The sequence below is a fragment of the Kitasatospora sp. NPDC004669 genome (assembly GCF_040609455.1).
Taxonomy (GTDB): Bacteria; Actinomycetota; Actinomycetes; order Streptomycetales; family Streptomycetaceae; genus Kitasatospora.
Genome location: NZ_JBEXKB010000049.1, coordinates 1 through 56,189, shown reverse-complemented (window position 1 = coordinate 56,189; position 56,189 = coordinate 1). Strand labels below are relative to the sequence as shown.

50 protein-coding genes (1 of these 50 running past the window's edge) are annotated in these 56,189 nt (G+C 72.3%); 23 read left to right on the top strand and 27 right to left on the bottom strand.

Features of this window, described 5'->3' with window-relative positions:
- Positions 1-736, bottom strand: partial view of a hypothetical protein gene (locus ABZW30_RS32255; RefSeq protein ID WP_355674760.1) — the 5' portion only. The gene continues 203 nt to the left of window position 1, outside the view; only the first 736 of its 939 coding nucleotides appear in the window; its start codon is at positions 734-736; the stop codon falls past the left edge of the window.
- 225 nt (positions 737-961) lie between these two features.
- Here ABZW30_RS32255 and ABZW30_RS32250 point away from each other — a divergent pair, with 225 nt between their 5' ends.
- Together ABZW30_RS32250 and ABZW30_RS32245 are read left to right on the top strand one after the other, a co-directional pair.
- Positions 962-1,690, top strand: a complete 729-nt coding sequence (locus ABZW30_RS32250; protein WP_355674759.1) for a dienelactone hydrolase family protein — start codon at positions 962-964, stop codon at positions 1,688-1,690.
- 108 nt (positions 1,691-1,798) lie between these two features.
- Positions 1,799-2,155 (top strand): hypothetical protein, encoded by a 357-nt coding sequence (locus ABZW30_RS32245; protein WP_355674758.1) that lies wholly within the window; start codon positions 1,799-1,801, stop codon positions 2,153-2,155.
- 42 nt (positions 2,156-2,197) lie between these two features.
- Here ABZW30_RS32245 and ABZW30_RS32240 read toward each other — a convergent pair whose 3' ends face one another.
- A complete protein-coding gene (locus ABZW30_RS32240) occupies positions 2,198-2,800 on the bottom strand; it encodes an N-acetyltransferase (RefSeq protein ID WP_355674757.1) in 603 nt (200 codons plus the stop codon).
- Between the two features lie 81 nt (positions 2,801-2,881).
- Here ABZW30_RS32240 and ABZW30_RS32235 point away from each other — a divergent pair, with 81 nt between their 5' ends.
- The 3 genes from ABZW30_RS32235 to ABZW30_RS32225 all read left to right on the top strand — a co-directional run bounded on the left by ABZW30_RS32235 (position 2,882) and on the right by ABZW30_RS32225 (position 7,554).
- A complete protein-coding gene (locus ABZW30_RS32235; protein WP_355674756.1) occupies positions 2,882-4,015 on the top strand; it encodes an NAD(P)/FAD-dependent oxidoreductase in 1,134 nt (377 codons plus the stop codon).
- A 278-nt stretch (positions 4,016-4,293) separates the two neighbouring features.
- The gene (locus ABZW30_RS32230; protein ID WP_355674755.1) at positions 4,294-5,841 is read left to right on the top strand and encodes a long-chain fatty acid--CoA ligase; all 1,548 of its coding nucleotides are present in this window, start codon (positions 4,294-4,296) and stop codon (positions 5,839-5,841) included.
- Between the two features lie 69 nt (positions 5,842-5,910).
- Positions 5,911-7,554 carry a multicopper oxidase domain-containing protein gene (locus ABZW30_RS32225; RefSeq protein WP_355674754.1) on the top strand — a complete coding sequence of 548 codons (1,644 nt, stop codon included), beginning with the start codon at positions 5,911-5,913 and terminating at the stop codon, positions 7,552-7,554.
- A gap of 8 nt (positions 7,555-7,562) precedes the next feature.
- Here the strand turns inward: ABZW30_RS32225 and ABZW30_RS32220 are convergent, their stop codons facing one another.
- On the bottom strand, positions 7,563-8,579 hold the full coding sequence (locus ABZW30_RS32220; protein ID WP_355674753.1) for a 2-dehydropantoate 2-reductase: 1,017 nt from the start codon (positions 8,577-8,579) through the stop codon (positions 7,563-7,565).
- A 91-nt stretch (positions 8,580-8,670) separates the two neighbouring features.
- On the bottom strand, positions 8,671-9,504 hold the full coding sequence (locus ABZW30_RS32215; protein WP_355674752.1) for a class II aldolase/adducin family protein: 834 nt from the start codon (positions 9,502-9,504) through the stop codon (positions 8,671-8,673).
- Positions 9,505-9,584: 80 nt separating this feature from the next.
- On the opposite strand from ABZW30_RS32215, the gene ABZW30_RS32210 reads away from it, so the two are divergent.
- The 3 genes from ABZW30_RS32210 (at position 9,585) to ABZW30_RS32200 (ending at position 13,930) form a co-directional block, all read left to right on the top strand.
- Positions 9,585-10,202, top strand: a complete 618-nt coding sequence (locus ABZW30_RS32210) for a TetR/AcrR family transcriptional regulator (protein WP_355674751.1) — start codon at positions 9,585-9,587, stop codon at positions 10,200-10,202.
- Positions 10,203-10,454: 252 nt separating this feature from the next.
- Entirely contained in the window at positions 10,455-13,061 is a 2,607-nt protein-coding gene (locus ABZW30_RS32205; RefSeq protein ID WP_355674773.1) for a TIM-barrel domain-containing protein, read from the top strand.
- A gap of 110 nt (positions 13,062-13,171) precedes the next feature.
- A complete protein-coding gene (locus tag ABZW30_RS32200) occupies positions 13,172-13,930 on the top strand; it encodes a DeoR/GlpR family DNA-binding transcription regulator (RefSeq protein WP_355674750.1) in 759 nt (252 codons plus the stop codon).
- Positions 13,931-13,939: 9 nt separating this feature from the next.
- Here ABZW30_RS32200 and galT read toward each other — a convergent pair whose 3' ends face one another.
- On the bottom strand, positions 13,940-15,049 hold the full coding sequence (gene galT, locus ABZW30_RS32195; RefSeq protein ID WP_355674749.1) for a galactose-1-phosphate uridylyltransferase: 1,110 nt from the start codon (positions 15,047-15,049) through the stop codon (positions 13,940-13,942).
- Between the two features lie 219 nt (positions 15,050-15,268).
- On the opposite strand from galT, the gene galK reads away from it, so the two are divergent.
- On the top strand, positions 15,269-16,414 hold the full coding sequence (gene galK / locus ABZW30_RS32190; RefSeq protein ID WP_355674748.1) for a galactokinase: 1,146 nt from the start codon (positions 15,269-15,271) through the stop codon (positions 16,412-16,414).
- Between the two features lie 27 nt (positions 16,415-16,441).
- On the opposite strand, the gene ABZW30_RS32185 is transcribed toward galK, so the two are convergent.
- The 4 genes from ABZW30_RS32185 to ABZW30_RS32170 all read right to left on the bottom strand — a co-directional run bounded on the left by ABZW30_RS32185 (position 16,442) and on the right by ABZW30_RS32170 (position 21,310).
- The gene (locus ABZW30_RS32185; RefSeq protein WP_355674772.1) at positions 16,442-17,236 is read right to left on the bottom strand and encodes a DeoR/GlpR family DNA-binding transcription regulator; all 795 of its coding nucleotides are present in this window, start codon (positions 17,234-17,236) and stop codon (positions 16,442-16,444) included.
- Positions 17,237-17,458: 222 nt separating this feature from the next.
- The gene (locus tag ABZW30_RS32180; protein ID WP_355674747.1) at positions 17,459-18,499 is read right to left on the bottom strand and encodes an ABC transporter permease; all 1,041 of its coding nucleotides are present in this window, start codon (positions 18,497-18,499) and stop codon (positions 17,459-17,461) included.
- The gene (locus ABZW30_RS32175) at positions 18,496-20,166 is read right to left on the bottom strand and encodes a sugar ABC transporter ATP-binding protein (RefSeq protein ID WP_355674746.1); all 1,671 of its coding nucleotides are present in this window, start codon (positions 20,164-20,166) and stop codon (positions 18,496-18,498) included. The genes ABZW30_RS32180 and ABZW30_RS32175 overlap by 4 nt, the downstream gene beginning before the upstream one ends.
- Before the next feature lie 97 nt (positions 20,167-20,263).
- Complete coding sequence (locus ABZW30_RS32170) at positions 20,264-21,310, bottom strand: substrate-binding domain-containing protein (protein WP_355674745.1); 1,047 nt, start codon at positions 21,308-21,310, stop codon at positions 20,264-20,266.
- Between the two features lie 310 nt (positions 21,311-21,620).
- Here ABZW30_RS32170 and ABZW30_RS32165 point away from each other — a divergent pair, with 310 nt between their 5' ends.
- The 3 genes from ABZW30_RS32165 (at position 21,621) to ABZW30_RS32155 (ending at position 24,610) form a co-directional block, all read left to right on the top strand.
- Positions 21,621-21,854, top strand: a complete 234-nt coding sequence (locus ABZW30_RS32165; RefSeq protein ID WP_355674744.1) for a hypothetical protein — start codon at positions 21,621-21,623, stop codon at positions 21,852-21,854.
- A gap of 346 nt (positions 21,855-22,200) precedes the next feature.
- Positions 22,201-24,015, top strand: a complete 1,815-nt coding sequence (locus ABZW30_RS32160; RefSeq protein ID WP_355674743.1) for an alkaline phosphatase family protein — start codon at positions 22,201-22,203, stop codon at positions 24,013-24,015.
- 148 nt (positions 24,016-24,163) lie between these two features.
- On the top strand, positions 24,164-24,610 hold the full coding sequence (locus ABZW30_RS32155) for a hypothetical protein (RefSeq protein WP_355674742.1): 447 nt from the start codon (positions 24,164-24,166) through the stop codon (positions 24,608-24,610).
- A 73-nt stretch (positions 24,611-24,683) separates the two neighbouring features.
- On the opposite strand, the gene lanL is transcribed toward ABZW30_RS32155, so the two are convergent.
- The 3 genes from lanL to ABZW30_RS32140 form a co-directional block, all read right to left on the bottom strand.
- Positions 24,684-27,179, bottom strand: coding sequence for a class IV lanthionine synthetase LanL (gene lanL / locus ABZW30_RS32150; protein ID WP_355674741.1), 2,496 nt, complete (start codon positions 27,177-27,179; stop codon positions 24,684-24,686).
- Positions 27,180-27,181: 2 nt separating this feature from the next.
- Complete coding sequence (locus ABZW30_RS32145) at positions 27,182-27,349, bottom strand: SflA family class IV lanthipeptide (RefSeq protein ID WP_355674740.1); 168 nt, start codon at positions 27,347-27,349, stop codon at positions 27,182-27,184.
- A 226-nt stretch (positions 27,350-27,575) separates the two neighbouring features.
- Entirely contained in the window at positions 27,576-28,211 is a 636-nt protein-coding gene (locus ABZW30_RS32140; protein ID WP_355674739.1) for an SDR family oxidoreductase, read from the bottom strand.
- Positions 28,212-28,302: 91 nt separating this feature from the next.
- On the opposite strand from ABZW30_RS32140, the gene ABZW30_RS32135 reads away from it, so the two are divergent.
- Complete coding sequence (locus ABZW30_RS32135) at positions 28,303-28,959, top strand: helix-turn-helix domain-containing protein (RefSeq protein WP_355674738.1); 657 nt, start codon at positions 28,303-28,305, stop codon at positions 28,957-28,959.
- 22 nt (positions 28,960-28,981) lie between these two features.
- On the opposite strand, the gene ABZW30_RS32130 is transcribed toward ABZW30_RS32135, so the two are convergent.
- Entirely contained in the window at positions 28,982-29,473 is a 492-nt protein-coding gene (locus ABZW30_RS32130) for an Lrp/AsnC family transcriptional regulator (protein WP_355674737.1), read from the bottom strand.
- Positions 29,474-29,634: 161 nt separating this feature from the next.
- On the opposite strand from ABZW30_RS32130, the gene ABZW30_RS32125 reads away from it, so the two are divergent.
- Complete coding sequence (locus tag ABZW30_RS32125; protein ID WP_355674736.1) at positions 29,635-31,302, top strand: histidine decarboxylase; 1,668 nt, start codon at positions 29,635-29,637, stop codon at positions 31,300-31,302.
- Between the two features lie 46 nt (positions 31,303-31,348).
- Here the strand turns inward: ABZW30_RS32125 and ABZW30_RS32120 are convergent, their stop codons facing one another.
- From ABZW30_RS32120 to ABZW30_RS32110, 3 genes are all read right to left on the bottom strand, one after another.
- Positions 31,349-31,852, bottom strand: a complete 504-nt coding sequence (locus ABZW30_RS32120) for an LURP-one-related family protein (RefSeq protein ID WP_355674735.1) — start codon at positions 31,850-31,852, stop codon at positions 31,349-31,351.
- 146 nt (positions 31,853-31,998) lie between these two features.
- Positions 31,999-32,211 carry a hypothetical protein gene (locus tag ABZW30_RS32115; protein WP_355674734.1) on the bottom strand — a complete coding sequence of 71 codons (213 nt, stop codon included), beginning with the start codon at positions 32,209-32,211 and terminating at the stop codon, positions 31,999-32,001.
- A gap of 114 nt (positions 32,212-32,325) precedes the next feature.
- Positions 32,326-33,006, bottom strand: a complete 681-nt coding sequence (locus ABZW30_RS32110) for a PAS domain-containing protein (RefSeq protein ID WP_355674733.1) — start codon at positions 33,004-33,006, stop codon at positions 32,326-32,328.
- 182 nt (positions 33,007-33,188) lie between these two features.
- Between ABZW30_RS32110 and ABZW30_RS32105 the strand changes: the two genes are divergently transcribed.
- Positions 33,189-36,350 carry a cytochrome P450 gene (locus ABZW30_RS32105; RefSeq protein ID WP_355674771.1) on the top strand — a complete coding sequence of 1,054 codons (3,162 nt, stop codon included), beginning with the start codon at positions 33,189-33,191 and terminating at the stop codon, positions 36,348-36,350.
- Positions 36,351-36,451: 101 nt separating this feature from the next.
- Here the strand turns inward: ABZW30_RS32105 and ABZW30_RS32100 are convergent, their stop codons facing one another.
- The 4 genes from ABZW30_RS32100 to ABZW30_RS32085 all read right to left on the bottom strand — a co-directional run bounded on the left by ABZW30_RS32100 (position 36,452) and on the right by ABZW30_RS32085 (position 40,068).
- Positions 36,452-37,327, bottom strand: coding sequence for a S1 family peptidase (locus ABZW30_RS32100; protein WP_355674732.1), 876 nt, complete (start codon positions 37,325-37,327; stop codon positions 36,452-36,454).
- Positions 37,328-37,900: 573 nt separating this feature from the next.
- Positions 37,901-38,443, bottom strand: a complete 543-nt coding sequence (locus ABZW30_RS32095; RefSeq protein WP_355674731.1) for a GNAT family N-acetyltransferase — start codon at positions 38,441-38,443, stop codon at positions 37,901-37,903.
- 16 nt (positions 38,444-38,459) lie between these two features.
- Entirely contained in the window at positions 38,460-39,170 is a 711-nt protein-coding gene (locus ABZW30_RS32090) for a hypothetical protein (RefSeq protein WP_355674730.1), read from the bottom strand.
- A 70-nt stretch (positions 39,171-39,240) separates the two neighbouring features.
- A complete protein-coding gene (locus tag ABZW30_RS32085) occupies positions 39,241-40,068 on the bottom strand; it encodes a helix-turn-helix transcriptional regulator (RefSeq protein ID WP_355674729.1) in 828 nt (275 codons plus the stop codon).
- A gap of 129 nt (positions 40,069-40,197) precedes the next feature.
- Between ABZW30_RS32085 and ABZW30_RS32080 the strand changes: the two genes are divergently transcribed.
- A complete protein-coding gene (locus tag ABZW30_RS32080) occupies positions 40,198-40,605 on the top strand; it encodes a nuclear transport factor 2 family protein (protein WP_355674728.1) in 408 nt (135 codons plus the stop codon).
- On the opposite strand, the gene ABZW30_RS32075 is transcribed toward ABZW30_RS32080, so the two are convergent.
- On the bottom strand, positions 40,602-41,240 hold the full coding sequence (locus ABZW30_RS32075; RefSeq protein WP_355674727.1) for a DUF4937 domain-containing protein: 639 nt from the start codon (positions 41,238-41,240) through the stop codon (positions 40,602-40,604). The genes ABZW30_RS32080 and ABZW30_RS32075 overlap by 4 nt on opposite strands.
- A 169-nt stretch (positions 41,241-41,409) precedes the next feature.
- Positions 41,410-41,961: a YceI family protein gene (locus ABZW30_RS32070; RefSeq protein WP_355674726.1), complete on the bottom strand. Its 552-nt coding sequence runs from the start codon at positions 41,959-41,961 to the stop codon at positions 41,410-41,412.
- 280 nt (positions 41,962-42,241) lie between these two features.
- Between ABZW30_RS32070 and ABZW30_RS32065 the strand changes: the two genes are divergently transcribed.
- From ABZW30_RS32065 to ABZW30_RS32045, 5 genes are all read left to right on the top strand, one after another.
- Positions 42,242-43,243: a GlxA family transcriptional regulator gene (locus ABZW30_RS32065; RefSeq protein ID WP_355674725.1), complete on the top strand. Its 1,002-nt coding sequence runs from the start codon at positions 42,242-42,244 to the stop codon at positions 43,241-43,243.
- Positions 43,244-43,278: 35 nt separating this feature from the next.
- Complete coding sequence (locus ABZW30_RS32060; RefSeq protein WP_355674724.1) at positions 43,279-44,031, top strand: MBL fold metallo-hydrolase; 753 nt, start codon at positions 43,279-43,281, stop codon at positions 44,029-44,031.
- 57 nt (positions 44,032-44,088) lie between these two features.
- The gene (locus ABZW30_RS32055; RefSeq protein WP_355674723.1) at positions 44,089-44,796 is read left to right on the top strand and encodes a ribonuclease H; all 708 of its coding nucleotides are present in this window, start codon (positions 44,089-44,091) and stop codon (positions 44,794-44,796) included.
- Between the two features lie 157 nt (positions 44,797-44,953).
- Positions 44,954-45,217, top strand: a complete 264-nt coding sequence (locus ABZW30_RS32050) for a hypothetical protein (protein ID WP_355674722.1) — start codon at positions 44,954-44,956, stop codon at positions 45,215-45,217.
- 45 nt (positions 45,218-45,262) lie between these two features.
- Positions 45,263-47,074, top strand: coding sequence for a DUF1003 domain-containing protein (locus ABZW30_RS32045; protein WP_355674721.1), 1,812 nt, complete (start codon positions 45,263-45,265; stop codon positions 47,072-47,074).
- 57 nt (positions 47,075-47,131) lie between these two features.
- Here the strand turns inward: ABZW30_RS32045 and ABZW30_RS32040 are convergent, their stop codons facing one another.
- From ABZW30_RS32040 to ABZW30_RS32020, 5 genes are all read right to left on the bottom strand, one after another.
- The gene (locus ABZW30_RS32040; protein WP_355674720.1) at positions 47,132-48,502 is read right to left on the bottom strand and encodes a hypothetical protein; all 1,371 of its coding nucleotides are present in this window, start codon (positions 48,500-48,502) and stop codon (positions 47,132-47,134) included.
- A 102-nt stretch (positions 48,503-48,604) separates the two neighbouring features.
- Positions 48,605-49,501 carry a carbohydrate ABC transporter permease gene (locus ABZW30_RS32035; protein ID WP_355674719.1) on the bottom strand — a complete coding sequence of 299 codons (897 nt, stop codon included), beginning with the start codon at positions 49,499-49,501 and terminating at the stop codon, positions 48,605-48,607.
- Positions 49,488-50,573, bottom strand: coding sequence for a sugar ABC transporter permease (locus tag ABZW30_RS32030; protein WP_355674718.1), 1,086 nt, complete (start codon positions 50,571-50,573; stop codon positions 49,488-49,490). The genes ABZW30_RS32035 and ABZW30_RS32030 overlap by 14 nt, the downstream gene beginning before the upstream one ends.
- Positions 50,563-51,816, bottom strand: a complete 1,254-nt coding sequence (locus ABZW30_RS32025) for an extracellular solute-binding protein (RefSeq protein ID WP_355674717.1) — start codon at positions 51,814-51,816, stop codon at positions 50,563-50,565. Before ABZW30_RS32025 ends, ABZW30_RS32030 begins: the two co-directional genes overlap by 11 nt.
- Before the next feature lie 54 nt (positions 51,817-51,870).
- Positions 51,871-52,863: a LacI family DNA-binding transcriptional regulator gene (locus ABZW30_RS32020; protein ID WP_355674716.1), complete on the bottom strand. Its 993-nt coding sequence runs from the start codon at positions 52,861-52,863 to the stop codon at positions 51,871-51,873.
- Positions 52,864-53,071: 208 nt separating this feature from the next.
- Here ABZW30_RS32020 and ABZW30_RS32015 point away from each other — a divergent pair, with 208 nt between their 5' ends.
- Together ABZW30_RS32015 and ABZW30_RS32010 are read left to right on the top strand one after the other, a co-directional pair.
- Complete coding sequence (locus ABZW30_RS32015) at positions 53,072-55,144, top strand: glycogen debranching N-terminal domain-containing protein (protein WP_355674715.1); 2,073 nt, start codon at positions 53,072-53,074, stop codon at positions 55,142-55,144.
- 203 nt (positions 55,145-55,347) lie between these two features.
- Complete coding sequence (locus tag ABZW30_RS32010) at positions 55,348-56,109, top strand: hypothetical protein (RefSeq protein WP_355674714.1); 762 nt, start codon at positions 55,348-55,350, stop codon at positions 56,107-56,109.
- The last annotated feature ends 80 nt before the right edge of the window (positions 56,110-56,189 follow it).

The following is a 56,189-nucleotide window of genomic DNA, read 5'->3' as shown; positions in this document are numbered from 1 at the left end:
GCAGACGGCCGTCGGTGAAGGTGGTGCAGGCGCCGGCGCCGTTGTCCGGGATGTACGGCAGGTTGGTGTAGGCCAGCGTGCCGTAGGAGCTGCTGGTCTTGTCGTGCCAGGCGCAGAAGCCGGAGTTGGGGAAGCCGTCCGGGTGGGTGCCGGTGGGGGAGAGCACCACGTACTGGGCGTTGAGGTTGGGCGCCTGGGTGGTGTTGCCGAAGTGGGCGGCGGCCTTGCCGGCCTCGGCGGCGATCTGGGTGGTGGTCGCGCTGGACGGCGCGGCGGCGGAGTTGTCGAACCAGACGCCGGCCAGCGGGGAGGAGGCCGGGTGCTGGACGTGGACGCCCTTGGTGCCGCAGCTGGTGGTGCCCTTGGCGACGCCCTCGCAGTACTGGTCGAGGATGGTGCCCCAGGTGTCCTGGCTGCCGTAGAGACCCTTGAACATGTTCTGCATGTCGGGGGCGACCCCGGCCGGGTCGGAGGACCACTGCGAGCCCCAGAAGACCAGGTACACCTTCGGCGTGGGGGACACCACGCCCTGGCTCGCGTTGGAGCGGACCGAGAGGGTGTTGTTGGTGCTCGCGGCGGGCCGCTGGGCGGTGCCCGGGTGGAGCGGCTTGAGCCCGGAGTGGGCGGGTGCCGGGGCGGGTTGCGCCGAGGCTCCGGTGGCCAGCGAGGCGGTGCCGAATGCGGCCAGGGCCAGCGCGGTGAGGGTGTGGGCGGCGGCCTTGAACGGCTTGCGCATGTGTCTGCTCCCGAGTGTGAGGGTGTGGGAGGTTTGTCAGTGCGTTGTTTGAGCGCCGACACCTCACCAGCTCGGCCGCCGGTCGGTCCAGACGTGCGGACGCTGCGGAGCGAAGCCTTTGCCGTGGTCATACCAAGTCCTTGTCGGGGAAACGGGGTCGGTCGGGCCCGGCGGTCGGTACTACGATGCGCAGCGACACAATCCGGCCGATCGACGGGGGTTCTGATGACGGGTCAGTGGCAGGAGCTGGGTACGCCCGGCGGGATCGAGGCGTACGTACACCGCCCGGAGGGCGAGGTCCGCGGTGCGGTGGTGGTCTGCTCCGAGCTGTACGGGGTCAACGCGTATCTTCGGGGCGTCTGCGCGGAGTTGGCGGGCCTCGGGTACGTGGCGGTGGCGCCGGACTTCTACTGGCGCAACGCCCGCCGCACCCAACTCGGCTACACCGAGAAGGGGCGCGAGGCGGGCCTGGTGCTGATGGGAGCCCTGGACCGCGACGAACTGGTCGCCGACGCCGCCGAGGCGCTGGCCGCCGCGCGGGGCCTGGCCGACGGGCGCGGGGTGGCCTTCGTCGGGCAGAGCATGGGCGGGCACATCGCGGTGCGCGCGGCCACCGAGCTGCGGTTCGAGCTGGCCGCGGTGTTCTACCCGGGCTGGCTGCTCAACTCCGGCTTCCCGCTGGTCGGTCCGGTGCCGCCGCTGGAGACCGCCGAGCGGATCGCCGCCAACGGCGTGCACCTGCTGGGCTTCTGCGGCGAGCTGGACCACATCCTCCCGCAGGAGGAATGGCAGGAGGCCGAGTGGCGGCTGACCGAGGCCAAGGTCGGGCACGAGCTGATCACCTACCCGGGTGCCCGGCACGGATTCGCGGCCGATCGCCCGGCGGACCACGACGCCGACGCGACGGCCGATGCCTGGCGGCGCGTGCACGAGGCGCTGGACCGTCATCTGTAGACCGAAAGCCCGCGGAGCGGAGCAGCGGTAGAACGGTCTGCTCCGCTCCGTGGGCACGGGTGCGTTCGCGCGCTACGCTTCCCCGGCACTCGTTGACGGGGGAAGACGATGGACAAGCGGTTCACCGAGCCCAAGTACGCCACCGCGCTGAGAGCCGGCCTGGAACTGGTCGGCTGGATAGGGCTGCCGATCGCGCTGTGGTCGCACTCGATCCTGCTGGCGATCGGTGTGGACGTCCTGCTGATCGGCGTCCCGGCCGTGTTCCAGACGCCGGGGGACAAACCGGGGACGGTCATCGCAGTGCCCGGCTGGGTCACCGTCCTGATGGTGCTCGCCGAACTCGCCGGCGCCGTCACCGCCGCCTGGCTGCTGTTCCCGGCCTGGGCGGCGGTGCCGGTCAGCCTGCTCGCACTTTCCTGTTGCGGCACCGAACTGCCGCGCTGGCGCCGCCTCTTGGCGGCCTGACCGGCGCCGTCGTGCCGCGCGACCGTCACCCTCGGGGCGGTGTCACTGGTGGTCAAAGGCCCGGAAGTCCGGGTAGCCCAGGATGAGGAGCTTCTCGGCGGGGTTGAGGCGGTAGGGGACGATCTTGCCGGTGTCCTCGAAGCCGAACCGCCGGTAGAAGGCCAGCGCCCGCGGATTGCCCTCGTGTACGCCGAGGGTCAACCAGCCCAGGGAGGTGTGCTCCTGGGCGTGGCGGATGCACGCCCTCATCAGCCCGGCGGCGGGGCCGGCGGGCCCGCGGTACTTCGGGGAGACGTAGACCGAGTGGACGTGGACGTGGTCGGGGACGTCCGGGATCGGCCCGACACCCGCGATCCCGACCCAGGCCCCGGCCTCGTCGACGGCCACGAAGGTGGCGCACTCTTCGCTGGTGGCCTCGACGGCGGCCTGCTGCTGCCAGACGTCCTCGGCGAGGGCGACGGTGTCGTCGTACGAGGAGCCGAACGCCGTCGGCGAGTCGAGCAGTGCCTCCAGCCTGATGGTACGCAGTTCCCGGTGCTCCGTGCCGGTGATTCGGCGGATGACGTAGTGCATGATCAGACTTTCGCACAGCCGGGGCAGCACCACCGGGTCGGCCGGGCAACTGCTCGCCGTGACAGTTGTCACGCGGTTCCGGCTACAGGGATCACTGACGCGGGGTCGGCTGGGCGCGCAAGACTGAACGCCTGGCGAACAGGGGGGACAGACATGAGGGTATTGGTGGCCGGGGCCGGAATCGGCGGGCTCTGCCTGGCGCACGGGCTGCTGCGGGCCGGCGTCGACGTACGCGTCCTCGAACGGGAGGACGACCCGCACAGCCGCTACCAGGGTTTCCGGATCGCCCTGAACGGGCCGGGACTTGCCGCTCTGCACGCCTGCCTGCCGGAGCGGTTGCACCCGTTGCTGGCCGCCGTCACCGGGCCGATGGCGGGGGAGCGGAGGGTGGTCGACCCGCAGCTCCGGGAGGTCCGCAGGCTCGGTGCGGTCGACGAGGGGACGGCCACCGACCGGCATGTGCTGCGCCGGCTGCTGCTGGCCGGGCTCGGCGACCGGGTCGAGTTCGGCAAGGCCGTGGTCGGTTACGCCGAGCGGGCGGACGGCACGGTCGAGGCGCGGTTCGGCGACGGCGGCAGCGCGATCGGCGACCTGCTGGTGGGCGCGGACGGCGTGGGCTCGGCGGTGCGCCGCCAACTGCTGCCCGAGGCCGAGGTGGTCACCGTCCCCGGCAACTCCGTCCTCGGCCGCACCCCGCTCACCGAGCGGTTCGCCGCTCTGGTGCCGGGCTTCGGCACCGTGGTGGCGGGTGCCGGGGTGAGCATGCTGCTCGGCCGGATGGAGTTCCGCCGGCCGCCACGGCTCGCGGCCGAAGAGCTCGCGCCCGACATCCGACTGCCCGACACCGCGAGCTATCTGCGCTGGGTGGTGATGCTCCCCGGCCTCGCCCCGGCCGAGCCGAAGGACTGGGCAGGCGTCCGTGACGAACTGCTCGCCCTGCTGGACGGCTGGCACCCGGACCTCGTCGACCTGGTCCGCGGCGCCGACGTGGTCAACAGCTCGGCCCTGACCGTCCGTTACGCCAAGCCCGTGCCGCACTGGGGCGGCACCCGCCGGGTCACCCTGCTCGGGGACGCGATCCACCCCATGCCGCCGAGCGGCGGCCGGGGCGCCAACACGGCGCTGCGTGACGCCGAGCTGCTCAGCCGTTCGCTCGCCGCCGTCCAGCGGGGTGAGGTCGAACTTCCGGCCGCCGTCGAGGAGTACGAGCGGCGGATGCTCGACTACGGCTTCGCCGCCGTCGCCGAGAGCCTGGCGCGGCTCCCGGACTTCACGCCCGCGCGGTAGCGGACCCGAGGGCGAGGCGGCACCGCCCGGGAGGCCGGGCGGTGCCGCGCCGCGGAGGAGATCCTCGCGCGGCTGCGACCGGCGACCTCCGGGGAACGCGGGACGGCGGGGAGACCCGTCGGTGGTGCGGGTGCGATCTTCGGCCGGGTACTGGCCGTGATCCGCCACGACGACGATGATGACGCGGGTCCATCGACGTGTGACCCCCGCCCGCCCGGGCCGGGCCGCAGGAAGCCACCGTTGCGGCCCAGCCCGGACCCACACCTCCGGAAGGCACCATGCTGAACCTGTCGGTCCTGCTCGAGGATTCCGCCCGCATGTACCCGAACCGCGACGCGCTGGTGCTCGGCTCGACGCGCCTCACCTACGCCGAGGTCGACGCGGCCGCGAACCAGGTCGCCAACCTGCTGGTGGAGCGCGGGATCCGGCCCGGCGACAGGGTGGCGCTGAGCTGTCCGAACGTGCCGCAGTTCCCGATCGTCTACTACGGCATCCTCAAGGCCGGCGGGGTGGTCGTCCCGCTCAACATCCTGCTCAAGGCCCGCGAGGTGGCCTACCACCTGCGCGACGCCGAGGTGAAGGCCTACTTCTGCTTCGAGGGGGCGCCGGGCCTGGCCATCGGCGGGGAGGGCTGGAAGGCCTTCAACGAAGTCGGGAGCTGCGAGGACTTCCTCCTGATCACCGCCGACCCGGCCGCGCCCTCGCCGATCGACGGAGCGGAGACCATGGGCGCGGCGCTCGCCGGCCGGCCCGCGGTCTTCGACCCGGTGGCCACCGAGGCGACCGACACCGCGGTCATCCTCTACACCTCGGGCACCACGGGTCAGCCCAAGGGCGCCGAACTCTCGCACGCCAACACGGTGTTGAACGTGACGGCCTGCAACCGGATGTTCCGGGGCAGGCCGGCCACCGACAGCCACGTCCTGTGCCTGCCGCTGTTCCACACCTTCGGCGCCACCATCCAGATGCACACCGGCTTCTCGATGGCGGCCACCCTCCACCTGGTACCGCGCTTCGACGCGGAACAGGTCGTGCGACTGATGAACACCGAGGAGATCACCTTCTTCGCCGGCGTCCCGACCATGTGGTGGGGCCTGCTGGGCGCCCTCACCGATGCCGTCGACGTGGACCGGATCGCCCGCAACCTGCGGATCGGCGTCTGCGGTGGCGCCGCGCTGCCGCTGGAGATCCTCAGCCGGGTCAAGGAGCGGCTGCACGTCCGGATCCTGGAGGGCTACGGCCTCTCCGAGACCTCACCGGTGGTGACGTTCTCCGACCCGGATCGCGAGCCGCGCCCCGGTTCGATCGGCGTCCCGGTCTGGGGCGTGGCGGTCAAGCTGATCAACGACGACTGGTCGGAGGTCGCCGGGGCCGGCGTGGTCGGCGAGATCGCGGTCAAGGGCCACGGTGTGATGAAGGGCTACTACAACCGGCCGGAGGACACCGCGGCGGCGATCCGGGACGGCTGGTTCCGCACCGGTGACCTGGCCCGTCGGGACGAGGACGGCTTCTACTACATCGTCGACCGGGCCAAGGACATGATCATTCGCGGCGGCTACAACGTGTACCCGCGCGAGATCGAGGAGGTGCTGATGACCCACCCCGCGATCAGCCTGGCCGCGGTCGTCGCCGTGCCCCACGAGAGCCACGGCGAGGAGGTCAAGGCCTTCGTCATCCTGGAGCCCGGTGCCGAGGCCACCCCCGAGGAGCTGATCGCCTGGGGTAGGGAGCAGATGGCCGGCCACAAGTACCCGCGCATCGTGGAGATCGTCGAGCGGCTGCCGATGACCGCCACCGGCAAGATCCTCAAGCGTGAACTCACGTGACGGACCGTCTCGCGCCCTCGCGGTGTGCCTTCCGATGCGGCTTCCCAATGTGATCTAGATTGCCCGGCCATGAGCGAAAATGTCGGAATCGGCCGTCGATCGGTGCTCAAAGCGATTCCCGCAGCCGTCCTCCTGGAGGCATCCTCGGGGATCCTCGGGCGCCGGCGAGCGGTGGCGGCGACGGCGCGGACGTGGGCGCGGGAGCGGTTCCCGCAGCCCGTCGCCGTCCGGACCCCGCGAGCGGTGCCCGGCCGGGCGTCCGAGGTGCTCGAGCAGACGCTCGACGTACGGTTCACGGACCTCGCCGTCCCGGGCTACGGGCCGGTCACCACGCGCACCTACAACGGGGCGATCCCCGGGCCGACCCTGAGGGTGCGCGGCGGGGACACCCTGCGGCTGACCCAGATCAACGGCCTGCCGCCCAACCAGCCCTTCAACGGCGACCACAACCGGCCGCACCAGCTCAACAGCTTCAACCTGCACACCCACGGCCTGCACGTCTCCCCGGCCGGGGACGCCGACAACGTCCTGCGTGAGTTCGCCCCGCGCACGGCCGACGAGGTCGACGCCGGCGCCCCGGAGCCGCAGTACGTGACCACCGTCGAGGTGCCGGCCGACCACCCGGCCGGCACCCACTGGTACCACCCGCACCTGCACGGGGCCACGGCCGTGCAGATCGTCGGGGGAATGGCAGGGGTCCTGATCGTCGAGGGCGACATCGACGAGGTGCCCGAGGTCAAGGCGGCCGCCGACATCGTCGTCTGCATCAACGAACTCCGGCTCAAGGACGGCAAGGTCCCCGACTTCGCCTCCGGCGGCGCCCTGACCGTCGTCCCGCCCACCCTCACCGTCAACGGCGAGGTCAACCCGACCATCACGCTGCGCCCGGGCGAGGTGCAGCGCTGGCGGCTGGTGGCCGCGACCGCCTTCACCGCGCTGCCGCTGCGGCTCACCGGCGGTGGGCAGAACCTCACCTTCCACCAGATCGCGCTGGACGGCGTGACCTTTCCGGCCACGGTCGCCGCCGACACGGTGAGCCTGGCCATGGGCAACCGCGCCGACGTGCTGGTCCGGGGTGGCGACCCCGGTACGTACGAACTGCGGGCCGACGGGGTGTCCGAGCCGCTGATGACCGTCCAGGTGACGGGCGAGCCCGTCGAACCGCCGATGGACCTGCCGACCGAGCTGCCGGCCGGCAAGCCGTTCCTCGACGAGAACGAGATCGCCAACCCCGACGCGGACCGCGAGGTGGTGTTCCACGTCGACCCGCGCGCCTTCGACGGGCCGTTCCCCAACGCTTTCCGCGTCCTGGGCACCAACGCGACCCCCGCGGCCGACCCCGACGGCGACCTCACCCGGGACCCGGCCTACGGCCTGTTCGACCTCGGCTACGTCAACCACACCCTGCCGCTCGACACCGTCGAACGGTGGACCGTCCGCACCGACGAGACCAGGCCGGCCTTCAACCACCCCTTCCACCTGCACACCAACCACGTCCTGGTCACCCACCGCAACGGCGAGCGGCTCGACCCGCCGGTCTGGCAGGACACCATCGGGCTGGCCGGGGGCGAACCCGGGGACAAGGTCACCTTCCTGGTCAGGTACGAGGACTTCACCGGTAGCACGGTCGCCCACTGCCACCAGCTCCAGCACGAGGACCTCGGCATGATGCAGACCGTCGAGTACGTCGAAGCGCGGCGGCCGGGCGGTTGACCCCGGCGTCAACCGCCCCCGAGTTCAGCCAGCAGCTCCGGGCCCGACCACGGCCGAGCGGCGCCCGGACCCGCCCGCTCGGCCTCGCGGACCAGCGCGGCCAGGCGGGCGTTGGCCGGGGCCGGCAGGCCGTGCCGCCCGGCGAGCGCGATCACCTCGCCCTGGAGCGAGTCGACCTCGGTCGGGCGGCCACGCCGCAGGTCCTCCCACATGGACGAGCGGGCGTGGGCGTCGATCCGCAGGCCGGCGGCGGCCAGTCTGCGGAAGAGCGCGTCCGGCAGCCCGAGCACCCCGGGCATCCACCCCGGCGGCACCGGGCCCAGCCGGGCGGGCCTGACACCCGCCGCCCGGAAGGCGGCGAGCGCCTCCCGCTGGCACCGGGCCAGACAGGCGCGGTACGCCCTGGCGCCCAGCTGTTCGCGCAGCGGCAGTCCGGACAGGGCGTTCACCGCGTTGTTGAGGTTCATCAGCAGCTTTGCTGCCTGTACGGCGGGCATGTCCGGGTGCAGCGCCAGGCTGAGCCCGCCGGCCCGGGCCGCCACCGCGAACGGGCGGGCCGCCGGGGTGTCCTCGACCATCAGCGCACCGCCGCTGCCCTGGTGGACGGCGGCCGGCCCGCTGCGCAGCACGTTGTACGGGACCATCCCGGCGAGCACCCGGTGGCCCGGCAGCTCCGCGCGCAGCACCTCGGGGTTGTGCAGACCGTTCTGGAAGCTGATCACCACCGCTTCCGGTGCCAGGTGTTCGGCCAGCTCGCGGGCGGCCGCCCGGGTGTCGGCGGACTTGACGGTCACCAGCACACAGTCCGCCCGCGCGGCGGCGGCCGCGTCGGTGGCCGTGGTGAGCTCCCGGACCTGTCGCCGCGCCTCGCCGGGGCCGGTCAGCGTCAGCCCGTTCCGTTCGATCGCCGCCATCGCGGCCGGCCGGCCGACCAGGGTGACGTCGGCGACGGCGGCCAGCATGCCGCCGAGGTGGCAGCCGATGCTGCCGGCGCCGAAGACCGCGATCCGCGGTTCCTTGTTCATGCGTCGCGTCCTTCGTGTGCGCGGCTCAGGGCCTGGCTTCGACCTCGTGTCGTTCGTCCGGCAGGCGGGAGTTCGACGACGGGCCCGAGGGTCAGTCGACCAGGTCCGGGTCGCTCGCGCTGATCTGCTCGAACAGCGGCTGCGCCTGGAACCAGCCGGCCAGGTTGCTGCCGACCTGTCCGTGGGTGATCAGCGCCGTCTCCCGGTCGATCGGCTTCGGGGTGCCGGCCGCCATCGCCAGCAGCTGGGCCTGGCAGGAGCGCTCCATGGTGACGAACCACCAGACCGCCTCGGCGACCGACCGGCCGACCGTCAGCAGGCCGTGGTTCTGCAGGATCACCGCCTTGTGCGCGCCGAGCGCGGTCGCGATCCGCTTGCCCTCGTCGACCTCGTTGACGACGCCGCGGTAGTCGCTGTACAGCCCGTGGTCCTCGAAGAAGGCGCAGGCGTCCTGGGTCAGCGGGTCCAGCGGGATGCCGAGGCTGGAGAAGGCCTTGCCGTGCAGCGAGTGGGCGTGGGCGGCCGCGATCGCGTCCGGGCGGGCGGCGTGCACCTGGGAGTCGATCACGAACGCGGCCCGGTTCACCGGCCGGTTGCCGTGCAGCAGGGTGCCCTCGTGGTCGACCAGGATCAGGTCCGAGGCCTTGATCATGCTGAAGGGCATCCCGAACGGGTTCACCCAGAAGCGGTCGGGGTGCTCCGGGTCGCGCACGGTGATGTGTCCGGCCACCCCTTCGGAGAAGCCGAACCGGCCGAACAGTCGGAAGCCGGCGGCGAGTTGTTCCTTGCGGTACCGGCGCTCCGCCTCGACCGAGTCGAAGCTGGGCGGCAGCGGCAGGGTGACGCCGGCCGGCAGCGGTCCGACGGCGGCGGCGAGCGAGGCGGGCAGCGGGGCGCCGGTCCCCGAGGGGGTAGGGATGCTCATGGCCCCAGAAGATACAATGACGTATCCGATACGCCAATGCATCCGATTGGCTGTTCTTCGAGTGAACCGGGACGCCACCGATGCCCAAGGGTGAGACCAAGCGCCGTCCGCGCACCCGTGCGGCCCTGCTCCAGGCGGCACTGGAGACCTTCGCCGAGTACGGGTTCCGCGCCGCCACCATCGAGCAGATCTGTGAGCGGGCCGGCTACACCCGTGGCGCGTTCTACTCCAACTTCAGCAGCAAGGAGGAGCTCTTCCTCGCACTGTTCGACGCGCACAGCGAGCAGGTCGTCCAGCGGATGGGCGCGCTGGTCGACTCGATCGCCACCGAGGACCTCACCGTGCAAGCGCTGGTCGACGTCCTCTGCGAGATCGAACCGGCCGAACGCGACTGGTACCTGGTCACCACCGAGTTCACCCTGCACGCCATCCGCGACCCCCAGGCCGCCTGGGTGCTCGCCCAGCACGACGCCCGGCTGCGCGCCCAACTCGCCCGCGCCCTCACCGACCACCTGGCCCGCGCCGGCCGCACCCTCACGGTGGAAGCCGACGAACTCGCCCGGCTGCTGATCGCCATCCGTGAGGGCGGTCTGGCCCAGAGCTACGTCGAACCCGACCGGTTGCCGCCCGGCCGACTCGAACAGCGCTTCCTGGAACCGCTGTTGACGGCGCTGACTACGGACTCCCGCACGCCCTGACGAGGCGGACGGTTCGGCGTCGGGGAACCAGAGTGCTGTGTGAAGCTGTGTAATTCAGTTCAGTGCCAAGCATGTTCGGGCAACCGTTTGCTACCTACTGTGCACTCTTGACCATTGAGTGAGCATAAATGAACTGGTAGGGTCCTGCGGCGCACACCGCCCCGACCCCCGTTGAATGGTGGCATGCTCATGCTCACATTCAGGCGCTTACACCCTCCCCGCCCCCGCGGCATCCTGGTCGCCGTGGTGGCCATGCTGTGCGGACTGCTCGGCACCGCCCCCGTCGTCCACGCCGCGGCACCCCCGGGCGGCGCGCTCTCGACGGCCCACCGAACGGTCACCTGGCAGTCCCCGACGTACCCGAGCGGCTCGGTGCCCGACCCCAAGCACTGCCCGACCGCGGCCGCCGACCCGCAGGGCAAGGTCTGCGACCGCTTCGACCTCACCGTCGACGTCCCGCGCGGCTACTGGCAGGACAACCCCGACGGAGGCGTCCCGGTCTCCATCAGCTGGCCCGACCCGGCCATGGAGTTCGACCTCTACGTCTACGACGGCACCGGCCGGAAGGTCGCCGAGGACGCGTCGGGCGCCGACCCCGCCTCCGCCGTGATCCCGAACGCCTCGGGGACCTACCAGGTCCTGGTCGTGCCGTACAACGTCACCAACTCCTCCTACACCGCCACCGCCCTGCTGACCCAGCCCACCACGGTCGGCGACGCCACCGGCATCGCCCGCGACGGTGACGGCTACCTGATCCAGGCCGGCGCCGCCAAGGCCAGGGTCGACTTCAGCACCGAGGACACCTTCCGGCTGCAGTTCGCCCCGGACGGCACCTTCACCGCCCCGCCCGTCGGTGAGATGATCGCGACCGCCCCGCCGACCCTGAAGACCGTCCGGCAGAGCGACGAGGGGGCCTACTGGGCGATCAGCTCCGAGCACCTGACGCTGCGCGCCTACAAGCACCCGTTGCGCTTCGCGCTGTACGCCGAGGACGACGGCAAGCCCGTCTGGCAGGAGACCCGCGGCCTGACCTGGACCCAGACCGCGACGACCCAGACCCTGGCCCGCGGACCCCAGGAGCAGTTCTACGGCGCCGGCGAGCAGAACGGCTCCTTCTCGCACCGCGGTCGGACCGTCCACGCCGCCAACGACTACGACTGGAACGAGGGCGGCTTCAACAACTCCCAGCCCTTCTACCTCTCCTCGGCCGGTTACGGCGTCTTCCGGCACACCTACGCCCCCGGCACCTACACCTTCGACGACCCGGTCACCACGGCCGAACGCGAACGCCGCTTCGACGGCTACTACTTCTACGGCCCGGACCTGAAGAAGGTCATCGGCGCCTACACCGACCTGGTCGGCAAGCCCTTCATGCCGCCGGTCTACGGCCTGGAGCCCGGCGACTCCGACTGCTACCTGCACAACGCCAACCGCGGTGAACGGCACACCCTGGACGCCCTCGAGGTCGCCGACGGCTACACCGCCAACCAGGACCCGCTGGGCTGGATGCTGGTCAACGACGGCTACGGCTGCGGCTACGAGGACCTCCAGCAGACCGGCCAGGGCCTGCGCGGCCAGCACGCCCAGCTGGGCCTGTGGACCTCGACCGGCCTGCCCAACCAGAACGAGGAGGTCAAGGCCGGCGTCCGGGTGCGCAAACTCGACGTCGCCTGGGTCGGCCCCGGCTACAAGTTCGCCCTCGACGGCTGCCAGAAGGCGTACGACGGCATCCAGCGGAACAGCGACGCCCGCGGTTTCGTCTGGCTGCCGGTCTCCTGGGCCGGCGCCCAGCGCTGCGGCGTGCTGTGGAGCGGCGACCAGAAGGGCACCTACGACTACGTCCGCTGGCAGATCCCCACCTACGCCGGGGCGACCATGTCCGGCATCGCCTACAACACCGGGGACGTCGGTGGCATCTTCGGCGACGACCCCGAGGCGGCGACCCGGGACCTGGAGTGGAAGACCTTCATCCCGACCATCATGACCATGGACGGCTGGGCCGCCGGCGACAAGCAGCCCTGGCGCGCGGGCGAACCGTACGCCTCGATCAACCGGCGCTACCTGCAGCTGAAGGAGCGTCTGCTGCCCTACCTGTACACCCTCGCCGCCCAGGCCCACCAGAGCGGCGTCGGCGCGGTGCGGCCGCTGGTCCTGGAGTACCCGGACGACCCCAACACCTGGGGTGACGCGGCCAAGTACGAGTTCCTGAGCGGCAAGGACTTCCTGGTCGCCCCGGTCTACGACGACTCCGCCACCCGCAACGGCATCTACCTGCCCGAGGGCACCTGGGTGGACTACTGGACCGGCAGGACCTACCAGGGGCCGACCACGCTCAACGCCTACCAGGCGCCGCTCGACACCCTGCCGCTGTTCGTCCGGGCCGGCGCCGTCGTGCCGATGTGGCCCAAGGGCACGCTGTCCTGGCAGACCCGCGACACCGGCCGGCTCGACTACGACGTCTACGCCCAGGGCACGTCCTCCTACACCCTGTACGAGGACGACGGCACCACCCGAGGCCACGAGCAGGGCGCGTCCGCGACCCAGGACGTGAAGGTCCGCTCGGTGGGCGGGGGCCACGGCATGACCACCGTCGAGGTCGGGCCGAGCGTCGGCGACTACACCGGCAAACCGGCCGGCCGCGCCTACGGGTTCACCGTGCACACCGGCGCCGGCCCCGGCGCGGTGCTGCTCGACCACCGGCCGCTGGAGGGCCGTGACTCGCAGGCGGAGCTGGACTCGGCGGCCTCGGGCTGGTGGTACGACGAGGCCGCCGGCGTGGTGCACGTGAAGACGCCGCAGCGGTCCACCGGCAGCGCCTTCTCACTGCTCCTGGCGGGAGCGGGCTCCATCGAGGGCTGACCTCGGCCCAAGCCGCGGGGACGGGGGCCGCTGCCCCCGTCCCCGTTCGCACAAGTGCCCCTGGAGGATCACGTGTCCCGACGCTCACGGCCCGGGGCTACACTCCGTCCATGCTCAAAGCTGATCGCGCAGCCCGGATCCTGTCCCACATCGCGGAGGTGGGCAGCGCCGACGTGCACGCGCTCGCCGATCTGCTGGGAGTGTCGGGTGCGACGGTCCGTCGCGACCTCCAGGAACTGCACGACCAGGGGCTCCTGCACCGCACCCGCGGCGGTGCGGTGACCGGGGCCGTCAACCTCGAACTACCGCTGCGGCACCGCAGCGAGAAGCAGCAGGAGGAGAAGCGCCGGATCGCCCGCGTGGCCGCCGAGCTGGTGCCGGACGGCGCCGTGGTGGGCCTGACCGGCGGCACGACCGCCACCGAACTGGCCCGGGTACTGGGCGAGCGGGGCAAGGTCACCGTGGTCACCAACGCCGTGAACATCGCGGCCGAGCTGATCGTACGTCCGGAGATCCGCCTGGTGGTGATCGGCGGCATCGCCCGCTCGGCCAGCTACGAACTGGTCGGCCCGGCCGCGGACAGCATGCTCCAGCGCTACCACCTCGACCTCGCCTTCATCGGCGTGGACGGCCTGACGGTGCAGGAGGGCTGCACCACCCACGACGAGATGGAGGCCCAGACCGACCGCGCGTTCCTGGGCAGCAGCGCGCGGTCGGTCGTGCTGGCGGACCGCACCAAGATCGGCCGGGTCACCTTCGCCTCGATCTGCCCGCTCACCGAGGTCCACGACCTGGTGACGGACTCCGGGATCTCCGACGAGCAGGAGCGGGCCATCGCCGACACCGGCGTGCGGGTGCTCCGGGCCTGAGCGGCTGCCTCACCGTCCTGGCGTCGCGGCATCCCGGAGCCGGGCGGCCGCCGCCTCCGGGCTCACATCGGTGACGAAGGCGTCCAGCCCGGACTCCACGCCGGCCAGGTACTTGAGCTTGCCCGGGGCCCGCCGGACGGTGAACAGCTCCAGGTGCAGCGCCAGTTCACCACCGCCCTCGGCGGGAGCCTGGTGCCAGGCCGCGATGTACGGGGTCCGGTTGGGCGCCGCGCCGGGCGCGGCGGGGAACAGTGCGTCGAAGCGGCGCAGCAGGTCGAGGTAGAGGCCGGGGAACTCGGCGCGTTCGGCCTCGTCGAGCGCGGTGAGGTCGGCGACCCGGCGCTTGGGGTAGAGGTGGACCTCGTAGGGCCAGCGCGCGGCGAACGGTACGAAGGCGACCCAGTGTTCGCCCCGGAGGACCAGCCGCTCGGGGGAGCCCTGCTCGGTGGCGAGGAGGTCCTCGAAGAGGTTCCGTCCGGTGCGCGCCCGGTGCTCCTCGGCCCGGACGATCATCTTGGCGGTGCGCGGGGCGACGAAGGGGAACGCGTAGATCTGGCCGTGCGGGTGGCCCAGCGTGACCCCGATCTCCTCGCCCCGGTTCTCGAAGCAGTACACCTGCCGCACCCCGGGCAGGGCGGACAGCTCCGCCGTACGGTCGGTCCAGGCGTCCAGCACCAGCCGCGCCTTGGCCTCGTCCAGATCCGCGAAGGACGCGTCGTGGTCGGAGGTGAAGCAGACCACCTCGCAGCGGCCGGCCGCCGGCCGAACGGTGTGCAGCGGGTCCTCGTGGGCCGCCACGTGCTCGGCCGACCCCAGGGCGAGCGAGGGGAAGCGGTTCTCGAACACCGCCACCTCGTAGTCGGCCGCCGGGATCTCGCTGAGCCGCCCCTCCCGGGAGGGGCACAGCGGGCACTCGCCGGCGGGCGGGTGGTAGGTGCGCTGTTGGCGGTGGGCGGCCACCGTGACCCAGTCGCCGAGCACCGGGTCGAGCCGGATCTCGGAGAAGCTCATCGCGGGCTCCAGGGGGCGTTCGTCCCGGGCGTCGCGCACCGCTCCCGGCTCCCGGTCGTAGTAGACGAGCTCGCGGCCGTCGGCCAACTTGCTGGCGGTCTTGTGCACCGCTGTTCTCCTTCGTCTGTGACATCGGCCCGCCCGGTCAAACAGAATCAAACAGATACTACCGGTTGCCAACAAGGCCGGTCTACGGCCGACGACTCCCGGCCGGACCCTCTTGGGGCAGGTGGGCTTGGACATACGAATGTGTTGACCGCGAGACCCGATCATGTTTGATTATGTCGGAATTGGCATTCCTCTACCCCGCGCACTGGAGCTGAGCAGATGATCGACGAGGCCGCCACCACCTTCGAGGCCGTCCACGGCGGCCGACCGACCGGCATGTGGGCCGCTCCCGGCCGGGTGAACCTGATCGGCGAGCACACCGACTACAACGACGGCTTCGTCCTGCCCATCGCCCTTCCGCACACCACCCGGGTCACCGCCCGCCGCCGGGAGGACGGACGACTGCGGCTGTACAGCGCCCAGGGCGACGGCACCGTCACCGACCTGTCGCTGGACGGCCTGACCCCCGGCGTCGTCGCGAGCTGGGCCGGCTACCCGGCCGGCGTCTTCTGGGCCCTCGCCGAAGCGGGCCACCCGGTCGGCGGGGCCGACCTGTTCATCGACAGCGACGTGCCGGCCGGGGCCGGACTCTCCTCCTCCGCCGCCCTGGAGTGCGCGACGGCCGCGGCCCTGAACGACCTGTACGAGCTGGGCCTGACCGCACCCGAACTCGCCCTGCTCGCCCAGCGGGCCGAGAACGCCTTCGTCGGCGTGCCCTGCGGCGCGATGGACCAGATGGCCTCCGCCTGCTGCACGGACGGCGCCGCGCTGTTCCTCGACACCCGGACCCTGGAACAGCGGCACGTCCCGCTCGACCTCGCGGCGGCGGGTCTGCGGCTGCTGGTGATCGACACCCGGGTCAAGCACGACCTCGGCGACGGCGCCTACGCCGCCCTGCGGGCCGGCTGCGAGCGCGCCGCCGAGCTGCTCGGGCTGCCCGCGCTGCGCGACCTCGCCGTCGCCGACCTGGCCTCCGCGCTGGACCGGCTGCCCGGTGAACTCCGGCCGCTGGTGCGGCACGTGGTGACCGAGAACCGCCGCGTCCTGGAGACCGTCGAGCGGCTCGACCGCGGCGGGACCGCCGCGCTGGGCCCGATCCTGACGGCCGGGCACGCCTCGCTGCGCGACGACTTCCGGGTCTCCTGCGCCGAGACGGACCTCGCGGTGGAGGCCGCCGTCGCCGCCGGGGCCCTGGGGGCCCGGATGACCGGCGGCGGCTTCGGCGGGTCCGTCATCGCGCTGGTCGCGGCCGGGGACGTCACGGCGGTCTCGGACGCGGTGCGGTCCGCCTTCGGCTCGGCGGGCTTCGCCGCGCCGGTGGCGTTCACCGCCGTGCCCTCGGCGGGGGCGCGGCGGGTGGCTTAGGGCCTGGCCGGTGCCTCAGCCGTCCGCTCAGCCGGCGGCCGGGACGACGAGGAGCTCGCCGACCGCGTCGGCGAGCACCCCGCGGGCGGTCGCCGGGAGGGCGTCGTCGGTGACGAAGCAGTCGACCTCCTCCAGGGTCGCGAAGCTGCTGAGCCCGACGACGCCCCACTTGGTGTGGTCCGCGACCACGACCGTGCGGCGCGCCGAGGCGATCAGGGCCCGATTGGTCTGCGCCTCGGCCAGGTTGGGCGTGGTGAGGCCGGCTTGCTCGTGCACCCCGTGCACGCCCAGGATCAGCAGGTCCACATGGAGCGAGCGGATGGTCTGATCGGCCAGGGCGCCCACCAGGGCGGCCGAGCGGGTGGGCGACCCGCCGGTCAGTAGCAGCGACGGGACGGCCTCGCCGCGGTCGCGGCTCGCCGTCCAGAGCAGGTCGGCGATCGGCAGGGAGTTGGTCACGACCGTCAGTTGCGGGACCTCCAGCAGCCGGGCGGCGACCGCGTAGGTCGTGGTACCGGCGGACAGGGCCACCACGCTGCCCGGCTCCACCAGCTTGACGGCGGCGTCCGCGAGCGCGGCCTTGGTGGCCTCCTCCAGCCCGGACTTGGCGTCGAACCCCGGCTCGTACGTGCTCGCGGCCCCGGTCGCCATCGCCCCGCCGTGCACCTTCTGCACGGCGCCCTGGCGTGCCAGCGCGTCCAGGTCACGACGGATGGTCATGTCCGACACGCCGAACTGCTCGACCAGCTCCGCGACGCGCACGGCGCCGGCCCGGCGGATCGCCTCCAGGATCAGCGCCTGGCGCTGGGGGGCGAGCAACATCTGGTCAGCCACAAAGGCCCTTTCGGTCGAACGGGTGCCCGATTCGCTTCCGCGCTGTCCGGCAGACTAACCCTAAACGGCCCGGGAACGGCGTACGCACGACTGCCGCAGGTCAGCCGTACGGGGTGGAACCGCCGGGGCCGGGAGCCGGACCGCCGGTGCTGCGGGCGGGAGCAGCACCGGCGATCGGGCGGCCGGCCCCGGACGGCACGGCCCCTGAGGTCAGGCCGGCAGCCCGACCGCGCGTTCACGGTTGCGGCGCTGCTGGATGACGACGGCGGCGACCAGCAGGGAGCCCTGGGCGACGTTCTGCCAGAAGGCGTTGATGCCTTGGACGGTGAGGCCGTTCTGCAGCGCGCCGAGCAGTGCCACGGCGAGCAGGGTGCCGCCGATGCTGCCCTTGCCGCCCTTGAGGGCGCAGCCGCCGAGGGCGGCGGCGGTGATCGACTGGAGCTCCAGGCCCTCGCTGCCGGAGACGGGCTGGCCGCTGCCGGTGCGGGCGGTGAGGAGGACGCCGGCGAGGGCGGCGACGGTACCGGAGAGGGCGTAGGCGGCGATCAGGTACTTGTTCAGGTTGATGCCGGCCAGGCGGGCGGCGGTGTCGTTGCCGCCGATGGCGTAGATGTTGCGGCCGATGTCGGTGTAGGTGAGCAGGGCGTGGACGGCGGCCGCGGTGAGGATGAGCAGCCAGACCATGGTGGGCAGCCCGGCGATCTTGCCCCGGCTGAGGAAGACGAAGACCGGGTCACCCAGCACGTAGCCCTGGGCGCGGCCGTCCGAGACCAGCTGGGCGACGCCCTTGTAGGCGGCCAGCCCGGCGAGGGTGGCGATGGTCGGGTTGACCCGGCCGTAGATGATCACGGCTCCGTTGAGCAGGCCGATGCCGGCGCCGATGGCGAGCGCGGCCCCGATGCCGAGGAAGGGGCTGTTGCCGGTGGAGGTGAAGACCATGGCGCTGGTGACGGAGGCGAGTCCGGCCTGGGAGCCGACCGAGATGTCGAGGCCGCCGCAGATGATGACGACGGTCTGGACGACGGCCAGCAGGCCCGAGATGGTGGCGGCCTCGGCGATGACCTGGATGTTGTCCCAGCCCGCGAAGTTGGGGTTGAGCGTGCCGAAGAGGGCGACGACGGCGATGAGGGCGCCGATCAGGCTGAGGTTCTGCCCGCCGATCGCGGCGAGCAGGGCGCGCGGGCCGCCGGACCGGCCGGCCCCCGGCCGGGCTTCCGGCAGTTGGGCGCTGGGGGAGGTGGTGGCGGTCATCGGGTGTCCTTAGCGGTGTTCGGCCCGGTCGGTGCGTGAGCGGTGGTGCCGACGGTGGGGGCGGTGGCGAGGTCGGCCATGGCGAGGTCGTCGGCCATGGCGAGGGCGAGGACGGCCTCCTCGGTGGCCTGGTCGCGGCTGAGTTCGCCGGTGGTGCGGCCGTTCTGCATCACCACGATCCGGTCGGCGAGGCCGAGGACTTCCGGCAGTTCGGAGGAGATGACCAGGACGGCGGTGCCCTCGCGGGCGAGGTCGGCGATGATCTGGTAGATCTCGGCCTTGGCGCCGATGTCCACGCCGCGGGTCGGTTCGTCCAGGATCAGCAGGTCGGGTTTGCGGGCGAGCCAGCGGGCGAGGACGACCTTCTGCTGGTTGCCGCCGGACAGCGTGCGGACCTCCGCCTCGACGGAGGGGGCCCGGACCCGCAGCCGGTCGGCGTACTCCTGGGCGAGCGCCTTCTCCTGGCGCTGCCTGACGAACCGCCAGCGGCGCAGCCGGCCCAGGCTGACCAGGGAGGTGTTGTCGCGGATGGTGCGCTGCAGGAACAGGGCCTGGGCCTTGCGCTCCTCGGGGGCCAGGCCGATGCCGGCGGTGATGGCGGCGCGGGGGTCGCGCAGTCGCAGGACCTCGCCGTTGAGCGCGACGGTTCCGGAGCGGACGGGGGCGTCGCCGGCCAGGGCGAGGGCGAGTTCGGAGCGTCCGGCGCCGATCAGTCCGGCGAGGGCGACGACCTCCCCGGCGTGGACGCGCAGGCTGATGTCGCTGACGTCGTCGGTGGTGAGGCCCCGGACGTCCAGGACGACCCGGTCGGTGGTGACCTGCTGGCGCACGAAGAGGGCGGAGAGGTCCCGGCCGACCATGAGCTTCACCAGTGCGCTCTCGTTCGTGGTCGCGGCCCGGACCACCCCGGCGACCTGGCCGTCGCGCAGCACCGCGATGCCGTCGGCGAGTTGGAAGATCTCCTTCATCCGGTGCGAGACGTAGATGACGGCGATGCCCTCGTCGCGCAGCCTTCCGATCAGGGCGAACAGGGCCTCGACCTCGTGTTCGGAGAGGGAGGAGGTCGGCTCGTCGAAGGCGATCGCGCGCGGCGGGACGGCGCCGGTCAGGGCCCGCAGGATCTCGACCAACTGGCGTTGGGCGGCGGTGAGTTCGGAGCCGAGCAGATCGGGGTCGAGGACCTTGTCGAAGCCCAGGCGGTGCAGGTCGGCGGTGATCCGGCGGCGTAGTTCGGCGCGGTCGAGGCGGCGCATCCCGGTGCGGGGCAGCGAGCCGGCGTAGACGTTCTCGGCGACCGAGACATGGGGGATGATCTCGGGTTCCTGCGGGATGATCCGGATCCCGGCGCGCCGGGCGTCCTGCGGGGAGTGCAGGTCGAGGGCCTCGCCGTCCAGCAGGACCCGGCCCGCGGTGGGGCGGTGGTCGCCGGTGAGGATGCGCAACAGGGTGGACTTGCCGGCGCCGTTCTCGCCCATCAGGGCGGTGACCTGGCCGGGCGGGAAGGTGAGGGTGACGTCGCTCAGCGCCTGGACGGTGCCGAAGCGCTTGGACACCCCCTCGGCGCTCAGACCGGGCGAAGTGCCGGGCAGGGAACCGGGCGATGAGCCGGGTGCGGAGCCGGTGGAGCTGCCGGGGGGTGGGGCGGGGAGGGGTTCAGGTGCGGTCATCGGGGCCTCGTTGGCGGCGCGGGGGTACGGTCTTCGAAGGACGCGGGCCGGTGCGGCGGTTCGGAGTCGCCCGCCGCACCGGTGGCCGGACGCGGTGTCAGCTGCAGGACACGCCGGCGGACTGCCAGCTGGTGGCGTCGACCATCTTGGTGGGGGCGAAGGCCTCCTTCGGGAAGTCCTTGCCGTTCTTGAGCTTGTCGAACATGGTCTGCACCGCGAGGGCGCCGACGTCCTTGCCGTTGATGAACAGGGCGGCCTTCATGCCGGAGGGCTTGCCGGCGGCCCAGTCCTTGCACGCCAGGTAGGCGCCGAGGCCGACGCCGTCGATGTCGTTCGGGGCGACCCCGGCGTTCTGCAGGGCGGTGACGGCGCCCTGGACGTTCTCGTCGTTGCAGCCCCAGGTCACCCAGTGCTTGACGCCCGGGTTGGCGGTGATGGTGGCGGCGACCTTGTCCTGGGCGCCGGTAGGGGTGTTGTCGGTGGCGACGTCGATGGCCTGCACACCCGGCACGGCCTGGTCGAAGGCCTCCTTCGCGGCCTTCACGCGGTCGCCGCACACGGTGACGTCCTGCTTCCAGGCGGAGATGATCCGGGTGTCCGCCGGGTTCCAGCCGGCCTTCTTGAACTCCTCGGCGGCGCGCTGGCCGACCTGCTGGCCCATCTGCTGGCCGGAGAAGCCGATCCGCGGCACCAGGTCGGTGGCCGTGCACTGCGCCGGGGAGGGCCCGCCGGCGCAGACCTGGTCGTCGGAGGTGAGCAGCGCGGCCTTGGCGTCCCGGGCGGTCTGGACGACCTGGGGGCCCACCGCAGGGTCGGGCACCACGATGATCAGGCCGTTGCTCTTCTGCGCGATCGCGGACTGCACCTCGCTGACCGTCTTGTTGGCGTCGTTGCCGAGGTTGACGACCTTCAGGTCGGCGCCGAGTTCGGCCGCCTTGGCCTTCGCGCCCGCGGCCTCGTCCACGAAGTACTGCTGGTCCCCCTGCTTCTGCAGGTAGGTGATCGAGATCTTGCCGGACACCGGCGCCACCGAGGCGTCGCCGCCGGAGGACGTCTGTCCGGTGGAACACGCGGTCAGGCCGAGGACGGTGGCGAGGCCGAGTGCGGCGGTCTGGGCCAGGCGGCTACGGACGGAGGGGTGCATGGTGGGGGCTCCTGGGGGTGTTGGATCGGCCGACTAGAAGCAACACAACCGATCAAAAAACATCGCAATCAAACGCGATGGGGTACAAGGGAAACGCCCGGTTCATGCGTGCGTCAAGCGCTGGACGCTTCGCCCGCCGGATTCGAAACCGTCTCGTTATGCCCGTGCCCTGGATGTCTCGACGGTCCGTCACTCCGACCCTGGTCGAGTGTCAGGTCTGTTGGAAGTTGTTGACCGATGCTCCGTCAAGCCGCATGATTTGGCGCGATCGATCACAATTCCCCACCCTCACCCATCGTTGGAGACACCCATGGGCCTCCGATACTTATCACGAACATGCCAGGCCGTAGGTGCGATCCCGCTCCTGCTGCTCGGTTCGTCCACCGCCCACGCCGCCGCACCGGCCACCCCGGCCACCGTGTCCACCGCCATCACCGTCGACGGCACCAAGCCGGGCCTGACCTTCGACGGGGTCGGCGCCATCTCCGGGGGCGGCGGCAACTACGGCAACGGCGGCGCCAACCAGCGCCGGACCCTGCCGTAGCCGAACCGGGGTGTCATGCGGCTCACCCCCACGGGCCGCATGGCGCCCCGGCCGTACCCGACCCCGCACCCATGACCGGAGTTGATCCAATGAGCCGATCCCTTCGCGCGCTGCGCCGAGGGATCACCGCGAACCTGGCCCGCGACCCGGCCTTCGCCGAGGCCCGTCGGCGCGGTCGGCCGGTACGGCGTGGCACCATCCAGCCCGGAGCCGCCCGGCTGCTCGAAGTTGTCTGGTCAAGTTCGACCGGCGTTCTTCCGCCGGACAGCGCCGACCGGTACTTATGTCCCGCCCATGACGAACAGCCATGGGCACCCACCCTCACCAACGGGACGAGGTACCCCCTATGCGACTGCGCTGGAGCCCCCTCGGCGGGCTGATCGCCACCCTTCCCCTCGTCGGCGCGCTCGTCGTCGCCGCCCCCACCACCGCCGGTGCGGCGGGCGGCAGTGGCAACCTGATCGTCAACGGCGACGCGGAGGCCGGCGGCTACTGCACCAACGACTGGAGCGCCGCCAGCACCGTCCCCGGCTGGACGGTCCAGGCCGGCGGCGTCAACGTCATGTGCCACTCGGTGGGCTCCTTCGGCCTGCCGAGCGACGGCCGGACCCCCGGCAAGGCCTTCTTCGGCCCGGGCAACTTCGGGGACGGCGCGATGTCGCAGACCGTCGACGTCTCCTCCGCCGCCACCGCCATCGACGGCGGCGGAGTGCACTTCAACCTCTCCGGCTGGCTGGGCGGTTGGACCACCTACGGCGGCTACGTCGCGGTCAGCCTGCACTTCCAGGACGCGGGCGGCAGCCCGCTCGGCGCGACCGCCAAGCTGCCCACCGTCTCCGCCACCGACCGGGGCCTGAGCACCAAGTTCCTCTCCCGCAACGCCACCGGAGCCGTCCCGGCCGGCACCCGCTCGATCCAGGTCGAGGTGCAGTTCCTCTCCACCACGAGCGAGACCGGCTACCTGGACAACCTCTCGCTCACCCTCGACACCCCGGTCGCCGTGCCCGCGCCGCTGACCCCGCCCGCGTCCGCCGTGCCGGGCTACGACCACGTGTTCACGGTCATGATGGAGAACACCGACTACTCCCAGATCATGAACGACCCGGCGGACACGCCGTACATCCACAGCCTGATGTCCCAGGGCGCCACCCTCACCGACTCCCACGGCGTCTACCACCCCAGCGACGAGAACTACCTCGCCGTCGCCGGCGGCGACACCTACACCAAGGGCGCCACCTACTGGCCCAACATCAACTCCCCACAGCGCAACCTCGGCGACACCATCGAGGACGCCGGCAAGACCTGGAAGGCCTACGAGCAGGGCATGGGCACACCCTGCAACACCAACAAGAACTACGACAGCTACTACATGCCCGACGACGCGCCGTTCATCAACTACACCGACATCAGCGGCAATCCGGCCCGCTGCGCGGCGCACCTGTTCGACACCTCCCAGCTGACCACCGACCTGCAGTCCGCGGCCACCACGCCGAACTTCTCCTGGATCGCCGCCGACGACTACTACGACGGCGAGGCCTCCGGCAACGGCAGCGCCGCCAGTCTGAAGACCCAGGACGGCTGGCTGCAGCAGACCCTCGCCCCGGTGCTGTCCTCCCCGGCCTGGACCCAGCAGCGCTCGCTGCTCATCCTGACCTGGGACGAGAGCCAGAACGAGGGGTACAACCACCTCGCCACCATCGCGGTCGGTTCCCAGGGCACCGTCCCGGCCGGCACCAGCAGCCCGCTGCACTACGACCACTACGGCATCGGCCGCACCATCGAGTCCGCCCTCGGCCTGCCCGGGCTGACCGCCAACGACACGTACGCGACCCCGCTCAACGCCGCCTTCGCCCCCGCCACGTCCACCGGCCCGACGCTGACCGGCGACCTCAACGCGGTGGCCAACGGCGGCAACGTCACCCTCCGGTACACCCTGCCGGACGCCTCCCAGGCCGGCGCCAAGAACTGGGTCGGCATCTACCCGGCGGGCGTCACCCCCGGCTCCCGCTCCTCGCTGACCTGGTCCTACACGCCGAACCAGAGCGGCGCCGTCACCTTCTCCACCGGCAAGCTGAACGGCGCCGGCGGCTACGACGCCTACTTCCTGGCCAACGACGGCTACTCGGTGCTGGCCGGCCCGCTGCGGCTGACCGTCGGCTGACGCCGGCTCCCGGTGAATGATCGACAGCCCGTTGCGGTGGGGTCCCAGCGGACCCACGGCACCGGGCTGTCGTGCGCCCCGGGCTGCTCAGTGGTGAGCGGCCCCCGCGGGGCCAGCCCCCTGGCCGCGTACCGGTAGGTTTCCGATCATGGAGAGTCAGATACGGGGCCCCCGACCGCTGCACGCCCTTCTCGACCGCCTCGGCGCGGATGCTCCGGCTTCGGAACGCCCGCGCAAGGCGGTGGCCGGCGGGCTGGTCGTGGTGGCGGCGCTGTTGTTCGGGTGGATCCTGGTGCTCGGGTCGACCACCCGCGGGCAGGCCGAGGTCAGGAACTGGTCCACCGTGTGGATCGGGATGGACCTGCTCCAGTGCACCGGCCTGATCGCCACCGCGCTGCTGCTGGTCCGCCGCTCGCGCCTGGTCGCGCTGGCCGGGGCCGCCACCGCCACGCTGCTGCTGCTCGACGCCTGGTTCGACGTGATGACCGCGGAGGGCGGCGGCGACTGGTACGTGGCGCTGGCCATGGCCCTGCTGATCGAACTGCCCGCAGCAGTGGCCATGGCGGTGCTGGCCGGGCGCAGCATGGACTGGTGACGGCGCCCGACACGCCCCGGAGGAAGGCCCGTCCCGCGGAGTGTCGGCCCGTAGAGGCCTGATTCGGGGGCCGTCAGTCGATGAGGCCGAGCCGGCGGCCGCCCCGGTCGTGCAGCCGCCGGAAGAAGGCGAGCACCCCGGCGGAGCCACCGGCCCAGGTGGCGCTGGAGCGGGTGAGGCCGGTGTCCGGGAACACCGGACGGGACGGGGTGCCGCCGCTGCGGCTCAGGATGATCGCCGCGACGGTCTCGGCGGCGTCCCAGAACTCCTCCGACCCGGTCGCCCGGGCCACGTCCACCAGCAGCTCGCCGACCCCGGACAGCCCGCAGCACTGGGTGACCAGCGGCATCCGGGGCGCCAGCTCGGCGCAGCCGCGCGCGGCCCGCTGGGCCAGGGCGAGGTACCCGGGTTCCTCCAGGCGGTCGGCGGCCCGGACCAGCACCGACCCGATCCCGGCCAGGCCCCGGCACCAGGAGCCGTAACGTCGGGTCGCCCCCGGGTCGCCCGCCGTCGCGAGGATGCGCGGGGTGACGGCGGCGAGCCGGGCGCAGGCCTGCCGGGCCCGGCTGAGCGCATCGGGATCGCCGGTCGCGCTGCCGTATTCGAGCAGGTAGTACGCCACGCCCGCCGCGCCGTGGGCGAGTCCTTCGCGCAGGGCGGCGCTGCCGGGCGTGTAGGCGCCCTCCGGGGTCAGCCGGGCCGTGCCGGAGGCGAGCATCCGCTCGCACTCGGCGGCCACGGCGAGGTGCCGGTCGGCGAGTTCACGGTCGCCGGTCCCGGCGGCGTGCCGGGCGAGCAGCAGGCGGCCGATGCCGATTCCGGCGACGCCCTCGATCAGGTCTGCCTCCGGTGGTCCGCCGCCCGGGCCCGAGGTCGGCAGGGCGGGCGGGTTCGCCGCCGACTCGATGCGGGCTTCGGTGAGGAAGAGCTCGACGCCGGTCCGGCCGGAGTAGAAGCCCGGCGACAGTCTCCTGGACTGACTCGCCGTCCACCGCGCCAGCGCGTCGACGGCGTCGCGCACCTCGGGCCGGTGCGGGTGGTGGAGGAGCTCCAGACCGAGCCCCGAGCTGCCGCCGTAGACGTCGACCGGCGTCGGGATGCCGGCCCGGGCGGCGGCCGCGGGGTCGACGATCCGGTGGGCCTCCTCGACGCAGTACGCGGTCGTGTGCTCGACGATCTCCTCAAGCAGACCGTGGTCGAAGCGGAGCCGTACGGCCGCCCGGGACACCGCGGGCACCCCGGTGCGGAGCCGGTCGGCCCCGGCGGTTCGTACGGCCGGGTCGAAGCTCATCAACTCGCCGATCACCGCCTGGACTTGCCGGTGTTCGGCACCGGGCAGCGCCCACGCCAGTCCCGCCAGGGTGCGGTCCCGGTTGACGACCTCGTCGGCGTCGACGATCACCGGGTCCATGCCGGTGGCGGCGAAGCAGAGTGTGGCGCCCAGCGCGTAGTAGTCGTCGGCGGGCTCGGCCGCTTCCGGTGCGCGTCGAACCGGGTCGCTGTAGCCGGGCGTCGAGCCGTCCGGACCGACGCCGTGCAGTGCGCTGATCCCGAAGTCGATCAGATGGCAGCGCCCGGCGGAGTCGAGTACGACGTTGTCGGGCTTGAGATCCCGGACCACCACGCCCCGGCGATGGACGCCGTCCAGGACGCGCAGCAGCCGTGCGGCGAGATCCGGGAGCGTGCCGTCCCGGTACGGGCCGTTCTCCTGGACGTGCCGACGCAGGTCCCGGTTGCCGCAGCTGGTCATCACCAGGTACTCGTCCGAGCGCTGCCGGAAGTAGTCGAGCGCGTGGGGCACCGCGGCGACGCCGTCGAGCGCGGTCAGGACCGTCCGCTCGTTGCGCAGCCGGTTCCGGGTGTCCGCACCGGACTCGTCCTCGGCCACGAAGGCCCGGGCCTGCTTGACGACCACCGGCAGCCCGGTGGCCCGGTCGAGGGCGCGGTAGACGTTGCCCTGCGGTTTGCGCGAGATCCCGGCGGTGACGCGGTAGCGGCCGCCGTCGAACCCGGCGGAGGCGTGGGGTGCGGCGGTCCGGTGCTCGAAGGGGTCCTCGGCCCAGGGCGGGCAGCGGTAGGAGCCGCCGGCCAGGCCGTCGAAGACCCGGCCGTCCGGGCCGGTCATGATCGATTCGAGCCGCCCGCTCCGACCGGTCCGGTAGTCGCCGGTGAAGGGCCCGTAGCGGTAGTAGACGGGGGAGTGCGGATCGACCCGCCGGTCGCTGACGATCTGCGGGCCCTCCCGGCCGCGCAACACGGCGACGAGTTCCTCGGCGAGCGCGACCAGGGCGCCGGGCGCCGGGTAGACCGTGATCGCCTTTCCGACGGAACCGGCGCTCGACACACCGGAGTTGACCGCCCGCAGGGTCTCCGGATCCCTGGCCCACTTCGCGTGGCAGACGTGCCGCGCCAGCACCGGCAGGACGAGGCCGAGCACGGCGTCGAGCCCGCCCGGGCGTGCCGAGACGTGCAGCTTCCAGCCGTGTTCCATCGCCGGCATCCGCGGATCATTCAGGTACGACCAGGTGTCGTCGGACCATCCGCTGCGGCCGGCGATGGAACCGGTCACCGTCAGGAGTTGAAGTCGCAGGCGAAGCGGGTGGTGGCGGTCACCCACGGGTCGGCCAGGCAGGCCGTGGCCTCGTGGTCGCCGCGGTCGTCGTCCTCGAACACGATGGCCTCGTCATCGACCACCAGTGGGCCTGCGTCGCGGATCTCGTCGATCAGGGTTACGGGCATGTGGCGCCTCCAGGTCTGGTCGTTCCTTTGGCGATGGCGATGGCGATGGCGACGGCGCGGATTGCGGTCGCGGCGAACCGGCGGGCCCGATCGGGCCGGGTTCCTGATCCACGAAGGTAGGGAGGAACGATGGGCCTGGCAAGGGGTCAGGGCACATCAACTCCACTTGCCGGACGCATCCGTGGAGGAATCGTGGACGAGCCTTCGGCGGTCGGCCGCCGCCGGGTCAGGAGCTGACGCCGACGGCGTGCCGGAAGCTCGTCGGGTCGGTGACCAGGTCCAGCATGGCCCGTGCGACATCGGCGCGCGGGACGGTGCCCCCGGCCGGTCCGGACTCGACGGCGTGCCGGTAGCGGCCCCGGCCGGGCCGGTCGGTCAGCCGCGGGGGTCGGACGGCCGTCCAGTCCAGGTCGCTCTCCCGCAGCACGCGCTCCATCGCCTCCAGGTCGGTGTACACGTCCCGGAGCACCGCCCAGAGCAGCGGGCCGAAGGCCTTCGCGGAGAGGAAGGGCTGCCCGGCCCCGGAGCGGTTGAGCGGTGCGGCGCTGACCACGAGGATGCGGCGCACCCCGGCCCTCGCCATGGCGGTGGCCGCCGCGCGGGCGGAGTTCGAGGCGGGCTTGAGGGGGTCGGTCCGGCCGGCCTGGCCGATGCCGGAGAGGACGGCGTCGGCGCCCTCGATCACCGGCTGCAGCGAGGCGGGGTCGAGGGCGTCGGCCCTGACCACGGACAGGCGGTCGTGGTGGACGGGCAGCCGGGCCGGGTCGCGGACGGCGGCCGTGACCTGGTGCCCGTCGGCGAGGGCAAGGGTGACCAGGTGGCGCCCGATGCCGCCGGTGGCGCCCAGAACGGCGAGTTTCATGACCCCTCCCAGGGGGTGGGTGAGTGCTCACTTCCTTCTCGTCCCGATGGTGAGTGAGTGTTCACCCACCTGTCAAGGTAGGCTGGTGCCCATGACGAACGAGGGGACGCGTGAGGGAGTCGAGCCGCTGACCGGGGCGGCGCTGACCAGGGCCCGGGTGCTGGACGCCGCCGCCCGGCTGATCGGCACGGTGGGGCTGGTCCGGGCCACCACGAAGCAGATCGCCCGGGAGGCGGGCTGCTCGGAGGCGGCGCTGTACAAGCACTTCCGGGACAAGGAGGAGATCTTCGTCCGGGTCCTGCGCGAACGCGCCCCGCGCCTGGCCGCCGCCGTCGCCGAACTGCCCGAGCGGGCCGGGCAGGGCACGGTGCGCGAGCACCTGGAGGCGGTGGTCGTGGTCGCCGTGCCGTTCTACCGGCAGTCGTTCCCGATGGCCGGCGGGCTGCTCGCCAGCCCCGAGCTGCTCGCCGCCCACCGCCGCAAGCTCGACAAGGCCGGTCCGCACCACGTCAGTTCACATCTGGCCGACTACCTGCGCGCCGAACAGCAGCTGGGGCGGGTCGCCGCCGACGTCGACCCGGACGCCGCCGCGATGCTGCTGATCGGCGCCTGCTTCCACCGCGCCTTCCTGGAGGTCTTCTACGCCGGCGAGGGCCCGGCCGAGGCCTTCCGCCCCGCCGCCCTGGACGAGTTCGCGCACGCGACGGTCCGGGCTCTGCTCGGCGCCATCCAGGCCCCGGAGGCCTGAGCCGGCGGGCGGGGCCCGGCCGTCAGCGCTCGGGCGCGAGGTAGCGGCGCCCCGGTATCTGCTCGAAGATCAGGTTGGTCCGGGTCTGGGCGACCGCCGGGTGGGTGGTGAGGTGGTCGACCACGAAGTCGCGCAGCGCCTCGGGGCTCGCGACGCCGACGTGGAGCAGGTAGTCGTCCGAGCCGGCCATGTGGAAGACCGCCAGGACGCCGGGAAGGTCCGGGGCGGTGCCGCGGAAGCTCTCGTTCTGCTCCCGGGTGTGGGCGCGCAGCCGCACCGAGATCATCGCCTGCAGCGGCAGCCCGATCGCGGCGGGGTCGAGCTCGGCGCGGAAGCCGCGGATGGTGCCGCGCTCCTGGAGGGCGCGGACGCGGGTCAGGCAGGTGGACGGGGCGATGCCGACGGCCGCCGCCAGGGCGTTGTTCGGGAGACGGGCGTTGTCGGCCAGAGCGCGGATGATCGCCCGGTCCACCTCGTCGAGAGGCGCTCGCCGGGCCTGCGGATTGTTCGGCATGCCTGCCAGAATTCCAGCCCGTCCCGCAGATCCGCAAACCCGATCGGGCCTGAACCGAATGTTCTTCGGAGGAGCTTCCCCGGAGCCCGCGAAAGTTCCATCCTTGCCGCTGGCGACGAACGCACGTCGCCGTCCGCAGCAACTTTCGGAGCGCCCCGCCCATGAGCCCGACCGCGTCCGCCACCTTCGCGCCGACCGCAGCCCCGACCGCCGTCGACCCCGGCCCGGAGCTGGACGGCCGCGACTTCGCGCTTCCCGCGGACGGCCTGGACGACGCCCGGCGGCTGCGCGCGCTCGACGCCGTCGACGAGTACCTGACCCGCAAGCGCAAGCACCTGGTCGGCTACCAGGCCACCCAGGACATGCAGGGCACCGCGCTGGACCTCGCCCGGTTCCTGCCGAACAACATCAACAACCTCGGCGACCCGTTCCAGAGCGGCGGCTACAAGCCCAACACCAAGGTCGTCGAGCGGGCCGTCCTCGACTACTACGCCAAGCTCTGGCACGCCGAGCGCCCGCACGACCCGGCCGACCCGGAGTCCTACTGGGGCTACATGCTGTCCATGGGCTCGACCGAGGGCAACATGTACGCCCTCTGGAACGCCCGCGACTACCTGAGCGGCAAGGCGCTGATCCAGCCGCCGACCGCCCCCTTCGACGCGCTGCGCTACGTCAAGGCCGCGCCCGACCGGCGGAACCCGAACGCCCACCACCCGGTCGCGTTCTACTCCGAGGACACCCACTACTCCTTCGCCAAGGCCGTCCGGGTCCTGGGCGTGGAGACCTTCCACGCCGTGGGCCTGGAGAAGTACGCCGACGAGTGCCCGCTGGTCGACCCGGTGACGGGCCTGCGCAGCTGGCCCACCGAGGTCCCGTCCCGCCCGGGCCCGTCCGGACTCCCCTGGGACGGCACCGGCGAGATAGACGTCGACGCCCTCGCCGTGCTGGTCGAGTTCTTCGCCGCCAAGGGCCACCCGATCTTCGTCAACCTCAACCTCGGCAGCACCTTCAAGGGCGCCCACGACAACGTCCGCGAGGTCTGCGAGCGGCTGCTGCCGCTCTTCGAGCGGTACGGCCTGGTCCAGCGCGAGGTGGTCTACGGCACCGACCCGCAGACCGGGGAGCCGCTGGTGGACCTTCGCCGCGGCTTCTGGATCCACGTGGACGGCGCGCTCGGCGCCGGCTACGCGCCGTTCCTGCGGCTGGCCGCCCAGGAGCCGGGGGAGTACGGCTGGACCCCCGAGGTGGAACTGCCCGAGTTCGACTTCGGCCTGCGGCTGCCCACCGCCGAGCACGGCGAGGTCGACATGGTCTCCTCGATCGCCATGAGCGGCCACAAGTGGGCCGGCGCGCCGTGGCCGTGCGGCATCTACATGACCAAAGTGAAGTACCAGATCTCGCCGCCGTCCCAGCCGGACTACATCGGCGCGCCGGACACCACCTTCGCCGGCTCCCGCAACGGCTTCTCGCCGCTGATCCTCTGGGACCACCTGTCCCGCTACTCCTACCGGGACCAGGTGGACCGGATCCGCGAGGCCCAGGAGCTCGCCGCCTACCTGGAGCGCCGACTGACCGCCATGGAGCAGGAGCTCGGCGTCGAGCTCTGGCCGGCCCGCACCCCGGGCGCCGTCACGGTACGGTTCCGCAAGCCGAGCCCCGAGCTGGTGGCCAAGTGGTCGCTGTCCTCCCAGGACGTGCTGATGGTCCCGGGCGACGAGGCCACCCGGCGCAGCTACGTCCACGTCTTCGTGATGCCCTCGGTCGACCGGGCCAAGCTGGACGCGCTGCTCGCCGAACTCGCCGAGGACCCGGCGATCCTGGGCCGGTGAGCGGCTGCTGAGGGCCCCCGGCCGACGGCCGGGGGCCCCTCGGCGCTCAGAGGTTGGTGAGCTGCTCGCCCTTGGCGTCCTGGAGGACGTGGTCGACGCAGACCGCGAGGATGACCAGGAGCAGTGCCTCCTGCTCGTTGAGCACGTCCACGGCGTAGGCGTCGCGGACGGTGAACCAGCGCCGCGATATGTGCGCCAGGGTGGTGCCCTCGTGCTGGATGTCGAACTCGCGGTCCCAGAGGTTCCCGCTGACCTTCAGCCGCCGGCCGTCCTGGAGGCGGACCTTGAAGCGGTCGCCGAAGAGCGTGAACATCTTCTTGCTGATCTTGGCGGTCAGGGCGCCGTCCTGCTTGATCAGCAGGGTGTGGTGGATCGTGAAGGCCTTGCGGACGATGCTCGCGACGTGCTCGCCGCGGGTGTCGACCAGGGCGAAGGTGCGGCGCAGCCGGAGGAACTTCCGGTTGACGCGGTAGAGCTTCTCCCGGTGCTCCGTCTCGATCCAGGCCTCCTCATGGAAGGCGAACATGCGGTCGCGGACCAGGTAACGCACAGCGGTTCCCCCGTGGTAGATCGTCTCCGCCGGCCCTGTGGCCCGGCGCGGCCCAGAGCGTAGCGGCTGGTCAGCGCGGGGGAGGGGTAGGGGGTGGTGCTTTTACCGGTCTGCGACATTCCCCCTACACCACCGTGACGTCGGGCCTAGGCGATGCCCTGCCCGTCGATGTCCGCCCCCCACTCGTCCTCCCCGACGGCGCCCACACAGTAGCCGCCGCCCTGCACGGTGCCGCCGGCCGCCTGGCACTGCTCGGCGGTGACGTCGTACGGGAGTGCCCAGGCGGGGGCGGAACCGGCGAGGACGAGGACGGCGGTGGTGAGCGGGACGGCCAGACGGGCCAGCGATGAAGTGATCATGCGTCTTACGGCAGCATGCGGCAGCGACGGCGGCGAGTCGGGCGCGTCCATTCGCAGGTCGTGCGGGCGGTTCTGCGGCGCAACGGGGGAGCGGCACCGAACAGGGCCGCCGTGTCACCGGGGCCCGGCCACCTCCGGGGGCCAGGCGCCCGGGGTGAGGACGCCGAGGGCGTAGGCGCGGGCCACCAGGGCGGTGCGGTTGGGCAGTTGCCAGCGACGGGTGAGGCGGGCCAGGTGGTAGTTGACGCCGTCCGCGGTGAGGCCGATCTCCTTGGCGATCCGGGCGGTGGTGGCGCCCCGGGCGGCCGCGGCGAGGATACGGGCCTCGATCGGGCTGGCCACGGCGCTCGGGTTCGCCGACGGCGGTGCGGGGCGGGCGGCGGTTTCGTCGAGGGCGCGCAGCGAGAGCAGCAGGTTCGGGGTCTGTTCGGGGGTGTCGCTGACCAGGTCGACGGTCATCTCGCCGTGGCGCTCGCCGCCGCTGGAGGGCGTCCAGGACACTCGGGCCGGGTACTGCGAGCGGCGGTGCAGCCGGACGGCCTCGGTGAGTGCCTGCAGGGTGGCGCTGTCCCGCGGGGTGAAGAAGTCCAGGATCCGTCGGTTGCGCAACTGCCCCGGCAGCAGGCCGAATTCGGCCGCCATCGCGCGGTTGACGATCAGGATCCCGCCGCCGAACCTCACCACGGCGATGGGCAGCGGCACATGGTCCAGCAGACGCAGCGCCCGGTTGCGCCAGATCACCGCGGCGTCCAGCCGGGTGCCGGGCGCCGGACCGCAGCCGTCGGTCGGTCGCATGCTCCGCTCTCCTCCCGCGGCAGCCGGCCCGCATCAGATCTGACGGGTCGTGGGCAAGTCTCCGGATGCCGCTGGCACTACACAATCATGTAGTGATCGTTGCCATGCGGGTGTCCCGGGGGCGCAGAGTGGAGGAGTCGAGAACTTTCCTGCCTGGGAGGGACCAAACGATGACCGAGACCATGACCGAGGCCGAGCCGACCCCGGCGACCGGGGCGCCGACGGAGGCCCAGAACGTCCCCCTGGTGGACATCTCCGGGCTGCCGCCGGTCTCCGCCCCCGTGCTGCGGACCATCGAGCTGGTCAGAGCGCACGGCCCGGCCTTCGTCCAGCGACTGCACGGGCGGGACACCGTGATGGTCAGCAGCCTGGAGCTGGTGGAGGAACTGGCCGACGAGGAGCGGTTCCGCAAGGCCGTCGGCCCTGCGCTGGAGAACGTCCGCGAGTTCACCGGCGACGGCCTGTTCACCGCCTACAACGAGGAGCCCAACTGGGCCCGGGCGCACGACATCCTGGTGCCGGCCTTCGCGCTCGGCTCGATGCGCACCTACCATCCGGTGATGCTGCGGGTGGCCCGTCGGCTGATCGACTCCTGGGACCGCCGCTCGGCCGCCGGGCTGACCGTGGACGTACCCGGCGACATGACCAGGATGACCCTGGACACCATCGGGTTGGCCGGCTTCGGCTTCGACTTCGGCTCCTTCGAACGGGACGAGCCGCACCCCTTCGTCGAGGCGATGGTGCGCTGCCTGGACTGGGCGATGACCCGGCTCACCCGCGACCCGCAGCTCGACCACAGCGGGCGCGACGCCGCGTTCCGGGCCGACGCCGACTATCTGGCCGGGGTGGTGGACGAGGTGATCGCCGCCCGGGCCGGGAGTGGCGAGCAGGGCCCGGCCGAGGACCTGCTCGGGCTGATGCTCGGCGCGGTGCACCCCGTCGACGGCACCCGGCTGGACATCGAGAACATCCGCAACCAGGTGATCACCTTCCTGATCGCCGGTCACGAGACCACCTCGGGCGCGCTCTCCTTCGCGCTGTACTACCTGTCCAAGCACCCCTCCGAACTCCGGCGCCTCCAGCGGGAGGTGGACGCGCTCTGGGGCGACCAGGCCGACCCGGAGCCCTCGTTCGAGGACGTCGGACGGCTGCGTCACACCCGCCAGGTGCTCAACGAGGCGCTGCGGCTGTGGCCGACGGCGCCCCAGTTCAGCCGGGAGGCGCGCGAGGAGACCCTGCTCGGCGGGCGGATCCCGGTCCGCCCCGGGCAGCCGATCTTCGTGGTGACCCCGATGCTGCACCGCGACCCGGCCTGGGGTGACAACCCGGAGCTGTTCGACCCGTCCCGGTTCGACCCCGAGCGCGAGGAGGCCCGCTCGCCGCACGCCTTCAAGCCCTTCGGCACCGGCGAACGCGCCTGCATCGGGCGGCAGTTCGCGCTGCACGAGGCCACCATGCTGCTGGCCGTGCTGGTCCACCGCTACCGGCTGATCGACCACGCCGACTACCGGCTGACCATCAAGCAGACCCTCACCATCAAGCCCGACGGGTTCACCCTCGCCCTGGCCCCGCGCACCCCCGCGCCCGCGGCGCAGCCGGTCGAGAGCGCGGCCACGGCCGAGCGGGCCGCCCGGTCCGAGCTCCCCGGCCGGGTCCGGCAGGGGACCGGCCTGCTGCTCCTGCACGGCTCCAACTACGGCGCCTGTCGCGAGTTCTCGCACCAACTCGCGGACGTCGCCGCCGAACTCGGCTGCGCCACCGAGATCGCCCCGCTGGACGCGTACGCGGACGGCCTGCCCGCCGACCGCCCGGTGGTGATCACCGCCGCCTCGTACAACGGGCAGCCGACCGACGACGCGGCCGTGTTCGTCCGCCGGCTGCAGGAGGACGGGGCGGCCGACGGGGTCGAGTACGCGGTGCTCGGCATCGGCGACCGCACCTATGCCGCCACCTACCAGCGCATCCCCGCCCTGATCGACGACCGGCTCGCCGCCCTCGGCGGCACCCGGCTGATGGCCCGCGCCGAGGCCGACGCCTCCGGGGACCTGGCCGGTGCGGTCCGGGCGTTCACCGATGCGCTGGGCGTCGCCCTACTGGAGCGCTACGGGGACGCCGACGCCCCGGCCGTGCGGCAGGAGGAGGCCGCGTGCACGGTGACCGAGCTGGTCGGCGGCCCGCTGGACGCGCTGGCCGCCCGGCACGGCATGGGCGAGCTGACCGTCACCGCCGTCGACAGCCTGACCGACCCGGCGTACCACCGGGTGAAGCGGCTGGTCCGGCTGGCACTGCCGGAGGGGGTGGGCTACCGGACCGCCGATCACCTCACCGTGCTTCCGGCCAACGACCCGGAGCTGGTCGAGCGCGCCGCCAAGCTGTTCGGCGCAGACCTCGACACCGTGCTCTCCATCATGCCGCACCGGCGTACCGGCCTGGCCGTGGACCGCCCGCTGACGGTGCGCGAACTGCTCACCCACCACGTCGAGTTGCAGGATCGGCCGAGTGCCGAGCAGCGCGCCGTGCTGGCCGGGCTCAACCCCTGCCCGCCGGAGCAGGCCGCGCTGCGGGCGCTGCCCGCCGACGACCGGCGCACCCTGCTGGACCTGATCGAGGACCACCAGGCCCTGCGGGAGCGGCTGAGCTGGCCGGTGCTGCTGGAGCTGCTGCCGCCGATCCGGCCGCGGCACTACTCGATCTCCTCCTCGCCCGCCGGTGACGCGGGGCAGATCGACCTGATGGTCTCGGTGCTGAGCGCGCCGGCCCGCTCGGGCCGGGGCACCTTCCGGGGCACCGGCTCCGGCTTCCTCGACCGGGTGGCCGTCGGCGACACCGTGCGCGCCCGGGTGCGGCCGTGCCGGGAGGTGTTCCGGATCGGTCACGACACCCCGGTGATCATGATCGCGGCCGGGACCGGCCTGGCGCCCTTCCGCGGGGCGGTCGCCGACCGGTGCGCGCGGGTCGACGGCGGCGGCGAACTCGCCCCGGCGCTGCTGTACTTCGGCTGCGACGACCCGGAGGCGGACTACCTGCACCGGGCCGAGCTGGAGGCGGCCGAACGGGCCGGCGCGGTCTCGATGCGGCCCGCGTTCAGCGAGCGGCCGGTGGACGGGCAGCGCTTCGTCCAGGACCGCATCGCCGTCGAGGCGGCGGAGGTCTGGGAGCTGCTGGCGGCCGGCGCGGAGGTGTACGTCTGCGGCGACGGCGCCCGGATGGCGCCGGGCGTGCGGGACGCCTTCCGGGCGCTCTACCGGCAGCGCACGCCGGGGGCGGACGAGCAGCAGGCGCGGGACTGGCTGCAGGGGCTGGTCGAGGACGGCCGCTACGTCGAGGACGTGTACGCGGGCTGAGCCCCGCCACCGGGGCCGGCTGCCCGCTGCTCCGAAGCAGTGGGCAGCCGGCCCCGGGATCAGTGGTTCGGGATCAGTGGTTCGGGATCAGTGGCCGGGGGTCAGTAGACGCTCACCTTGTACTTGGCGAGCGCGGCGTTCACCGGTTGGAAGAAGGTCGTTCCGCCGACGGTGCAGTCGCCGCTGCCGCCCGAGGTGAGGCCGAGCGCCTTGGTGCCCTCGTACAGCGGGCCGCCCGAGTCGCCGGGCTCGGCGCAGACGTCGGTCTGGATCAGGCCGCGGACGGTGCTGCCGTCGGAGTAGCGCACGGTGACGTTGAGCCCGGTGACCGTGCCGGTGCGGGTGCCGGAGGTCGAGCCGGTGCGGGTGACCGACTCGCCGATGTACGCGTTGGGTGCGGAGGTGAACCCTCCGGGGTGCGCCGGCGTGTTGCCGTCGTACCGGACCAGCGCGTAGTCGGTGCCCGGGAAGCTGGAGTTGACGGTCGGCCCGATCAGCGTGGTGTGGGCCTTGTCGGTGTACCAGGTCTGGGCGACGTTCCCGCAGTGGCCGGCGGTGAGGAAGTAGTGGGTGTCGCCGCTCACCACGTTGAAGCCGAGCGAACAGCGGTACTGACCGCCGTAGACGGCGTCGCCCGCGGCGATCAGCGGGGTGAAGGCGCCGGCGACGCGGTGGATGGACAGGGGGGCGCCGACGGAACCGGCGGCGCGCATGATCTTGGCGAGCCCGGCGGGGGGCACCGTGCTGTCGGCGGTCACCACGACGCGGCCGGCGCCCTGGTCGACGTACCAGGCCGTCCCGTCGACCCCGGCGTTCAGGACGGCGTCGCTGACCGCCGCGAGCTGTTCCGGCGCGGCGGTGCGGGCGGGAGCGGCGGCGGCGCCCGGCGCGGCGACCGCGGTGGCGGTCAGCAGGCCGACCGTCGCGGCGAGCAGGCGGATGCTTCGGGTCATGCCGGTGTGGGGGGCCCTGTGCATGGTCCTCACCGATCTCCTCCTGGGAGTGAGAGGCCCCTGGGGGTTGGGGCCGTGAGGCGCGGTCAGGTGGTGGGCGGACCCCGGCCGATGCTGTCCGGAAGCGCGGCGGATGATCTGCCCCTGACAGGCGCTGTCCGAAAGTATGAAGAAACGGATGGTTCGGTACAAGCTTCCTGACGGGGTGTCGGGCGCGGTGTCGGCGGACCCGAGCGCCGTGGAGTGACCCGCGGGTCCGGCGAGGGAGCGTTCCAGGCGGGCGCCGCCTCGGGGGCGGTCAGCAGGTTCCCGAGTGGTGATGAACCGTCAATCAGGTCTCCGGGGCGGGATGGCCGAAAAGAAAAGTGTTATCGCGGTGGTCCGCCGACGGTCTCCTGGGCGTGGGAGCGAACGCGCGAGGCCGCGGCAGAGGTGTGCGGCCGGAACGCGGGGTTCGAGATGGGGCGCTTCGCGCGGAGATGAGGGTCTCCGGCCGCGTTCGTTCCCACGGCGCACGGCCGGATCGTCCCGTCCGGCCGGCGCACCCGGCGGTCCGCGCGCATTCCCCCACGGCGGCGGGCCGTCGGGACCTGTCCGTCAGGGGCGGTCGAGCCGCCAGACCTGCTCCTCGCCGGTCTCGGCCGGGGCGAGGGCCTCGGCGGGGCGGCGCAGGTACTCGGTGAAGCCGAGCCGGGCCGGAACGGTGGCGCTCGCGTGGTTGGCCGGGTCGTGCACGATCTCGACGTAGTCCACGCCGGGAAGCCGGAAGGCCTGCTCGGCCAGCCCCCGGGCCGCCCGGGTGGCGATGCCCCGGCCGGTGACGGCGGGGTGCAACCAGTAGCCGATCTCCCGGCCGTTCTCCGGCGTGTGCTCGCGCCGGAACAGCCCGCAGGCGCCGACGATGGCGCCGTCCAGCAGGATCGCGTAGGTGAAGTCCTTGCCGCTCTCCCACAGCTCCGGCCGCTCGGCCAGGAACGCGGTGGTCTTCGCCAGGCTGTGCTCGGCGACCCACGGCATGAACGGCCGCAGGTGCTCCAGCGACTCCTCGATGACCCGGAAGAACTCGGGGAGGTCGGTCTCGCCGCGAAAACGGCGCAGCGTCACCTCACCCAGGGCGATCTCCTGCTCTGCTAGCTCCATCTGTGGAGGATCCCCGTTACCCCGTCGGTCCTGCAACGGGATTACGGCGGACCTGCAGCCGGTGCAGCAGCGCTCCGATCGCGGCCGTCACGGTGGCGGTGACCAGCAGCGTCAGGTCGGCGAGGCCGTCCATGGCGAGATCGAACCGGGGGCTGGCGGCCTGGTCGGTGAACTCCGGGTCCACCAGGCCGTCCGGATCCTCGGTGACGCTGACCCGCTCGCCTGCGGTGTCGCCCGCCCCGCACCTCACGGACCCGCTGCGGCCCGGCGCGTCCTCGTAGCGCACCGCGCAGGAGTAGGTGGTGGTCTTGCCGTGACTCACCCGGACCTCGGTGACCGTACCCGGGTGGGCCACACCGCGCATCGACAACACGGCGGCCTGCGCGGTGTTCATGCTCAGTATCGGGACCCCGATCAGCGGCGCGAGCAGCAGTGCCAGCGCCACGAGCCGCAGGGGACCGGCCTGACAGAGGCTCACCAGCGCGTAGATCAGGCCGACCAGCCCGGTGATGACCAGCAACAGCGACGGGAGCAGGAACCACAGGCCGAAGGCGCCCAGCGCGCCGCCGAGCGGCAGCAGCACGGCCGCGGCCGGGATCCACAGGGCGGTCAGCAGGGGACGCCTCGGCCAGGGCGTGTCGTTCTTCCCGCCCCAGCCGCCGCGTCCGCCGCGTCCGCCGTGTCGCCTGGGCCCGGGCCCGGGCGGTGGTGTCTCGATTCGCGTCATGGCGCGAGATCCTGCCAGGGGAGGGGGCGGACGGGAGGCGGCGGGGCGGGGTCCTTCGCGCGAGCCGCTCTCACGGATCAGGTGATGTGGCCTCCGGCCGGGCCTGGGCGGTGATGGCCCGCATCAGGTCCGCCGTCCGCGGGTCCGCCGGGAAGAAGGTCTCGATGGCGATCTCGTCCAGGGTCACGTCCCGGGGCGAGCCGAAGACCGTCGTGGTGTAGAGCAGGGCGAGTTCGCCGTACTCGGTGGCCAGGCGCAGCGGGACCACCAGGTCGTACGCCGAGCCGTCCAGGGCGGGCTCGCCGGGGTCCGGCGGCGGGGCGGGGTAGGACTCCAACTCGGCCAGGAGCTCGGCCAGGCCCGCCGCCGAGGTGCGCTCCAGCTGGCGGCGGACGCGGCGCAGCACGTGCGCCCGCCACTGGGCGAGGTTGCGGATGCGGCGGGCGAGGCCGTCGGGGTGCAGGGTCGCGCGCAGCACGTTGACCGACGGTCGGGTCAACGCTGGTGGTACGTCGGCGAGGAACAGCGCCATCGCCCGGTTCGCGGCGAGCATCTCCCAGCGGACGTTGACGGCGAGCGCCGGGTTGGGCTCGTGGCCGGTGAGGACGGCCGCCACCGCCGTGCGGGCGGCGCCCAGGTCGTCGAACGCGCGTTCGGCGTGCATCGGAGCGAAGCCCGCGGCGAGGTAGAGGGCGTTGCGCTCGCGCAGGGGGACGTCGAGCTCGTCGCACAGCCGCCGGAGCATGTCCCGGCTCGGGTTGGCCCGTCCGGTCTCGATGCAGCTCAGGTGCCGGGTGGACAGCTCGGCGGCGATCGACACGTCGAGCTGGGAGCGGCGCCGGCGCCGACGCCAGCCGCGCAGCAGAGCTCCGACCGGTTCGGCCGTGGTGGTCGTCATGGCGTTCAGGTTGCCCGGTGACGTGCGCGAGGGCAATGACCTCGGAGGTCATCGACGGGCAGCACGTCCCGGCCGCACAGTCGTGAACCGCAAGCACGATCCGATCCACCGGACGAAGGGACACCGGCCATGGCCGACACCGAAGTTGAGGACCTCGCGCAGCTCGACCAGTACGTGCGGTTCTGGAACGCCGACGGCGAGGAGCAGAGCCGCCTCGCGGCCGCCGTCTTCGCCGAGGGCGTCGAGTACCGCGCGATGGTCGGCGTGCTCAGCGGGGCGGAGGCGCTGATCGACCTCCGCAAGCAGTTCGTCGCCCACCTGGGCGCCGTCGCGCTGCGCCTGCGCCGCACCCCCGAGGTGCACCACCAGCGGGCCAGGATCGAGTGGGAGCTGCTGACCGGCGGGGGCGAGGGTGAGGGCACCTCCTTCGCCGAGGGGACGGACATGATCCAGCTGGACGAGGACGGCCGGATCACCGCCGTCACCGTCTTCGTGGACCGGGTCCCCGAGGGCTTCGACGGCGCCGCGCACCACTAGATCCGTGACGGCAGGGCCTGCCAGGAAGGTTCCAGCGGCAGGACGTGCCCGGTCAGCGACTCGACGTCGGCCGGGACGTGCGCGCGGGCGCGCAGCGCGGGGAGTACGTCGGCGGTGTAGGCCGCGTGGGCCTCGGGGGAGGTCCAGAGGGTGGTGACCAGGTAGCGGTCGGCGGTGAGGCGGGTGACGGTGCCCGCGAGCATGCCGCCGGCCGCTGCCATGCCGGGGGCCCAGACCTCGCGTTGGACCTCCAGGAAGTGGCCGGTACGGCCGGGGCGGAGTAGGCAGTCGGCGGCGCGCAGCAGGGTGGCGTGCTGGAGGGCGTCCACGAGGGACGGTGCCGAGCCCGGCACGGTGAGTGCCACCGGGCCGGCGGTCACCTGGATCGAGCTCCAACTGCCGTGCTGGGCAGCCTCGGTGGCGATCGCGTCATGACGCTCGCGCATGAAGCGGCCGTACGCCTCCTCGTCCGCCCAGAGGGCGAGCACGAGTGCCCGGCCGTCCGTGCGGGACCAGCCGCCCACCTGGCCTACCAGCCCCGGCTGGTCCGCGAGCGCCGCCCAGCGGCGCTGGCCGGCGGCGAAGGCCCCGTGTGCGCCGGGCCGCACCCGGCAGTCGATCCACTTGCCCCACATGTGGGCCATCATGCTTCGCCCGGGGGGAGGAGGATCAATCGGTCGGAGGTCGCCGGGGCGCTCCGTCCGGGGATGTAGGCGTGCCGGCCGCGGGAAGGCCGGATGAACCGGAGAGGCCCCGTCGGCGGGGTGCGCCAACGGGACCGTCGATGGCTGTCGGTGGGGGCTGCTAGCCCTGCTTGATCGCGGAGATGTCGAACTCCAGGACGACCTTGTCGCCGACCAGGACGCCGCCGCCCTCCAGCGCCGCGTTCCAGGTCACGCCGAAATCCTTGCGGCTGATCGTCACCGAGCCTTCCAGGCCCACCCGCAGGTTGCCGTACGGGTCGACGGCGTTGCCCGTGTACTCGAAGTCGATGGTGACCGGGCGGGTGGTGTCCTTGATGGTGAGGTCGCCGCTCACCCGGTACTCGGTATCGGAGCCGGGCTCGACGGAGGTGGTGCGGAAGGTGATGTCGGGGTAATTGGGGGCGTCGAGGAAGTCGTTGGTGCGCAGGTGCTGGTCGCGTTGTTCGACCCCGGTGTCGATGCTCTCGGCCTTGATCGTCAGCTGGGCGGTCGAACGGGACGGGTCGCCGCCGTCCAGGTGGGCGGTGCCCTCGAACTGGTGGAACGCGCCGCGGACCTTGGTCACCATGGCGTGGCGTGCGACGAAGCCGATCCGGGTGTGGGCGGGGTCGAGGACGTAGTCCCCGGTGAGCTCGGGGAGTGAAACGGTCACGGTGTGCCTCCACGATGGTCTCGGTCCTGGCGACGGTGTGCCCGGGGCGTCCCCCGACCACGCCGGGGTTTGCCCTCCCTCCGCCCGGCCGGGGCGCGGTGCGGAGTGCCAGGGTGCAAACTGCCAGCCCGCCGCGACACCGCCCCGCCCGCCGCGCGGCACCCTCGCGGCAAGTTAGCGCGAACGGGTGAAGGCACGGCCGGTCGACGGAAGGTCGATGGCTGGATCCTGCACAGTCCTGTCATTGCCGCCACACCCGCTGCCGGGCGAGGGTGGAGCCATGGACGACGCACCCCGCCTGCCGCACCTGGTCGTGATCCCGGTCTTCCCCGGTGTGAACGCGCTGGACGTGACCGGGCCCGCCGAGATCTTCGCGCTCGCCGGGCAGCTGCTGGCGCCGGAGCGGCCCGGGTACGAGGTGCTGCTGTGTGCCGAGCGCAGTGGGCCGGTGGCGACGTTCTCGGGGGTGCCGCTGCAGGTGAACGGCACGCTGGAGGCGGCGCGGGTGCGGCCGGACACGGTGCTGGTGCCGGGCCGGGTGAACCTGGGGCCGCACGGGCCGGTGCCGCAGGTGGATCCGGCGGTGGTGGCCTGGCTGCGTGAGGTCGGGCCCCGGGCCGGGCGGGTCGCCTCGGTGTGCGCGGGCGCGCATGTGACGGCGGCCGCCGGGTTGCTGGACGGGCACCGCGCGACCACCCACTGGGCGACCGCCGACCGGCTGGCCGCCGACCACCCGGCGGTGGAGGTCGACGCCGACCCGGTGTTCATCCGCTCCGGGCGGATGTGGACCAGCGCGGGCCTGACCACCTCGATGGACCTCACCTTGGCCCTGGTGGCCGAGGACCACGGCGACGACCTCGCCCTGGAGATCGCCCGGATCATGGTGATGTACCTGCAACGTCCGGGCGGCCAGAGCCAGTTCAGCGTCCCGCTGGCCCATCCCGTCGGCGGCCGCTCGGACCTGCGGAGCCTGCGTCGCTGGATCGGTGAGCACCTGGACGCCGACCTCTCGGTGCCCGCGCTGGCCGCTCGACTCGCCATGAGTGAGCGGCACTTCGCCCGGGTGTTCCGCTCCGAGACCGGCACCACGCCCGGCGCGTACGTCGAGGAGCTGCGGCTGGAGGCGGCGCGCCGGCTGCTGGAGCGGACCGACCATCCGCTGCCGGGGGTTGCCCGGGCCTGCGGCTTCGGCTCGGTGGAGACCCTGCACCGGGTGTTCCGCGACCACCTGGGCGCCACCCCGGGCGAGTACCGCCGGCGGTTCCGCGTCGCCACACCCTGAACCCGAAGAACCACCGAGAATCATCGAGGAGAATCGTGAAGATCACGGCCACGCACATCGGCACCGCGACCGTCCTGCTGGAGATCGGCGGCCTGCGGCTGCTCACCGACCCGGTCTTCGACCCCGCCCCCGCCGAGTACCGGCGCGACCCGGTCGTCCTGCGCAGCACCGTCGGACCGGCCCTGGCAGCCAACCGACTCCCTGAGGTGGACGGGGTGTTGCTCAGCCACGACGAGCACCCCGACAACCTGGACGCCACCGGCCGCACCCTTCTCGCCGGGCGCCCGGTGCTGACCACGGTCAGCGGCGCCGCCCGGCTCGGCGGCGGTGCGCTGGGCCTCGCGCCCTGGCAGACCCGGACGGTGACCGTCGGCGGCCGGACGGTGCACGTCACCGGCACGCCCGGCGAGCACGGCCCGGTCGGGGACGTGACCGGGTTCGTGGTCGAGGTGCCCGGCGAGGAGGAGGCCGTCTACATCTCCGGCGACACCGTCCACATCCCCGAACTGGACGAGATCGGACGGAGGTTCACCATCGGCACGGCTCTGCTGCACCTCGGTGCGGCCCGGATCGAGGCCTTCGGCGGCGGCGGGCTGATCACCATGGACGCGGCCCAGGCGGTGGCGCTCACCGCCTCGCTCGGCGCTCGCAGGGTGGTCCCGGTGCACTACACCTCGTGGGAGCACTTCACCGAGGGGCGACGGGAGACCGTCGAGCGGTTCGCGGCGGCAGGCCTGGCGAACCGGCTGCACTGGCTGACCCCGGGCGTCGCCGAAGTCCTCGACTGATCCGGAGCTGCTGAGCGGCTTTGGCTCCCGGCCCCCTGACCAGGCATGATCGGGGGCATGGTCGAACGAGTCATTGCAGCGTGTGACGGAGCAGCCAAGGGCAACCCGGGCCCGGCGGCCTGGGCCTACGTGGTCGCGGACAGTGCCGGGGCGCCCCAGCGGTGGGAGGCCGGGCCGCTCGGGCACAGCACCAACAACATCGGTGAGCTCACGGCGCTGCAACAGTTGCTGTCCGCGACCGACCCGGCCGTCCCGTTGGAGGTGCGGCTGGACAGCACCTACACCCGCGACTCGGTGACCAAGTGGCTCAAGGGGTGGAAGCGCAACGGCTGGAAGACGGCCGCGGGCAAGCCGGTGGCCAACCGCGAGCTGATCCAGCGGATCGACGAGCTCCTGGAGGGCCGGGACGTCACCTTCGTGTACGTCCCCGCCCACCAGGTGGACGGTGACCCGCTGAACGCCATCGCCGACAAGGCCGCCAGCGACGCCGCCCGCACCCAGCAGGGCGCCGCCGGGACCGCCGCCGACCTCCCGGTGCCCGACCCGGCCGCGGCTGCCAAGGCTCCCAAGGCCCGCAGCACCCGCGCCGCGGCGACGAGCGGCGGAGGCGGTACCGGCAGCACGACCAAGCGGACCGGTTCGCGCACCCTGAACGCCCGCTTCCCCGGCACCTGCCCGTGCAGCCGCCCGTACGCCAAGGGCGACAAGATCACCAAGGTGGGCAGCAGTTGGGGCCACCCGGAGTGCGCCGCCGCCCACGCCTGACTCGGGCATTTCGACGCCGTCGCCCGAGTGCCCGCACTCGGGCGACGGCCCGGTCGGGCGCCGGACGACAGCGGTCATGTGACTGCCGCCGGCTGCTGAGTCAACGGGCGGCCGCGGACCGTATAGGTCCATGGGGGCATGAGGGAAGGTGACTGCGGTGATCGTCTCCGAGACGCCCGAGTTCCACGTCGGCGACCGGGTGTGGGTGTACCGCGACTCCTCCTACGGCACGGTCGAGAGCGCCGTGGTCGTGGACGCCCCGGCGGACCGCAGCCTCCGGCTGGAGTTCGCCGACGGCCACCGCAGCCACCTCCGCGACGGCCGGGTCGAGCTGCACACGCCCGGCGTGGAAACGGCGTTGACATGGTGTCAGGATCGGAGTCCAATGGCCCGTCGACCGGCGCGCCCGCTGTCATCATGAACATGACTTCGGCGGCGGTGCCGGAGCCGATGGTGAGGAGCGGGCGTGAACGCTGCGGGTGCGGGGACCGATCGGCCACGGCAGCAGCCGGTGGCGATGGCGGACGAGCAGGTCGGTTCCAACGGCGCGATCGCGGCGGCGCTGACCCGGGCGGTGGGCTCGATGCCCGCCCTGTACGTCGCCCTGGTGGTGGTCGGCGGCTGGATGGCGCTGGCGACCTGGGGACCGCTGCACTCGGTCGACCCGTACCCCTTCGGCTTCCTGCTGTTCCTGGACAATGTGGTCCAACTGGTGCTCTGCCTGGTGATCCTGGTCGGCCAGCGGGTCCTGGGCCAGGCAGCCGACCGCCGGGCGGTGCAGACCTACGAGAACGCCGAGGCGATCTTCGCCAAGGTCGCCGACCTCCAGGCGCACCTGGACCGGCACGACCGCGCTCTCGGCCGCGGGGTCAGCCTGCTGGAGACCAGCGGGCACCCGTGGATCCAGCGGCACCGGGTGCAGCCGCCGCCGCAGGCGCTGGACCAGGTCACCGGGGTCAACGGACGGATCGCCGCCTGGCTGACCCAGCGGCTGGGCAGCATGGGGGCCTTCTACCTCGCGGCCGGGACACAGGTGGTCTGGATCGGTATGTCCCAGCTGGGGGTGCAGACCTTCGACCCGTACCCGTTCGCCTTCATGAGCTTCCTGTCCACCCTGGCCCAGCTGATCTTCATGATCGTGATCATGGTCGGCCAGGACGTGCTGGGCAAGGCCGGCGACCGCCGTGCCGAGCAGACCCTGCTGGACGCCGAGGCCGTACTGCACGAGTGCGGCCGGATGAAGGCCCGACTGGAGGCGCAGGGGAAGGTCATCGAGAGCCTGGCCGACTACACCAGCGCCCAGGTCATCCGGCACCTGGCGCGGGTCATCCACCAGAGCCGGCTGACGGTGGCGGTCGAGGACGGCGAGGAGCCGGGCAGCCGGCCCGCCCTGCTGCCTTGGGAGGAGCTGCCCGAGGAGCTGAGGGCGGCCAACCGGCGCCAGGCCCGGCAGCTCGGCGAACGCCTCGCTACGGTCGGCTGCCTGATGGTGCCCACCTCCGAGCAGGTGGCCTCCGACGCCGTCGGCGGCTTCGAGGACTTCACCGAGGAGGAGGCCGAGGTCCTGGCCCGGCTGGAGCACGAACACGAGCACGAGCACGAGAACGGCGCCGACTCGGCTCTGCTGCCCGGCCAGCGGGACGGCCGGGCCGAGGTCCTGCCCTGGGAGGAGCTGTCCGATCGGGCCCGGGCCCGGACGGTGGAGTCGGTCCGCCGGATCCCCACCGCCCTGGCCGACGTCGGCTTCCAGGTGGTACGGATCAGCCGCATCGTCGACGGCGTGGGCGAGTTGGACTTCACCCCCGAGGACTGGGCGACCCTGGGCCAGGCCCTGATGGCCTCCGGTGTCCTGGTCTCGCTCGCCGAGGGCGTTGCCGACCCCGAGGAGATCATCGCGATCGTCAAGCTGCTGCGCGAGGCGAGCGGCACCCACCCGCGACGCTTCGTCCGGGAGCTCGCGGCCGCCTCGACCTTCGACACCGGGCTGCATCCCGACACCCGTTACGCCGAGTACCGCGGTCCCGCGCTGGACACCATCCGCGCGGCCGTTCGGATCGTCGCAGAGCAGGCGCCGGACGAACTCGCCGAGTTCCGCGCCTTCCTGCTGGAGATCGCCGTGGTCGTCGCCGACGCCAACGAGGAGGGCGGCATTCTCGGTCTGGGCGCGCGCTCCCGGGTGCCCAGCGAACTCGCCGCGGTGGAGGCCGTCCGGGCGGCGAGCGACCTCGCTGTGCCGGAGCCCGCACGCGCCAAGGTCAGCCTGCGCAAACGAGGTTGAACGGAAGCGACCGGCCGGCCACGGGGACGGCCGGCCGGTCGCCGCGTCAGGAGGGGATCACTTCTCCTGGGCCATGGACTTGATGTCCTCGAAGCTCATGCCGATCTTGTTGAAGGCGCGGGCCTGCGCCTCGGGCACGCCGAGGCCGGCCAGCTCCTTGAGCTGGGCGTCGGTCAGCGGCGCGGCCTCGGTCATCGGCGGGACGGAGCCCGCCCCGGTGGCGTCGCCGGTCTCGGGCCCGGCGCCGCCGGAGGCGAGGGCGAGGAAGGTCTTCATCAGGTCGTCGCTGGTCATCTTCACCGCGTCGGACGGGGCCTGGACGTTCGGCGCGGCCTCGTTGAAGGCCAGCTTCACCGGGAAGTTGACGCCCGGTCCGGCCTTGGTGTCCAGCTGCGCCAGGTCGAAGGTGGCCGAGGAGAACTTGCCGTCCTTCAGGTAGAGATCGACGCCGACCTTGGTGTCCGGCACGTCCTTCGGAGCCTCGGTCGGGAAGTTCTTGAACTGCTGCGGGAACTTGCCGGACAGCGGCTTGAGGGCCTTGTACAGCTCGTCCACCGCGGTGCGCGCCGGGGCGCTCATCCAGATGTGCTCGGTGCCGTCCTTCTTGCCCTTGTCGTCGAAGGTGACGGTCCGGGTGAACACGTCCTTCAGCGAGTTGACGAGCTGCTTGGCGGCCTCAGGGTCGACCGAGGGCACGGCCTGCGGCGTCGCGCCCTTGGCGCCGTCGTTCTTCTTGGCCTCGTCCGCCAGCTCCTGGAGGTCGAGCGAGATCCACTTGCCGTTCAGCACGTCCTTGGCGCTGCTCAGCTCCGGGGGCAGGTCCTTGGCGACGGTGTCGGCCTCGGACGGGTCCTGGCCGGTCAGCTTCAGGACGCTCTTCACGTCGATGTGCAGGTACGCCTTGGCGTCGAGCTGGCGGTACTCGAGGAGCGTGGTGCCCTTCTTGTCCGCGACCGTGTAGGACACGCGCACCGACTTGTCGAGCGAGAGGTCCTTCGCCTCCTTCGACGCCGCGTTCTTGAAGGCGTCGACCTCCTTGAGCGGCTTGTCGGCGGAGATCGCGACGGAGAGGGAGAGCCCGGACAGGCCCCGGGCGCTCTTCTCGTCGGCCTCGTCACCGGTGGCCTTGGTGAAGGCGACGATCTGCTCGGGGGTGGCGTCCACGGAGAGCGTGAAGCCGGCCGACTTGCTGTCACCGAGCTTGTCGAAGGCCTTCGACACCTGCTGGGCGGCCGAGAGCTGCTCGGCGGTGCCGCAGGCCGTGAGACCCGTGGCGAGGACGGAAGCGGTGACCGCGACGGGCAGCGCGCCGCGGGCGGCCTTGCGGATGGCGGTGTTGATGGTCCAACTCCTGTGTGACAGGGCCTGATCGAACGGGGCCAGGCCGATCCCTCCCCTGTGGCGAAGCGCGCCACAGCACGTACACATGCGATCACATTATCAGCAAGGAGTCACGCGATTATTTGACCCTCCTTTTAAGATATCCGGCCGAGATCACGGCCGTTCGGCCGGATTTCGACCTCGCGGCAGCTACCCCTTCGACGAGCCCGAGTTGGCGCCGCGCACGAAGTGGCGCTGGAAGCAGAAGAACAGCACCGCCACCGGCAGCGTGGACACCAACGCCGCCGCCAGCTTGAGCGGGTACTGCGTGCCGGAGCCGAGGCCGCCGGAGACGAAGTGCCCCAGGCCGGTGGTCAGGGTGTCGTGCTCACTGGACTGGGTGGAGACCAGGAAGTGGGTGAACTCGTTCCAGGAGCCCTGGAAGGAGAGCACGGTGAGGGTGATCAGCGAGGGCCGGGACATCGGCAGCACCACCGACCAGAAGATCCGGAACGTCCCGGCACCGTCGATCCGCGCCGCCTCCTCGATCTCGCGGGGCACCGACTCGAAGAACTGCTTCATGATGAAGATCCCGGCGGCGTCGACCAGCAGCGGCAGGATCATCCCGCTGTAGGTGTCGAACATGCCGAAGCTCTTCAGCACCAGGAACTTCGGGATCAGCAGCACCACGCCCGGGACCGCCATCACGGCCAGCACGAAGGCGAACAGCAGCCGGCGACCGGGGAAGCGGATCCGGGCCAGGGCGTAGCCCGCCATCGAGTCGAACAGCACCCGGCCGGCCGTGACCAGGGCGGTCACCAGCATGCTGTTGCCCAGCCAGCGCAGGAACGGGATGTTCTCCACGCCCTCCGCCGGACCGAACAGTCGTCGGTAGGAGGTGAGGGTGCCGCCGTCCGGCGGCAGCGCCATCGGGTTCGCGGTCGCGTCCGGGTCGGTCTTGAAGCTGTTCGCCAGCTGCAGCAGGAACGGCAGCAGGTAGAGCAGTGCGAAGCCGAGCAGCGCGGTGTACCCGAGGACGCGCAGCGGCCGGGGGAAGCGGCCGAGGACGGGTTCGTCCGCTCCGGGCTCGCGGTCAGCGTGCCGCACGGCGAGCTCCCTTCAGGCTCCGGGGCCCGCGCCGGGGCCGGCCGCCCCGCTCCCGCAGGACCCACCGCTGCAGGGTCGTGAGGAGCAGGATCAGGCCGAGCAGGACGAACGCGATGGCGGCGCCCTGCCCGTAGTCGGCGTTGTCGAAGCCGGCCGAGTAGGACAGGTAGGCGGGCGTGAGGGTGGTGTTGCCGGGTGCGCCCTTGCCCATCACGTAGACCTGGTCGAAGACCTGCCAGGTGGATATCAGTCCCAGGGTGAGGACCAGGAACAGGACGGGCCGCAGCGCCGGCAGCGTGACGTTGCACAGCAGTTGACGGCGGTTGACGCCGTCCAGCGCGGCGGCCTCCTCCAGTTCGCGGGGGATGTCCTGGAGGGCGGCCAGGAAGATCAGCATGAAGGTGCCGGAGGTGGTCCACACCGCCATCAGGATCAGGGTGCACATGGCGACCGAGGGCCCGGCGAACCACTCCGACCAGGACAGCCCGAGCGGGCCGCCGGCCGTCGGCGCCGGCTGGTCGACGCCGAACCGGCCGAGCACCAGCCAGACGACTCCGCGCGGATCGGCGAACCAGTTGGGGCCCTTGACGCCGACCCAGCCGAGCATCCGGTTGACGGCGCCGCTGCCCTGGAAGAGGAACAGGAACACCGTCGAGATCGCGATCGAGCTGGTGATCGACGGGAAGTAGAACACCGTGCGCAGGACGCCCCGGCCGCGCAGCATCCGCTGGTTGACCAGGACGGCGAGGAACAGCGCCAGCACCGTCTGCAGCGGCACGGTCAGCAGGACGTAGTACAGCGTGTTGCGCATCGAGACGGCGAACAGCGTGCGGTCCAGGCCGTCCTCGGCGAACAGCCTGCGGTAGTTGTCCAGGCCGACGAAGTCCGCGTGGCCGCTGAACGGGTTGGACTGGCCGTCCCAGTGCAGCAGACTGACCCACAGGGCCATCGCGATCGGCAGGACCAGGAAGAGCCCGAGGACCAGGACCATGGGGCCGGCGAACAGCCAGCCCCACGCTCCCTCGCGCAGGCCGCGCCTCCGCTTCGCGCCGACGGTGCTCTCACTCGGCATTCTTGATGGCCTGCTCGCCGTTGCGCTGGAGTGCGGCCAGGACGGTGGCCGGGTCGCCGGTCCTCAGCGACTGCAGGTCGGTGTTGAACTGGGTGAGCACCTTGGTGAACCCGGGGATGGTGACCGGCGGCTGGGAGTGGGTGATGCCGTCGACCCAGGCCTTGGACTCGGGGTACTTCTCGGCGTAGGTGGCCAGCGCGCTGATGCGCGAGGGCATCACGCCGAAGGCCTTGGCGAACTCCAACTGCTGGTCGGCCGAGGTGAGGTGCTTGACCAGGTCGACGCCGGCCGCCTGGTGCCGGCTCTTGGCCGCGATGCCCCAGCAGTTGCTGAAGGCGAGGGTGCCCTGCCCGGCGGGGCCGGCCGGCAGCGGGAGCACCTTGTACCGGACATCGGGGTAGTCCTTGGCCATCGCGCCCTTGAGCCAGTTGCCCTCGATGGTCATCGCGGCCCTGCCCTTGCCGAGCGCCTCGCCGCCCCAGCCGGCGTCCACCTCGGAGACGTACTTGGCCGAGCCGGCCTTCAGCATGGTCTGGACGTACTCCAGTGCCTGCTTGTTGGCCGGGCTGTCGGCGGTCATCGCGGTCTGCTCGGGGTTGGTGACCCAGCCGCCGGCCTCCTTCATCAGCGCGCCGAGCCGCTGGTAGTCGGGGGCGGTCACCAGGCCGGTCACGCCGTTCCTGGTGAGCTTGCCGGCGTCGTCGGCGAGTTGCTGCCAGGTGGTCGGGTAGTCGGCCTCGGTCAGGCCGGCCTGCTGCCACATGGCGGTGTTGACCGCCAGGCCCAGGGTGGAGCTGTCCTTGGGCAGGCAGGTGAGCTTGCCGTCGTAGCTGAAGGCCTGGCGCAGCTGCGCGGAGAAGTCCGCGGCGTCCGGTATCCGGTCGCCGTAGGCGTACAGCGAGCCGCCCTTGGCGTAGTTGGCGAACTGGTCGGAGTTGACGTAGAAGAGGTCCGGCGGGTTGCCGCCGGCGAAGGCCTGGCCGAGCTGCTGGTTGATGTCGCCGGCGATCTGCACGGTGACGGTGTTTCCGGTCTTCCCGGCCCAGGCCGCGGTGGCGGCCTTCACCGCGGCGGTCTCGGCCTCGCCGGAGGTGGCGATCAGCAGGGTCAGGCTCTGGTTGCCGCCGGAGTCCTGCCTGGCCGTCGAGTCGCCGAAGCCGCCCGAGGAGGAGCAGCCGGTGACGGCGCCGAGGGCGACGGCCGCGCAGACGGCGGCCGCGGCGAGGGTGCGGGAGGTGGCCATGCGGGATCTCCTTGCGAGGGTGGATGGGGGAGCGGAGGCGGTTCGGGAGGGGCGTCACATGCTTTCGCGGAGGACCAACTCCGGTTCCAGTAGGACGTGTTCGGTCGGCCGCGTGCGGTCGCCGAGACGTTCCAGCAGCAGCCGCATGCACTCGCGGCCGACCGCGTCGAGCGGCTGGGCGAGGCTGGTCAGCGACGGGAACAGCAGCGGGGCGAGCGGTGAGTCGTCGAAGCCGATGACGGCGGCCTCCGGGCCGGGGGAACGGCCCTCGCGCCGCAGCGCCTGGTACCAGCCGGTGGCCAGGGTGTCGCTGGCCGCCACGACGGCGCTCACGCCGGCGGCGAGCAGCTTCCCGGCGGCCTCGGTGGCGCGCTCCGGGTCGTCCGGGCTCTCCACCCGGCGGCCCCGGGTGGACAGGCCCAGTTCGCGCATCGCGCTCTGCCAGCCGCGGGCGCGGTCGTCGCCGACCCCGGAGCCCTTGGGCCAGCCGAGGAAGCCGATCCTTCGGTGGCCGAGTCCGGCGAGGTGCCGGACGGCCGCCGACGTCCCGGCGGCGCCGTCGACGTCCACCCAGTCGCCGACGTCCTTGCCGGACCAGGTGCGGCCGAAGGCGACGAACGGGACGCCGCGCTCGTGCAGCCAGCCCTGGCGGCGGTCGCCTCGGTCGGTGCCGCTGAGCACGAAGCCGTCCGCGCCGTGCTCGTCCAGCAGCTGCTGGTAGCGGGTGAGTTCGTCGTCCCCGGGGGCGACGGCGAACAGCACCACCCGGTAGCCGGCCCGGTCGGCCGCCTCGGAGAGCGAGTGCAGGAACTGGTCCAGGACCGGGGTCGGAACGCCGGTGCTGCTGGACCGGATGCCGTAGCCGATCAGCCGGCTGGCCCTGGTCTTGAGCGCCTGCGCGGCCCGGTGCGGGCGGTAGCCGAGCTCGTCGATGGCGCGTCGGACCCGCTCCAGCGTCTGCGGGCGCAGCAGTTCGGGCGAGTTGATCGCGTTGGACACCGTCTGTCGGCCCACGCCGGCCCGGGCGGCGACCATTTCGAGGGTCACGGCGGACCCCGCCCTCGGCCTGGGCGATGAGTGTGCATGCATAACGGTGATCCTAGGTTCTGTCTCCGTCGACGAGATCTTGGATCGTTCCAATACGGGGTTCCATCGTCCCCAGCAGTGGGGTTAATGTCTTGGAACGCTCCAATGTCAGAAAGGTTGCGCCCGGGTGGAAGCAACTGTCAAGCCCCAGAACGAGGATGAGGAGACCATGCCAGCGATCGAGCTGCAGCCGTTCCTGCACGACACCCGGCTCTCCGTGGCCGCCCCGAGCTTCTGCGCCTCCCGCCCCGACGGCCGGATCGCCGAGGGCGCGGACGGCTTCTACCACGGCGACCGCCGGATCCTCTCCCGCCTGGAGGTCGGCGTCGCGGGCATCCCCAACACCCCCGTCGCCACCGCACAGGGCGCGGACGGGAACACCACCTTCGTCACCGTGCTGCGCGGCCTCGCCGAGCGCACCGCCGACCCGGCCACCACCCTGGAACGCCGCCGCGAGCTGCGCCCCGGCCGCCTGGTGGAGCGCTACACCGTCCGCAACGCCGGCGACCTCACCGCCCGGCTGCGCCTGGACCTGCGCGCCGAGAGCGACTTCGCCGCCATGGACACCGTCAAGGCCGGACGCACCGGCACCCCCCTGCGGCCCGAGGCCCAGCCGGCCGGACTGCGCTGGAGCCACGGCCCGCTGACCGCGGCCCTGACCGTCACCCCGGAACCCGACCACCTCGACGCCGCCACCGGCACCCTCGGCTTCGAGCTCGAACTCGCCCCCGGCGAGAGCTGGCAGGCCGTCCTGGAGTGCGCCGCCGAGCACCGCGACGGCGACCTCTTCCCCGCCCCCGCCGTCGGCACCACCGAGCCGGGCGCGGCCCCCTGGAGCACCCCCGAGGTCACCGGCCGCGAACACCACCTCGCGCACTGGATCGCCCGCTCCCACCAGGACCTGTGCGGCCTGCTGCTCACCGACCCGCTGCGCCCCGCCGACACCTTCCTCGCCGCCGGAGCGCCCTGGTTCCTGACCCTGTTCGGCCGCGACTCGCTCTGGGCGGCCCGGATGATGCTCCCGCTCGGCACCGGGCTGGCCGCCGGCACGCTGCGCACCCTGGCCCGCCGCCAGGGCCGCGGCGTCGACCCGGCCATCGAGGAGCAGCCCGGCAAGATCCTGCACGAGGTCCGCCGGGACGAGCAGCACCTCGACACCGGCTCCCACCTGCCGCCCTGCTACTACGGCACCGCCGACGCCACCCCGCTCTGGCTCACCCTGCTGCACGACACCTGGCGCTGGGGCATGCCCGAGCACGAGGTCGAGGAGCTGCTGCCGAACGCCGAGGCCGCCCTCGGCTGGCTGGAGCGGTACGCCGACGCGGACGGCGACGGCTTCCTGGAGTACGTGGACAGCACCGGCCGCGGCCTGTCCAACCAGGGCTGGAAGGACTCCTCGGACGGCATCCGGTTGCGCGACGGCCGGATCGCCGACGCCCCGATCGCACTCAGCGAGGTCCAGGCCTACGCCCACGAGGCGGCGGTCAAGGCGGCCGCGCTGCTGGAGGCCTTCGGACGCCCCGGCGCCGACCACTGGCGGCAGTGGGCCGAGCGGCTGCGCGAGCGCTTCCGGGAGAGCTTCTGGACCGAGGACGAGCACGGCCGCTACCCCGTGGTCGCCCTCGACCGGGACAAGCGCCCGGTCGACTCGATCGCCTCCAACCTGGGCCATCTGCTCGGCACCGGCCTGCTGGACGCCGAGGAGAGTGCCCTGGTCGCCCGCCGGCTCACCGCCTCCGGCATGGACAGCGGCTTCGGCCTGCGCACCCTGGACGCCGACGCGGTCGGCTTCAACCCGCTGGGCTACCACACCGGCTCGGTCTGGCCGCACGACAGCGCCATCGCCGTGCACGGCCTGGTCCGCGAAGGCCTGCACGAGGCCGCCGCGCCGCTGGCCGCCGGGCTGGTGCGCGCCGCGGCGGCGTTCGACCACCGGCTGCCCGAGTTGTACGCGGGCTACCCGCGCGCCCGGTACGCCCGCCCCGTCCCGTACCCGGCCTCCTGCCGCCCACAGGCCTGGGCCGCTGCCTCCGCCGTGCTCGTCCTGCAGGCACTGCTCGGCCTGGAGGCGGACGCGCCGAACCGCCGGCTGCGGGTGCGCGCGCAGCTCGCGGTCGGCTACGAGTCGCTGCGGATCGGCGGGCTGACGGTGGCCGGGCTGCCGATCGGGGTGGAGACCGATCACACCGGCGCGGTCCACCTGCGGGCCCCGCAGGGCTTCACCGTCACCACGGTCCGCTGATGCGCGGTCATCGGTGAACACCCGGGGCCCCGGCACGTTCGGGTGGTTCGAATGCTGACCTGGCCCCGTCGGGTTCCGGCCCGGCGGGGCGTGGTCGTCCCCGCACACGGTGGTGTTCGAAGTGTCATCACCACCTGCTAACCTCAGCCGGTTTCCCGCCGCAGAGAGTCGGCGGACAAGACGGGGTAAGAGGGACAGAGAACATGGCAATTCTCCGGGCGAAGCAGAAAGCCCAGGTCATCGAGAAGCTCTCGCAGGTGGCGCCTCCTGGGGAGACCTTCATCGCCTGCGTGCACGCGGAGAGCGGCCCCAGCCCGTGGCTCAACGGCATCTTCGGCGAGATCCCGCTGCTCGGCCTGATCATCGTTCTGACGCGCCGGTACTACTTCCTGACGCTCACCAACACCCACGTGGTGGTCAACACGGCCAACCGCTGGACCAACCGCCCCGGCGACGTCGTCGCGGCCTTCCCGCGCAACGCCTTCCCGGTCAGCCGGGTCAAGCGGGCCAGCATCTGGAGCTCGATGTACCTCCAGATGCCGGGCGACGCCAAGCCGATGCGCCTGAACATCCACCGCATCTGGCGCGCCGAGATGGACCAGCTGAGCGCGGCCTTCCCGCCCGGGTCGATCGACCCGTCCTCGCAGCCGTTCGAGACGCCGCACGGCCAGCCGTACCCGATGCCGGGCCAGCCGGTGATCCCGCAGCAGCAGGGGTACGCGCCGCAGCAGCCGCCGGCCAACCCGTACCCGGCCCCTCAGGGCCAGCCCTACCCGCAGCAGCAGCCCTACCCGCAGCCGCCGGCCAACCCGTACCCGGCTCCGCAGGGCTACCCGGCCCCGCAGGGGCAGCCGTACCCGCCGCAGGGCCAGCCCTACCCGCCGCAGGTCCCGAACGTGCCCTACCCGGGCCAGCAGGGCCAGCAAGGCCAGCAGGGCCAGCAGGGCTACCCGGGCCAGCGTTGACCCGGGCCTGAGCCGGCCGAGCCGCGGCCCCCCCCCCCCCCCCGGGGGCCGGGGCCGCGGCGTTCTCCGGCAGCCACCGG

Excerpts from the sequence above, each read along its gene's own strand:
- ABZW30_RS32250 (WP_355674759.1), top strand. The coding sequence starts at position 962 with ATGACGGGTCAGTGGCAGGAGCTGGGTACGCCCGGCGGGATCGAGGCG.
- ABZW30_RS32245 (WP_355674758.1), top strand. The coding sequence starts at position 1,799 with ATGGACAAGCGGTTCACCGAGCCCAAGTACGCCACCGCGCTGAGAGCC.
- ABZW30_RS32235 (WP_355674756.1), top strand. The coding sequence starts at position 2,882 with ATGAGGGTATTGGTGGCCGGGGCCGGAATCGGCGGGCTCTGCCTGGCG.
- ABZW30_RS32230 (WP_355674755.1), top strand. The coding sequence starts at position 4,294 with ATGCTGAACCTGTCGGTCCTGCTCGAGGATTCCGCCCGCATGTACCCG.
- ABZW30_RS32225 (WP_355674754.1), top strand. The coding sequence starts at position 5,911 with ATGAGCGAAAATGTCGGAATCGGCCGTCGATCGGTGCTCAAAGCGATT.
- ABZW30_RS32220 (WP_355674753.1), bottom strand. The coding sequence starts at position 8,579 with ATGAACAAGGAACCGCGGATCGCGGTCTTCGGCGCCGGCAGCATCGGC.
- ABZW30_RS32215 (WP_355674752.1), bottom strand. The coding sequence starts at position 9,504 with ATGAGCATCCCTACCCCCTCGGGGACCGGCGCCCCGCTGCCCGCCTCG.
- ABZW30_RS32210 (WP_355674751.1), top strand. The coding sequence starts at position 9,585 with ATGCCCAAGGGTGAGACCAAGCGCCGTCCGCGCACCCGTGCGGCCCTG.
- ABZW30_RS32205 (WP_355674773.1), top strand. The coding sequence starts at position 10,455 with ATGCTGTGCGGACTGCTCGGCACCGCCCCCGTCGTCCACGCCGCGGCA.
- ABZW30_RS32200 (WP_355674750.1), top strand. The coding sequence starts at position 13,172 with ATGCTCAAAGCTGATCGCGCAGCCCGGATCCTGTCCCACATCGCGGAG.
- galK (WP_355674748.1), top strand. The coding sequence starts at position 15,269 with ATGATCGACGAGGCCGCCACCACCTTCGAGGCCGTCCACGGCGGCCGA.
- ABZW30_RS32185 (WP_355674772.1), bottom strand. The coding sequence starts at position 17,236 with ATGTTGCTCGCCCCCCAGCGCCAGGCGCTGATCCTGGAGGCGATCCGC.
- ABZW30_RS32180 (WP_355674747.1), bottom strand. The coding sequence starts at position 18,499 with ATGACCGCCACCACCTCCCCCAGCGCCCAACTGCCGGAAGCCCGGCCG.
- ABZW30_RS32175 (WP_355674746.1), bottom strand. The coding sequence starts at position 20,166 with ATGACCGCACCTGAACCCCTCCCCGCCCCACCCCCCGGCAGCTCCACC.
- ABZW30_RS32170 (WP_355674745.1), bottom strand. The coding sequence starts at position 21,310 with ATGCACCCCTCCGTCCGTAGCCGCCTGGCCCAGACCGCCGCACTCGGC.
- ABZW30_RS32165 (WP_355674744.1), top strand. The coding sequence starts at position 21,621 with ATGGGCCTCCGATACTTATCACGAACATGCCAGGCCGTAGGTGCGATC.
- ABZW30_RS32160 (WP_355674743.1), top strand. The coding sequence starts at position 22,201 with ATGCGACTGCGCTGGAGCCCCCTCGGCGGGCTGATCGCCACCCTTCCC.
- ABZW30_RS32155 (WP_355674742.1), top strand. The coding sequence starts at position 24,164 with ATGGAGAGTCAGATACGGGGCCCCCGACCGCTGCACGCCCTTCTCGAC.
- ABZW30_RS32145 (WP_355674740.1), bottom strand. The coding sequence starts at position 27,349 with ATGCCCGTAACCCTGATCGACGAGATCCGCGACGCAGGCCCACTGGTG.
- ABZW30_RS32140 (WP_355674739.1), bottom strand. The coding sequence starts at position 28,211 with ATGAAACTCGCCGTTCTGGGCGCCACCGGCGGCATCGGGCGCCACCTG.
- ABZW30_RS32135 (WP_355674738.1), top strand. The coding sequence starts at position 28,303 with ATGACGAACGAGGGGACGCGTGAGGGAGTCGAGCCGCTGACCGGGGCG.
- ABZW30_RS32130 (WP_355674737.1), bottom strand. The coding sequence starts at position 29,473 with ATGCCGAACAATCCGCAGGCCCGGCGAGCGCCTCTCGACGAGGTGGAC.
- ABZW30_RS32125 (WP_355674736.1), top strand. The coding sequence starts at position 29,635 with ATGAGCCCGACCGCGTCCGCCACCTTCGCGCCGACCGCAGCCCCGACC.
- ABZW30_RS32115 (WP_355674734.1), bottom strand. The coding sequence starts at position 32,211 with ATGATCACTTCATCGCTGGCCCGTCTGGCCGTCCCGCTCACCACCGCC.
- ABZW30_RS32110 (WP_355674733.1), bottom strand. The coding sequence starts at position 33,006 with ATGCGACCGACCGACGGCTGCGGTCCGGCGCCCGGCACCCGGCTGGAC.
- ABZW30_RS32105 (WP_355674771.1), top strand. The coding sequence starts at position 33,189 with ATGACCGAGGCCGAGCCGACCCCGGCGACCGGGGCGCCGACGGAGGCC.
- ABZW30_RS32100 (WP_355674732.1), bottom strand. The coding sequence starts at position 37,327 with ATGCACAGGGCCCCCCACACCGGCATGACCCGAAGCATCCGCCTGCTC.
- ABZW30_RS32095 (WP_355674731.1), bottom strand. The coding sequence starts at position 38,443 with ATGGAGCTAGCAGAGCAGGAGATCGCCCTGGGTGAGGTGACGCTGCGC.
- ABZW30_RS32090 (WP_355674730.1), bottom strand. The coding sequence starts at position 39,170 with ATGACGCGAATCGAGACACCACCGCCCGGGCCCGGGCCCAGGCGACAC.
- ABZW30_RS32085 (WP_355674729.1), bottom strand. The coding sequence starts at position 40,068 with ATGACGACCACCACGGCCGAACCGGTCGGAGCTCTGCTGCGCGGCTGG.
- ABZW30_RS32080 (WP_355674728.1), top strand. The coding sequence starts at position 40,198 with ATGGCCGACACCGAAGTTGAGGACCTCGCGCAGCTCGACCAGTACGTG.
- ABZW30_RS32075 (WP_355674727.1), bottom strand. The coding sequence starts at position 41,240 with ATGTGGGGCAAGTGGATCGACTGCCGGGTGCGGCCCGGCGCACACGGG.
- ABZW30_RS32065 (WP_355674725.1), top strand. The coding sequence starts at position 42,242 with ATGGACGACGCACCCCGCCTGCCGCACCTGGTCGTGATCCCGGTCTTC.
- ABZW30_RS32055 (WP_355674723.1), top strand. The coding sequence starts at position 44,089 with ATGGTCGAACGAGTCATTGCAGCGTGTGACGGAGCAGCCAAGGGCAAC.
- ABZW30_RS32040 (WP_355674720.1), bottom strand. The coding sequence starts at position 48,502 with ATGTGTACGTGCTGTGGCGCGCTTCGCCACAGGGGAGGGATCGGCCTG.
- ABZW30_RS32030 (WP_355674718.1), bottom strand. The coding sequence starts at position 50,573 with ATGCCGAGTGAGAGCACCGTCGGCGCGAAGCGGAGGCGCGGCCTGCGC.
- ABZW30_RS32025 (WP_355674717.1), bottom strand. The coding sequence starts at position 51,816 with ATGGCCACCTCCCGCACCCTCGCCGCGGCCGCCGTCTGCGCGGCCGTC.
- ABZW30_RS32015 (WP_355674715.1), top strand. The coding sequence starts at position 53,072 with ATGCCAGCGATCGAGCTGCAGCCGTTCCTGCACGACACCCGGCTCTCC.
- ABZW30_RS32010 (WP_355674714.1), top strand. The coding sequence starts at position 55,348 with ATGGCAATTCTCCGGGCGAAGCAGAAAGCCCAGGTCATCGAGAAGCTC.